The sequence below is a fragment of the Blautia wexlerae DSM 19850 genome (genome assembly GCF_025148125.1).
In the GTDB taxonomy this organism is placed as follows: domain Bacteria; phylum Bacillota; class Clostridia; order Lachnospirales; family Lachnospiraceae; genus Blautia_A; species Blautia_A wexlerae.
This window is the reverse complement of sequence record NZ_CP102267.1, coordinates 187,501-245,171: the sequence shown is the minus strand read 5'-3', so window position 1 is coordinate 245,171 and position 57,671 is coordinate 187,501. Positions and strand designations below refer to the sequence as shown.

Sequence of the window (57,671 nt, the reverse complement as noted above, 5' to 3'; positions counted from 1 at the left end):
AAATGAAATATCCTGAAAACTCATTACAATACCACTGATGAGCGGATATAACCAGAATACCAGAAGGCTGATAACAAACGGAATTACGAATACGTAGGGTGCCACCTTCTGAGAATAGAGCATCTTTTTCACTTTATTCACAATGAATTCCTCCTCTTCTAAAAATAGCAGTAACTTTTCAGCATCATATGGAATCATGGTTTACTGAACAGTTACAGATAATTTCTTTTTTCTTATTACCATTATCCTGAAAAGAAATCAGACTCCACATCCTGTGAAAATCTCATTTCTCACCAGGATAACAGTAAAGGAGGTCAGGGAATGCGTTTCCCTGGCCTCCCATATCATTTCGGTCACTGCAGTAACCGTTCATTATTCACTTGATCAGTGAACTATTATCATCTTATTATTCACATTCGAAATCAAGATAATCCTGTGCATCCTGAAGCGCTTCATCTACATCCATGCCATCCTCTAATACATTGTTCAGAGTTGTTGTACACATGTAATCGTTCAGTGTCGGAGAGTTCTTTGTTGTGTAAATAGTTCCGATTGCATCGTTTTCAGCAAGTTCATTCAGAACTTCGTATGGTTTTACACGGAAGAATGTGTTATAAGTATTGGATTCATCATATGCGAAATCTTCGTCAGACCATAATGCTGTGTTGCAGACGTCAAATCCAAGTTCGTTCCAGATCAGGTTTTCACCTTCTTCAGAGCATTTAGCCCATGCAAGCCATTCAGCTGCAAGTTCAGGATTCTCACACTGATTTGTTACAACAGTACCTGTACCACCGATACCAACGGAGCATTTCTGTCCTTCTTCAAATACAGGGCATGTTGTGATGTCATATTTGCCTTCCATCTCCGGCATGTAATCTTTGAAACGGCTCATGTACCACATAGCTTTTGGGAAGGAAGCAATTTTACCTTCCATGATGTTGGAGAAACCAGCTTCAAGGTCAACATGTCCGTCTGTGGATACCATTGCGATTCCATCGTTTAACCAGTTCTGCTGCATTGTGAGCATTTCTTTTACAGAATCAAGCTGTACGTTTACAGTTCCGTCCGGACCGCCTGTCCAGTCTTCACCATTCTCAGCCATTGCAAGCCACATCCAGTCAACACCGCCTGTATCAACAGAAGTTAAGTACACTTCACCGTTGGAAGCTTCTTTTAATTCTTCACCAAGTTTTGTATAATCATCCCATGTCTTTACAGATTTGTAATCTAATCCATAAGATTCAAGAAGATCTGCGTTCCAGTACATAACAGTTGCACCTACATGGAAAGGAACACCAAGTCTTGTTCCGTCAGCTTTGGAATAAACATCAAGTCTTGACTGCACCATTGTATCTTCATAAGGAGCAAGTGCATCATTCATGGAATACAGAGGGCTGTCATCACCGGAATAGTTCGGGAACTGTCCGATCTCGATATCGCAGAGGTCAGGAGCACCGGATCCTGCCTGTAAGGACATCATTAATTTGTTATGCATATCAGAGTATGGATATGTACTGAATGTAATCTGGATCTGTTTGTCCGGATTCTCTTCATTCCACTTATCTACCATCTGACCATAAAACTCATTATGCAGGTCTACGAATGACCACATCTCGAATTTTGTTCCATCATCAGGACCTACGGTTGTTACTGCTGTAGGCTCTCCTTCAGCCGGTTCTTCGCTCTCAGCAGCTTCCTCTGTTGTGTCTTCTTCTGCAAAGACATTCACTGCCATGCTCATACTGGACACTGCCATAGCTGCAGTCATAAGTAACGCGAACAATTTTCTTCTCTTCATAAAAAGATCCTCCTTTTTTTGCATTTCTTTGCGCTCTTCCGGTTTCAATGATGCTATTGTACAATCTCCATAATTATTTCGTATTTTTTTAAAATATATAGTCTTTCTTTTTGTTATGGTTATTTTGCACAACTTTTTTATTTTCAACTCCGGTTTATGTTGATATTATATAATTTATTCCTGTAAATGTCAATATATTTTTGATTTATTTTTATTATTTTAGTATTATCTAAAATAAATGTCTGATATTTATTCGTCAATCTATCCATTTTTTTGCTATTTTCCTATATTTTTTTAAGTAATTTTATGGTAAAATAACTAATCAAAACGTATTTTACTAAAAGTTCTTATTTAGTGTTATATGCCTGTAAATACAGTCAAAAGGAGGTTTTTACATGAAATCCTGTTCTGTTTCCGATGGTCTCGCCATCTTCAAAGCTCTCGGTTCCCCTGTCCGTGTACAGATCTTGCGTCTGATTCAGGAAAAAGAAGGTCTGAACATTAAGCAAATTGCACAAAGCCTGAAAATCCCTGTTACAACCCTGTCCCCTCACCTTAATCTTCTGGCTGAAGCCGGGCTGATAGAATTCAGGGATGAATCTCTCACACACGGAACACAGAAACGCTGCTATTTTATAAAAGACTGGGATCAGCTTCTGGTAAATATGGCGCTTTCCGGTCCTGATCTGCAGATTTACAGTGCAGAAATCGGCGTGGGACATTTTTCTGATTTCTCGGTAACCCCCACCTGTGGTATGGCAACTTCTACTTCTTTTGTAGGACAGTTGGATCAGCCACGGTATTTCATACACCCAGGCAGCCGCCAGGCAAGGATCGTCTGGTTCACCACCGGATATCTGGAGTATATACTGCCCAATTTCATCCCTGATCACAGCGTGATTGAAGAACTTACAGTTTCCTTTGAGATCAGTTCCGAAGCCCCCCGGTTCTGCGATGTATGGCCTTCGGATATTACCTTTTCCCTGAACGGTGTGATCCTCGGCACCTGGACCAGCCCTGGAGATTACGGGGACCGCAGAGGAAAATACAATCCTTCCTGGTGGTTTTCTTTTCTGAATCAGTATGGTTTGCTGAAAAAACTGACGATCACCCCTGAAGGCACTTTTCTGGACGCAGAAAAGCTGTCTGATGTTTCCACCAGACAGCTTGCACTCACTGATCAGTCTGTTATGAAATTTCGTTTTTCTGTTTTGCCGGGCGCCAAACATCCCGGCGGGTGTACTCTTTTTGGTGCAGGTTTCGGAGATTATAACCAGCATATACGGATTACCATCGGTTATCATCCCGAAAACATCTGATTTCTCCGCCTGACTTCAGATTTATATACTGCTCCTGATACTCCCACAGCCATTTATGGCAACAGATATTTCACGCCCCATATAGTTTCATTATTGTCACCCTTAGCGCTGAAGCACATCGTATCATTGCCTGCCTCATCGGTCATTTTCAGGACAACTCCTGTATAAGTATTTTCACCGAGAGTCACATCAATATATGGTGTGCATTCTTCTGCTTCCCATTTGCCTTTCAGTTCTTCTCCGGCAACTGTTCCGTCTGCATTAAGCTGAATCTTCTGCGGTTTATGTACCTTGTCCGAAATATCCGTACCATGATTTACCAGATAAAAAGTACCCTGGATTTCATCTCCGGAATATCCATCCTCTTTCAATGTCTTGCCGTCTGTGGCAAATGGCGCAGCAACCAGCCATCCGTCTTTTGTGCGGAACAGCTGATGTACACGAGGCTCATGAAGTTCTCCGGTTTTAGCAAAACGCTGATGATAGACCAGGTATAATTTACCATCTTCATCTTCAAATGCAGTCTGTCCGCCTGGTGCCATATAGGTCTGAGTAAGACTTGGAAATGTATAATTTCCCATCATTTTCAGTCCATGATCTTTATGCTCCACAAATAAATACATATCCTTCCCTGCTGCATCTGTATAAGTTCCGTCTACAGTGTCACAGCGGAAGAGACGCATCTGATAACCTCCTTTTGCCTGCAGATTTCCATAGGACAAAAACAGATAATAATATCCACTGGTCTCATCATACATAATATGCGGACCTTCGATGGAGTTGTGATAACCACCGAGAAGTTTCTTTCCATAATAGCTGTCCACATGATTTTCTTCGTCTGCTTCCGGATAAATCGGATAGCCGGTCTCTTCATCAATTTCAATCAGAAAAATACCGCCGGACCAGGAGCCATAGACCATCCACATACGCCCGTCTTCATCATAAAAAACATCCGGGTCAATACAGTTTGGCCAGTTATTATTGTCATAAGACGCTGCTGTATATGGCCTTGGGTCTGTTCCCATCAGTTCTTCGATATTACTTTCCTTAACATCATGATAGCTATAACCAGAGTACAGGAATGTATCCTCATAGTGATACGGACCTTTAATATCGTCTGCTGTTGCAAAGCAGATATTGGATTTCACATAAGAAGATGTGGTGCAGAAATACATCACATATTTTCCCATTTTTTTGTTATAGATGACATCCGGCGCCCATACGGAATAACCACCTTCCTCGTTCTTTCCTACATAAGTAAACGCTGCCGGATCGCCGTCTTCTTCTCCGTCAAAAAGATTGTCAAACAGCTTATTCTCTGCATTGACCCCGGAGGAAAAACCGGTCCAGTTTCTCAGATCTGTGGACTTCGCAGATTCCATATGGGAGCCAAAGATATAGTAAGTGTCATTGTCTTTGATGACAGATGGATCATGCACGGAAGCTCCGGCAGTAAAGCCACCTTTCTTAATCTTGCTCTCAATATCATCTGCGCCTGCTGTTTCTTTTTCGTTTGCCGCATCTGTTGTCTCTGCTGTGCCATCAGCAGCTTCCGCAGCATATATACTCTGTGCTCCGAGAAGCATCATTCCTGTCAGCCCCAGGATCATTCCCCATTTTTTTCTCATACCAGTTCTCCTGTTTTCCAAATATTATCCCATCTCAGGTTACATTAATCTTCGTAAGAAAATATCGGTGCACCCGTTTTTTCATCCCAGCGGATTTTCATCAGCATGGCATGACGGTTTGGATTGTACAGCGGATTCCCTTCAATCTCTGCTTCTGTTCTCGCATGATAAACCATGACCGGATTTCCTTCTTCGTCTTCAGTGAAGGAATTATGCCCCGGTCCATAGATTCCTCTGGACTCATCTGTACGAAGAACCGGATAACGTTCTTTTGTCCAGGATTTCGGGTCAAGAAGATCAGAATCTTCATCTGCTGTAAGCATTCCCATGCAGTATGCAGCACCTGTCTCAGATGCAGAATAGGTAAGATAAATCCTGCCGTCATGATGAATAACTGCCGGTCCTTCATTCACCCAGAAACCAACTCTTTCCCAGTCATAATCCGGTGAAGTGAGAAGTACCTGAACGGTTTTCAGTTTATACGGAGTTTCCATTTCGCCAATATAAAGGTTGGAAATCTGCTTGCCGACCCCTACCTTCTCAGCCCATACATAGTAATGTTTTCCTTTGTTTTCAAATACTGTTGCATCCAGAGAGAAAGCTTCAAAAGAAAATTCATCTGCATCCGCACGTCCCATTTTGCCTTTCTCTGTCCAGGCTCCTGTAAGCGGATCTGTATCTGCACATTCCAGCACATAAGGGCGGATTGCCCAGATATCATCTTTATCTCCGCCCGCAAAATAGATGTACCATTTTCCGTCCAGATAATGAAGCTCCGGCGCCCAGATATGTTCGCTCATGATTCCTTCTTTGTGTTTCTCCCAGACTGTCACTTCTTCCGCATCTTTCAGTCCTGCCAGAGTTTCGCTTCTTCTCAGTACAATCCGGTCATAGGCCGGTATGGATGCTGTAAAATAATAGTTTCCGTCTGTGTGGCGATAAACATATGGATCTGCTCTCTGCAGAATCCATGGCTCATTATACTTAAGTTCTTCACTCATTGTGTGTCCCCCTGTCTGTTTTTATTTTAGATTTATATAAATTATTTTTTATGTATTTAAAATTGTACTGCATTTTTCAGAAAATATCAACTATATTTTTTTCTTTTCGTTGCACATTTTTTGCAGATTCGTTATAATCTACCGTAAACGCTGTAAAATCATTTTTAACAGAAAGGGAAATCCGTTATGTTATATATTAAAAGTCTGGAGCAGGCGGTCCCTGTCTTCAAAGCTCTTGGTTCTGACATCCGCATACGGCTGATCCAGACTCTCCTTGAGCATCAGGAAATGAATATGAATGAACTGGCTTCCAGTCTGGGGATTACCAACGGTGCCCTGACCAGCCATGTAAAAAAACTCGAAGAAGCCGGAATTCTCGCAATTCTTCCAGAGCATTCCGGCCACGGAAACCAGAAGGTCTGCCGCATTAATGTTGACAAGATCCTGGTTGATATTGCCTCTAACAATGACAGCCCGGCCGAAGACAGTTACTCTATTGACATTCCGATTGGCAACTACTTTAATTATTCTGTTTATCCGACCTGTGGGCTGTCTACTACCGATAATCTCATCGGTGAGGTAGATGATCCTCGTTATTTTGCTCATCCGAGCCATGTAGATGCAAAGATTTTATGGTTTGGACGGGGATTTATTGATTACCGCATTCCAAATATGCTGCCTCCGGGACAGAAGATTGACCGGCTGACACTCTCATTTGAAATCAGTTCAGAAGCTCCCGGAGTCAACAGTGACTGGCCTTCTGATATTTCCTTTTTCCTGAATAATACAAAGGTCGGAAGCTGGACAAGCCCCGGAGATTTCGGTGATGTCCACGGTATGTTCACCCCCGACTGGTGGTTCCCGAACTGGAATCAGTATGGTCTGCTGAAGATGCTTGTCATTGACCGTCACGGTACTTTTATCGATGGATTAAAGATCTCTGATGTGAATACACAGCAGCTCACTTTTACCTCTCAGGATGATATGGTATTCCGTTTCCAGGTGGATGAACCATCTCCGAATATCGGCGGTCTGACACTCTTCGGAAAAGATTTCGGAAACTATAATCAGGATATTAATGTGAAAGTGCATTATACTCCAAATGTATAATTTTACAGAATATCTGAAAACAGTAAAAGCAAGGAACCGATGTGTTTTGCCACATAGTTCCTTGCTTTTATTTTATATTCCCTCTGATCTTCCGGTTATTCCCCACGCATCCAGACTCTCATCTGGTTTTCTCCGCGGTTGCCCCATGTGTAATACGGCACTGCTGTCAGTGTTGTCAGCGTTCTCACCGGTGCAACTTCACTGTACAGAGAATCTCCCACTGTCTCCAGCTTACGTGCTTTGATCTTAAGCAGGACGCAGCCTTCCAGCAGGCCCTCTTTGCAGACTTCCTCTTCCATCTTTGCATCTTCAAAGATGTGGTAAGACTGAAGCAGACCCGGATTATCCACACCCTCAAAACAGTAAACAAACGGCCCGCGCATAAACGCTACACAGCCGGCATCTTCTCTTACTTTAAGGTTTGCATAAATCTTGCGGATCTTCATCGGGAAAACAAGTTCTACTTCATCATTTTCCCACACTCTCTTAAGGATCAGATATCCCTTTTCCACATCTGCAGTGATATCTTTCACTTTTCCATTTATACGCACCTGAACAGAACCCGGGCGTACCCAGGATGGGATATGGATTCCCAGAATGGTTTCTTTCTCTGTTTTTCCAGTTACATGATAGATCACTCTGCCATCCCACGGATAGTTGCTCTCTACAGTTACATCCATCTTATCAAAGTGTGCTTCTGTACCTGCCGGGATATGAGAATAAACTCCATCTTCTGTCTCACTCCACAGATATTTACCAAGAGACATCAGCAGACGGACTACATTGGGAGGACAGCATGCACATGTATACCAGCCCGGACGCTCCGGCAGAACATGCTTATATCCGTATAATTTCCCGCTGACTCCAGGTTCTGTTTCCAGTGGATTTACATAGAAAAACCGCTTTCCGTCAAGCTGCATTCCGCTGATGATCCCATTATAAAGTGCACGTTCCATCACATCTGCATAGCGTCCATCCATCACATTATCAAGCATCTTTCTTGCAAAAAATACCAGCCCGATAGATGCGCAGGTTTCCGCATAAACGGTGTCATTCGGCAGATCATAATCAATGGTAAATGCCTCTCCGTCTACGGTACTGCCAATTCCTCCGGTGATATACATTCTCTTCTGAATCATGTTCTCCCAGAGATCACAGCATGCCTGATAGAGTTTTTCATCTTTGTAAATGGAAGCCAGTTCTGCCATGGCAGTGTACATATAAACTGCACGGACACTATGTCCTACTGCTTCTTTCTGCTCATAGACAGTAGCATGTGCCTGATTGTATTCTCTGTTATTCACATCCATATCGAAGTGAACCCAGCCTCTTTTTTCTTTTTCTTTGACAAAGTAATCCGGATCTTTTCCACGCTGTTCGATGAAATATCTGGCAAGATCTTTGTAGTTTTCTTTTCCGGTTACTTCATAGAGACGCAGAAGCCCTAGCTCAATTTCCTGATGTCCTGGGATGCCCGGTTCTTTGCCTTCTTCTGTTCCGAAACGTTTCTCGATATGTTCTGCCATACGCTCCATCACATGAAGCAGACGGTCTTTTCCAGTCACCTCATAATAAGCCGCCGCTGCTTCCATCATATGTCCGGCACAGTATAATTCATGGCATTCCTGTAAGTTCTGCCAGCGGTGTTCCGGCTCTTTGATCGTGAAAAAAGTATTCAGATAACCGTCATCCTGCTGCGCTTTTTCAATAATTTCAATAACCTTATCTGCACGTTCTTCCAGTTCAGTATCCGGGCGGACTTCCAGTGCATACGCCACGCCTTCCAGCCATTTGGCAACATCGCTGTCCTGGAAAACCATTCCGTAAAACTCACCCTCTTCCAGTCCTGCTGCAATACGGAAGTTTGCCAGTGCATGGCTCTTTTCCACTCCCGGAATCTCATCATTTAATATTTTCTCCTGATAAGGAATCACTGTATCCATTACCAGTTCCTGATATCCTCGCCAGAATTTATCCGTTACTTTTACCTTATTTAATAACCCTTCTTTTAAACCGTCTTTCATTTCTGCGCCTCCCATTTTGCCGGCAGATCCGGACATTTTCGCACCTTCTGTACAGCCCGCAGTTCCACAAAGCATCCGCAGAGCCTGCACATCCCACTCATCAATCGTTCACAGGAGCTGCATATGCCAAGCCTTTTCTCATATGTCTGCTGATCTACTTTCAGTTCTTCATCCATACGCTGAATATAGCGTGACAGATCCTCATAAAAAGCCTCTTCATTCTTCTGTCCGGGCAGACATTTTCTGCACACACGCAGCTTCCCGTTCATACCTTAGTCTCCTTTTTGTTTCCATTATAAATGTTCACAGAAAATACCTGCCTGTTTTGTCAGAAGCGGCATTTTCTGTGAATCTGTAAAGTTTATTAATCTTTCATTTATACGAAACTCTTTATCTTTAAAAATACTGTAATTATCTTACTTCCAGATGAAGAACACTGCATTTAGGAATTGTAAATTTGATTCCTTCTGCTGTTTTTTCTACTTCGTTAAATTCTTTTACACGTACCTGGTCCGGTGTTTCGAAGGTGTTCATTTCGTGCATTTCGCCGTGTACAATCTCACCTTTGACTTCATTTACCTGATAGTCTGTAAGGATAGTTCTGATCTCATAATCTTTATCCAGAGACAGGTTTGTCAATGTGATATGTACAGCTCCGTCTTCTGCTACAGATACAGATTCTGTCAGGTTCGGTACCTGCCACTCTTCTTCCACACCGATGGTTTCTGTTTCGATAGAACTGTCTACAAGCATTGCATCCTGATGATATTTGTACATATCAAATACATGATAGGTTGGTGTCAGGATCATATCAGCACCATCTGTAAGGATAACGGACTGAAGCACATTTACGATCTGCGCAAGGTTTGCCATCTTTACTCTGTCGCTGTGTTTGTTAAAGATATTCAAAGTGATACCTGCGATCAGGGCATCTCTCATTGTGTTCTGCTGATACAGGAATCCCGGGTTTGTTCCCGGTTCTACTGTGTACCATGCACCCCATTCATCAACGATCATGCCGATTTTTTTCTCTGGATCATATTCGTCCATGATATGTCCGTGACGCTCGATCAGAGTTTCCATAAAGAGCGCTTTATTCAGACTCTTATACCATACCTTATCATCAAAATCTGTAGCACTTCCCTTGATCTCCCATCCTTCCGGATGTACATAATAATGAAGAGAAAGACCATCCATATTTCCGTGAAGTTCTTTCAGGCAATGATTATGTGTAGTCTTTAATACTTCAGATGTCCATTCATAATCATCTACATTGGCACCACAGCAGACTTTGTGGATTGGGTGATCCGGATGATAATTGCGGACATAAGTCTGATAACGGCGGTATTCATTTGCATAGAAGTCAGGATTCATATTTCCGCCACATCCCCAGTTCTCATTTCCAACTCCAAAGAAATCCAGTTTCCATGGTTTCTCATGTCCGTTTTTCTTACGGAGGTCAGCCATCGGAGAAACACCCTCGAATGTGATATATTCTACCCATTCAGACATTTCCTGAACTGTTCCGCTTCCCAGGTTACCATTAACATAAGCTTCGCAGCCAAGCTGCTCACAGAGTTCAAAAAATTCATGTGTACCAAAGCTGTTATCCTCTACTACACCGCCCCAGTGTGTGTTGATCATTTTTTTACGTGTTTCCTTTGGTCCGATACCATCTTTCCAGTGGTATTCATCTGCGAAACATCCCCCTGGCCAGCGAAGTACCGGGATTCTAATGTGCTTCAATGCTTCTACTACATCTGTACGCATTCCGTTCTTGTTCGGGATCGGAGAATCTTCCCCTACATAGATTCCTTCGTAGATACATCTTCCCAGATGCTCTGAGAAATGTCCGTAAATCTCTTTGTTGATTTTGCTCTGTTTCTTTGATGGATTGATTACAAGCTTAGTCATTTTTACCTCCACAGTTTATGATTTTGAGTTTTTATTTTACTTTTATCTAAAATAATATACCTTATTTTGTACTTTCATTATACACAACTTCCACATGACATTCAATATGTTTTTACAGAAAAAAAGAGACTCTCGCTTTAATAATTTCCTAGTGCGCCAGTCTCTTATAAATTTATTAATTTTTGTTTTTTACTTTCACTCTTATCATATTCCATGACAGCGGTTCAATTTCAAAGTTAAGATTATCCCCTGCTATCTCAGCATTATTTATCTCATACGGTTTTATTTTGTCATGATTCTCTAAGTTTGTATCTTTGCGATTTCCAGAAGTCATATATAACTGTTCTGCTATTTCCTCTAATACAAACCCCTGAAGTTCTTCTGAAACAGATACAGTTTCTTCTGCTCTATTGACTGCAAAAATTGCAATCTCACCTAATTCTTCATTATATACCGTTACTGTATCCACATATGGAACATTTTTTGCAATGCTGCAGTCATAGGAAGGACCTTCATATACTTCTTCCATCACTGTTCCTCTTGCATATTTTGACATATAAGAAAAAGGATAAAATACAGGCTGTACCCATACTTCTCCACCTTTTTCAGTCATAATCGTTGCACTGATATTAGTTAAAAGAGATTGGCAGGCAACTTTTACTCTGTCGCTATGACGGACAAAACTCATCAGCATACTTGCGAATAGTAGTGAGTCTTCCATTGTGTATACCTGTTCACTCAAATGAGGAGCTATCTGCCATGGTTTTTCTTCTATTTCCGGATGAGCTACTTTTCCTTCTGGCGCCCACACTCCCCACTCATCGACACTAATATACATCGTTTTTTCTGAACGTTTCTTTGCTTTTATGTAGTCACAAACGCCACTAACTGTGTCAATATAACAATCCAGATCTACAGATTGAGCAAGAAAATCGGCTGTTCCCATTTCCTGTCCACCATAATATTGATGTAATGCCAGATAATCAACATTTTCATATACATGTTCCAGTACTGTAGCTTCCCATTCAGGATATGTCGGCATATCTGATTTTGCACTTCCGCAGACAACCAATTCTATATTTTCGTCAATTAATTTCATTGCTTTTGCAGTTTCTTCTGCAAGTCTCCCATACTCATCTGCTGTCTTATGTCCAATCTGCCAGTCTCCATCCATTTCATTTCCAAGACACCACAATTTTACTTTATATGGTTCCGAAACACCATGTTTTACCCGCATATCGCTGTACATCGTTCCTGCAGGCATGTTACAATATTCTAAAAAGGAAGCTGCATTTTCAATTCCTTTTGTTCCCAGATTTACAGCACATATCGGCTCTACTCCTGCTTTTTTTGCCCATCTCATAAATTCATTGATTCCAACTTCATTGGTTTCAACAGCACGCCATGCCAGTTCCAGGCGCTTAGGTCTTTCTTCCTTGGGACCTACTCCATCTTTCCAGTCATAATTAGAAACAAAATTTCCACCAGGATAGCGCACCATTGTAATTCCTAACTCTTTTACTTTTTCCAATACATCCTGACGAAATCCATCCTTATCTGCTGTTGGATGATTTGGTTCATATATGCCTGTATAAACCACTCTTCCCATATGTTCTACAAACGAACTATAAATTCTGCTGTCTATCTCGCTTTTTTTAAATTTACTATTTACTGTAATAATTATATGTTTCATAATTCTCCTTATAGACAGACTTCAGGAGCCTCTACAATATATTCACTTAATTATATCGTTTCTCCCTGTACTGTCACTGTTTCCAAAATTCTCTCTGTTTCTGCAACATTTTTGTTCTCCATGAGCTGAAGTAGTAAGTTAAATGCTTCTTCCGCGACCTTTTCCACGTGATTATCTATCGTTGTCAGACGAGGAGTTACATATTCCAAAAAATCAATATTATCATATCCCATGATTCCATAATCCTGACCAGCACGTTTTCCATTTTTTTCAAACATACGTATAAGATTTAAAGCAAACATGTCCCCGGTACATAAAAATGCTGTTTTTTTCTCACTTTTTTCTAACTCTTTTTTTGCTTGTTTCTGATAATCCCAGTTTCCAATAATCACATATTCCAGCCCATGAATTTTTTTTACCGCTTCTTTAAAACCCGCAGTTCTTTCTTCATGTACATATATATTCTCCAGATTCTTTTCAGCCAAAGGAGGACATACAAATATTACTTTTTCATATCCAGATTCCGCTATTTCACAAACAGCTTTTGAAATTGCACTTCTTCCATTTACTGTTACAAATGGTATCTTATCTGCGATTTTATTATCAATCGTAACCACTGGAATGTTTAGGCTCTCTATAAATTTTTTATATTCTTCTCCTTTATTAACCGAAGACAGTATAATGCCATCTACATGATAATCTGCAAGTTTACAAAGCTGTTCTTTTTCTATTTCCTTGTCATTCTGGTGAAGAGTAATATTAATAAAATATCCTCTTTCTCTGGCTTCTATCTCTAATGCACTTAACATCTGAGAAAAATAACGGTTATTAACATCCATTACAACAACACCAATATAATATGTCTTTCCCTTTGCCAGCCCTGTAGCCAAAAGATCTGGACGATATCCATTTTTCTCAGCAGTTTCCAATATCATCCTTTTTGTTTTTTCACTGATACGTCCTGTATTATTTAAAGCTCTGTGTACAGTAGTTCTGGATACTCCACATATTTTTGCTATTTCTTTTGTTGTAATCCCCATAATTTTTCCCTTTCAACCTGTGTTAATTTATTCCTTCATTCCAGATGTAGCAATTCCTTCCATAAAAAATCTCTGGCAAAACAGAAATAGTATCATTAATGGTGCAATAGATATTACAGTTGCTGCAAGCGTTGGTCCATACTTAATGGAATTACTTCCCACAAGAATTGCAAGTCCTGCTGATAGTGTTCTCTTCTCTACAGAACTGGTGAGCATCATTGGATAAATCAGATCATTCCAGTTATTCATAAAATGATAAATTCCAAGAGTTATAAATGCCGGTTTGGCAAGCGGTAATATGATTCTGCTATAAATCTGTTTTTCCTTCATACCATCAATTCTTGCCGCTTCATCCAGTGATTTAGGAATGTTCTCAAAAAATGATGTTAACATAAAAATTCCATATGCACTAGAGGCTCTTGGTAAAATCAATCCCAAATAAGTGTCAAGAATTTTAAATTTATATTCTTCAATGTAAAGAGGAATCATAATAATCTGGAAAGGAACCATCATTGTGAGAAGAATAATTCCAAAAATAAGATTCTTTCCTTTAAAATGCATCCTTGAAAATGCATAGGCTGCCATCGAGTCAAAAAACAGACTGACTACAGTTACTCCTACTGAAAAAACAACTGTATTTTTCAGCATGGATAAAATAGGAATTGCATCTACTACATATTTATATTGTGCCGTCAACCATTGTGTTGGAAAAAATATTGGCGGCCATTTAATTACATCTGCGTCTGATTTAAAAGATGAAACCAACAACCAGATCAAAGGAAATAAAATCAACACAGCAATTAAAACTGTAACTGCAGTTCCTACTATTTCATTTACTTTTATTTTCTTTATTTTCATTCTTCTGTCCCCCTGTTTAATACAAATCTTCTGAGAACAAAGGTAATAATAGCGACCATAAGGAACAGATATACAGCAATAGAAGACGCATATCCTAAATCATAAGGAGCCACCTGGAATCCCTGATTATAAATATAACTTACAAGTGTTTCCGTTTTATACAATGGACCGCCTTTAGTCATAACATATACCTGATCAAAAACCTGAAGAGCGGTAATCAGTGTTGTAACAATACAAAAATTAATAGTCTGTTTGATTCCAGGAATCGTTACATATATAAATTTCTGAAATCCTGTAGCTCCATCCATTTCAGCAGCCTCGTATAAAGAATTTGATACTCCCAGTGCCGCAGCAGATAAAAGAGTAAGTGTATATCCAAAGTTTTTCCATACTGTAATAAGAATCACTACTGGCATTGCCCATGTAGTACTTGTAAGAACATTTGGAAAGTCAACACCAATTTGTTTAAATAAATATGGTAACATACCATAATTTGTATTTAACAGCATTGACCACATGATACTAATCGCTGTCATTGAGCATACATATGGAAGATAAAATACTGTTCTTAGAAACTTATGAAAACGATTATTTTTTATCATCAACATAAGCATTAATAATGCCATAAAAACCTGAAGAGGTACTTCTGCCAGTGCAAAATAAAATGAATTAAATGTAGCATTTCCTATTCTGCTATCATGAAACATTTTTAAATAATTTCCAAATCCTGCAAAAGAAATATTGTTCATATAAATGTCAATATTCATAACACTGATCACCAGTGCACCAATCAGAGGAATAAAGACAAAAACTGTAAGTATTAACATAGACGGTGCCAGAAAAAGATATGCTTGTTTCTGACTTTGAGCATGATATTTATTTCTATTTTTCATATTCGCTCTCCTATAAAAAGAGCTATTGCATTACTGCAACAGCTCTTGAATTCTACTTTTCTGCAATAATACCATCTAAAGTATCTGACGCTGTCTGAAGCGCCTCAGATACATCGGTTCCTGATAATATCTGTTCCATCATAGGCTGCATAACATTCTGATCAATTTGACTTCCCCAGTCAAGATTCAGATGCCAGTTACGTCCAATCTTAGATGCATCGGATACATCTGTTAAGATCTCATCAGATTTAATATCTTCATCTTCCAGCAGTGAATTAGACCATACCGGAAATCCATTTCTTGTAGACCATTCTTTTAATACATCGTCAGAAAGCCAATATGCCATCCATTTATAAATCGCATCCTTCTTGGAATCATCTACGCTTTTTGGAATCATATATGCACAACCGCCTTCAGGGGCATAAGCTCCATCTGAACCCGATGGAATTGCAGTAATTCCGAAATTAACCCCCAACTGTTTTAATCCATTAATATTCCATGGTCCACTGGTATACATTGCCAACTGTCCTGACTGAAACATGGTATCTGCATCAGCAGCTTTTAACCCCTGAGGAGAAACATTTTCGTTCAAAACTAAATCTTGAATCCATTCCAAGGTCTTAATATTAGCTTCCGAATTCAGATTATTTTCTTTTCCATCTTCACTTACTACATCTCCACCATTTGACCATAAATATTCACAATAGGATGCATAGTCTGTAGGAAAACCAATACCATACTGATTTTTATCCGGATTCGTCAATTTCTTTGCATCTTCTGCTAATTCTTCCATTGTTGTCGGTGGCTGTTCTGGATCAAGCCCTGCCTCCTCAAATAAATCTTTATTATAATAGAGATACTGAAGATTATACTGCATCGGAACACCATATAAAGTTCCATCTACTTTTGATTTGTCCACAACATTTTCCAAATAGTTGCTTTCATCCAATCCGGTTTTTTCCCAGAAATCATCCAATGGTATAATCATATCATTATTTGCATATTGATAAATATATTCAATTCCCATCAAAACAAAATCCGGAGCTGTATTGGTAGATATTGCTGTAGGAAGTTTTGCCTGAAGAGTACTTCCATCCATGATATCAATATCAACTTTAATCCCATCTTCGTTACTCTCATTGTAATCTTTGACAATTTCTCTCAGGATATCTCCATCTGATCCAGTAAATACTGTCCACATTGTGATTGTCTGATCATCATCTGCCAATACTGGTATTGCAGTCCCTCCAAGAAGAGACATTGTTAGTGTTCCACAAAGTAAACCACTAAGTAACCTTTTTTTCATTATTCGTACCTCCTGTTTAATTACGCAGTTATATAAAATCTGCTTTACTAATTTTTAACTGGATAAACATTTTTCAGTTCCAGTCATATGAGTTACGAAAATATGCATAAGTTCTGTCAGGAAAATTTATTTACAAATATTTAGACTTGTGATAAAATTATTTTCCATAAAATATCCCATGTATTTCTCCATTTGTTGGTAGCAGGTGAAGTTATGTGGGGTATTTTTTGTTCAAATACATATTTTCCAGCACATAGGTTTTCGCTTTCTTCATTATATGTATGTTTTTGCTTTGCGTACCCGTGTACTCTACATGAAATATATTATATCTTTCACATATTATTGTCAATACAATTTTATTTTTTCGGTATTTTATATATTTTTATCTTTGCTTTTTTGTATATTTTTATGTTCACAGTTATTTTACCCATACTAAAATATTTCTGGCAAAAAATCTCTGAGATTATTGTAACCTCAGAGATTTTAATAAAATATGTTCTGTAATTTACAATCCTACGTTCCCGCTGTTCATCCCTTCCTTGCTATCCTTATCAAGAGGCAGCCAGTCCAGAACTCTCTTAATATAACGATTCCAGAAATCCCACTCATGTGCTCCCGGACCTTCCTCGTAAGTTACATCCACACCCAGTTTCTGCATGGTATCTCTGAACTTACGGTTCGGAGGAAGAAGCGGATCGTCCAGTCCACAGGCAAGGTACATATGCGGAAATGGGATTCCATCTTTTTTCATATTTTCGGCAATCCATTCCGGATTGATCTCACAGTCTTTGATCCGGGACAGATCTCCAAATACATTCTCCAGAAAGCTTTTTTTCTCAAAGAACATAGGAGAACTGTCATCTGCTGTCCTCATTTTTTCAAGAATCATAGCAGAAGAAAGACCTGCGATGTATCCGAATGTGTCATGGTATTTCAGACCATTTCGGATCGCACCGTATCCTCCCATGGATAACCCGGCAATAAATGTATCTTCTTTTTTGTGAGATAACGGAAACATTCTTCGTGTAATCTTTACAAGCTCTTTTCCGATAAATTCACTGTAGTTTTCATTTGCATTCGGATGATCCATATAGAACATATTTGCTCCAGATGGCATAACTACTGCCAGATTCTTTTCCTCTGCCCATCGCTTAATACATGTTCCTGTTACCCAGTCTGTGTAATTCCCCATTACTCCGTGAAGCAAATACAAAGTCTTAAACGGTTTGTTCTCTTCTTCTGTTTCTTCTCCAAAAAACACTTTATCAACCGGCAAGATTACATTCATCGTTACCGGACGCATCAGTGCTTTTGAAAAGAAGTTCACTTCCATTAATGCCATCTTCTTATCCTCCCTTATGTTTTTGCAAAGCCTTTACAGCATTTTATTATACAAAAAACACCTGAAAAAAGCTACTGCCATATCCGACAGTAGCTTCTTTTCTCAGTACTATTTTTCCCCTTGCATTTCCATAAACAATATATTATAATCTATTCAAAGAAATGGGTTTCTGACTATCTGACTATTCAGTCCAGGATGGGTATCTCGTTTCTTTTTTAATGTTTTGTATATCGTACAAATACAATTTTTTATCCGCTGCATATCTTACTATTAGCACCGCCTGATATACATTGTAATCCAAAATATCACCTTTTTCATTCATAACAGGTAGAGCAAATCGTGTACTATATCGAAACCAGCCATTTCCGGCTTTTTTCTTGTGCTTATTTTCGAAATCTTCTTTCCATCTCTTTTCAGTAGCAATTTCTATCATTTGGGGAATTCCTTGAGACATATTAGCTTTTACCTTTGGTAATGCACCTTTCAATTTTCGCGTATACACTGATCCTGTATATTCATCTGAAAATATTTTATCAATACAAATAAAATCTTCTGTCTCAGCCACTTCGAATATTTTTCCCACATATCGAATAAGATATTTTTCTACTTCTTTCCATGGAACATTTCTTTTTCCTTTAAAAAGTACATGAGGAATTACAACCAGCCTTTTCTCATTCATATCTTTAGTAATAAGAATATCCTGCTCAAAAGATTGTTTATTACTGCACAACACTATTTCCGGTCTTATCGGGCAGCCTCCCATACAAAGATTTCTTTTCTCACAACCCGGACAGGCATTTCTGAATTTTTCTCGAAATTGGTCAAATTCTGCGCTATCCCAGGCTTCCTGAATTGTATACACATTTAAATCAACAGCCCAGCGTTGTTCCTGATTATCAAAACTGCAGGGCAACATTTTCATATCCGGTGTAATATACGCTGACCACCTTGCACCTTCACATGTATCAAGACTGTCTGTATCTATCTTTCCAGGATGATTTGCAAATGCAGGTACTGTACAAGAATCAAATCCAACTTTATATTCCAGTTTTTCTTCAGAGATATATTTTATAAATTGGATATATTCTTCATTGTTTACACTAATCACTTTTTCTCTGGTACCTAATCCTACCGGCTTATGAAGCAGAAAAATTACCGCATTAATCCCCTTGGGAAATTTTCCTTCTTTCATTCTGTACATTGCTTCTTTTATAGATTCATTATGTAATACATAATGAATGTTGGTCTTCACTCCTGCCTTTATTAACAATTCTATTGCATTGACTGTATAATCACCGCCATACCAGCTGACAGCAACTGCACCGCAATACTCCTTACATAATTGTGCAAGTTCTTTTGTCATACCTAAACCAGATGTTGTAAAATTAGGTGTTATTTCATACTCTCTGCATATCTTTAAAATGTTTTTAAAGTCTTCATGCTGATCCGGATCACCACACCCCCCAAGAGCAAACTGATAGACTTTTCCGCCGCATTGTTTTGCAATTTTTTCAAAATTCGCCAGAGACATATTTTGCAGATTTGAATACATACCATTTTGGTAACATTCTACACCCGCAGCCATACACAATCCTCTTTTCCCATGTATACAATGTCCCATGATTCCCACATCTAAAAGTTCCGGAAAGGGTGCCATAAATGGATCTGTCCCTGTGTCTACTCCATTCTTTATAATCCCGGTTCTAAAATATTCACCAGTTCTTTCATTAAAACAGGATACAAAATTCTTATATTTTCTAATTTTCATTTTGTCACCTTTAGTACGACAGATCACCATCTATTTCTTCAAAATCTCCGTCACTGTTTTCCTGCATGATTTCCCATATATCTTCATACACTGACTCATAATTATAAAGACAGTCCTCAAAGCATACACAATCACTATATATCATTTTACCGTCATGTAAAGCTTTCCTTACCGCATCCCTTTCTTCCTCTCCAAAAACATTTTCGTCAAGTATTTTTTGAATTTCTTCCTCTGTACTCTCCGGTGTCAATATCCGTTTACCCAGAAAAGTTTTTTCTACATACTCAATAATCTTATCTTTTTGTTTCTCATTTAATCTCTCATTTCTGGCTAAAATAAAGCTACTGCTACTTGAATTTGTTACAAAATCCATCCTTATTTTCATTTTCAGTTCTCCTTGTATATTTATTATATATTTATTGTATATATTGTATTCTATTAGTAGCTTTATTGCAATAACTATTTATTATATAATTTTGTTAAAAATACTATACTAAAAGGAGCCCTCCTCTATGGAAACAGAAAATTATGGTTCACTTATCAAAAATCTTCGTCAAAAAATGGGACTAACTCAAAATCAGGTTGCCGATTCTCTTGGCGTTACTCCTGGATATATCAGCAATGTTGAGAATAACCGTACTGCCATGTCACTACGTATACTAACCTACTACGCCCGTTTAACCGGATGTTCTCTGGATTCACTTGTTGGTGAACTGGATCCAGAATATTCAGAAACTGCCATTGACAGAAAGCTATATCAGAATATTATAAAATTAGATGTTGAAACAAAAGAAAAATTATTAAAAACGCTTGAAATCTGGAGCAAATAATTTTTTACAAACCCAAACAATATGCTTTTCATTATATACTATGTAAAACAAAAATCAGCAGTAAAAATACCTGTAAAAGAAGCTACTGTCATATCCGACAGTAGCTTCTTTTACTCCCTTAGAGCATGTTTGAAAAAGGCTTTTCGCAAGATATACGTCAAAATTTGTGGGAATGATTTTTCAGACACGCTCTAATGCTGATGTAAATATTTTTCTCTTGTAGCGAGCCCACCTCTGATATGCCGCTCCTGCTTGTTCACATCCAGAACCTGTCTCACTTCACATGCCAGTCCCGGATTGAGCTGACTGAGACGGTCAGTGCAGTCCTTATGTTTGGTTGTCACTAATTAGAACGGTTTCATCTAAGCCTAAATCACCGAAGATTCGTAAGTAAATATCTACGTTACCATCCTTGTCTACTTCAATTTTCTGGATAATCCGTTTAAGCTGTGCATTGGTCATCTGGTGAACATCGGAAATATCTTCAATCTCTTTAAACGTGCGATTCAAGATTGTTTCCAGTTGTTCACCTTTTGTCAGGTGATAAGCAACCATTTTCAACTCATTCTCCAGACGCTCGATTTCCTGTTTTGTGCCGCCGATTTTTTCATTCAGTTCCTCACGTGTAATGAGGTCATCGGTGTACATATCCATGTATTTCTGACGCATTTTTTTAAGCTTGTGAAGCTGTGCGTTCAATTCCTTTTCGTAATTCAGGTTCTCATCCTTGGCTTTGTAAACCCTCTGGAATTCGCCTGTTACGTGACGAATTACATTTTTCTTTGCTTTCAGCAGCTCGGAAAAGTATTCGGACAGAACTTCAATCAACTCTTCCTCGTCCACTGTCTGAGCATTCGGGCAGCTATCCGCCCCACGTCCATTATGACCGGAACATACCCAGCGAATATAAGTATTCTTATAAGTACGAACAGTTCGTCGAAATGACCAGCCACATTCCTTACATTTAATCAGAGTAGAAAACAAATACTTATTGCTCTGCCGTTCCTTTGTTAATTTAAAAGTCTTGCTTCTGCACTCCAAAATCTCCTGTGCCTTTTCATACATTTCCGGCTCAATAATCCGCAGTTCCGGACGTTCTGTTACCATCCACTCCGTCTCGTCTTTTTCCGTTCTCTGTCCAGTCAGGAAGTCAGCTACTTCCTGCTTGCCGTTGATAATTTTTCCGGTATAAAGTTCATTCGTTAAAATCCGGCACGTCGCATTCTGGCTCCACTGACAATTACGCTTTGTTCGGATACCTTTCGCATTCAGCATGTTTGCAATCTTGGCGGCACCATATCCTTCTTCGATATACCATTTATAAATCTGCCTGATAACAGCTGCTTCTTCCTCGTTGATTGCCAAATTAAAGTAATCTCCAATGGTTTTATCATATCCGTACACAATATTCGGAACTCGTCCTTTTTCAGCATTCATTTTCTTGCCGAATTTCACACGCTTTGAAGTATTGGCACTTTCTTCCTGCGCCAATGCACCGAAGATTGTCAGAACAAATTCACTGTTTCCCATGCTGGTCATGTTGGCCGTCAAAAACTGTGTCTCGATTCCTAATGCTTTCAGTTTGCGGACATTCTGCAGAAGGTCTACAGTATTTCTGGCAAAGCGAGAGATGTCCTTTACTACTACCATATCAAATAGTCCATGTTCAGCATCAGCCATCATGCGTAAAAATTCTTTTCGATTTTTTATTTTCGTGCCTGAAATACCCTCATCTGCATATAATCTAACTAAGTTGTCACCAGTACGCTGGGTGTACTCAGAGAAAAATTGCTTTTGAGCTTCCAGACTGTTGAGCTGGTCGGCTTTATCAGTGGAGACACGGCAGTAAGCTGCTATATTCATATTCAGTGCCTTTCTGTTATATTTAAGTCGTTCTGTTACAACTTTATTATAGCAAAACAAGTAAAAAAAGCAAGAGATAACTTTCACATTTTCCCTTGCCTTTAACCTTATACTTATAATGGACTCCAATTATAATCAATGTTTCCTATTTGAACAACCTTTACATTCGTACATTCAAATTTCTTTTCATTAAAAATAGCATAATTTGTTCCACCATCAACCAACGTACTTTTAAATTTTATTCCATCATATCCTAAGTGCTTGATATAATCACAAATATACTGCGTTGGCACATAATCCAATGCACGGTCAAATCGTCGCATCGGTTTTGCAACCTCATCTCCAATTTTTCGAATGATTTCAATGTTAATTGCAAACCATGTCATATCAAAATCAGGGATAGAAAAAGGACCTATTTTATCAAACAAACTCAAATCCACTATTCGCAAATCTTTTGTTTGAATAAACTCTCCGACAGATACATGATCATAATCCCTTGCTCTTACTTCATGAAAGGTGGTTTCCTCATCACCTGCCAGATACAAGCATTGAATACCTTCTGAATTTGTTCGTCCAGCCGTTGTTAATGCTACTGGTGGCACTCCCATTTTTCTCGTAGAATATCCAGAAGTATAACTATCCTCATCGCATATTCTTGAACGAAATAATTTTAAAGTACCTTTCGGAATATCAATGACCATGTTTTTTAACAAATTCTCTAATTGATCAAAATTAACTTGCTGAGAATGAAATCTATTTACATGCTTGATATTATAACAAAAATCATCCCAATTATAAGTTTTTAGGATACATTGTTGTTCCATTGTATCCGCCGAAAAGAATTCTCGTATTGTAACCTTCTTGTCAAATAACTCTGGTTCATCTTGATACCGTTCACTACAAATAGCTGTAATGATCTGCTGTATATCGTCCCCTGTAACAGAAAACACTTTCCATTTACTCAAAAAATTCTTTAAATAATCTGCCCTTACATCTGACTCGGCAACTTTAAGATGTTTAGCTACCGTAAAAGCATCCATAATTTCTTCCAGATACTCTTCTAAATAATGATCTTCTTCCGTATCATAAATAATACAATCCGTTTTATGTTGGATTTCGCAATCACCATGTCGATTTTCACTTGCAATCATTGAACTGAGCTGCTCATCCAAAAAGCATTCTAATCCAATCTGCATTATTATTTTCCTCCCAAGAAATTGCTGACCAACTCAATATGATGCATAATAGAATATTTCTTAACTGTTCCTAAACCTGGATATTTTCCAGAACTATAACAATCATAAAACCCTTGTAAACCTAATGTATTCTGTACATTATTTTCGTCACACCAGTAAACTAATTTTTCCAGTGCTTCACCAAATTTTCCACCCGGGTCTTCGATTCCCTCATTTGAATCAGAAACAAAATGATGTATCCGCAATTCCTTTTTTTTATCAAAATAAACAACATGAATCGCTACTGCAACCGGAGCAAATCCTGATTCATTAAATTCTTCTCCAACAACAGAATAATCTGCAAATCCAACATAATTTTCATTCTGATAATATAAATGACTATCTGAAAAGAATTCATCCTGATTGTCTATATAATCAATATTTCTGGATTGCTTATTAAAGTTATCTTCAAATAAAACTTTTGAATCTGGAATTACTCGTCTAAAAGCTCTATCATCCGGAATTAACGTAAATCGTGGTAATGTATCTTCGTATGCATCCAAAAAGTCATCCAAGCAATCCCTATTCAAATTTATAATAAGATATTTATTCTTAGATGCTTCACTTTTTATTTCAGATAAAATACCACGATCCATGATATAAGACTTAATCACTTTATCATTTTGGGTTAGTAAATCATACAATTCATTAGCAACCTTGGAATCTTCTTCACGCATTTCCTTCAACTTTTTTGCGAAATCCCCCACTGTTGGATTAAATACTACCGCAATTTCTCTATCATTTTTAACAAATGTTTCTAATGTTTTTAATAATGTTGAAGATGGTTTCACCGGTTCTATTATCGGAATAACTTTTTCGCTAATACGTTTTCCTTCCAGCAATTCTCGCAAAGCAATTAACTCAAATTGTCTTCCACGTAAATACGGAAAATACATTTTACACACCTCCATAGGATTCATTCAAAAATTTCGTTATCTTTTTATAATCATCAGATTTCAAATTCATAAAATATGCCAAAAATTTTAGTTCATAAGGAATCTTACTAAATTCGTCTTTTATAATTTGACTTCTCTTTTTTAAAAGCTTCAAAACTGATAAATATGCTTCTTCTAATGGTATCTCTAAAAACATTTTTTTACACTCTGAATAGTATTTAAATTCTGAAACATCCGGCAAATGTTTATATTTATTAAAAAGGATTTCTTCGTATTCTTGTTTTCTCAATATCTTAAAAAGAATTTCAGCATCTAACTCTACGCTATATGCCTGTGGCTTTTGTATTGTTGTTATAGTTCCACGTTTTTGCAAAATGTAAATACCAACAGGTTTTCCAATCATTTCTATCTTTTTCTTCAATACCTGAAGATTTTCTTTGCAAGTAACAACCGCTACATGATCAAATGCCTTATAATAATCATTTATTTGATTTTCCAATCTATCAAAATTATCCAATTCCGTTTTTATTTCATACACAACTGCTTTACCATTAATCAAAACAAAATCTGCTTTAGACTTTGCAATAGGAATTTCCGTTAATGCGGTTGTCGTATTCACACTATGTATGCCTAATAATAATTTATTCAACAATGTATTTTTATAATAATATTCGTTTCTATAACCTTCTCTTAATACATTATAAATTTGACTTATCAATTCTGAATTTTGCTTTCCTGTACCATTATCGACGTATCTTCTAACAACTTGACTGTATGTTTTATCATATCCATTATCAAAACAGTTGCGAAAAGTACTACGAGAAAAAATTTTATTCAAAATATTTAATTTGTTCTTTTCCATACTTTTCACCTCCGTATACTTTATCAGGTTAATTATATCAAATTTATTTGTCTATATCTACCCTTGTTTTTCTTTATGACACTTTTATTCCTCTCTCCACACACAGCTCAAAAGACACCCTACATTCCTATGTAGAGTGCCCTTCTGTACCATTCATCTGCTCGGGAAGCTCATTCGCTGCTTCTTGTATTGCCTGTTCCACCTTACTTTCATTTGCTTCAATCAATATCTTTAACAGATAGTCGGCGGTTACTTCCGCAGTGTTTGGATTATGGAATCGATAATTAAGTTTTCTCTTTTTCATAGCGGAATTTCCACCTCCTCCCGTATGTCTTTGTCCATAACTATGAAAATGTTTTTTGAAATAGTCCTGCCAAATGCCATTCCTGTTCAACTTAAATAGATGCCGGTCAAAGGGGCATCCCTGTTGTAAACCACCGCTGTAAACAAACTCCAAAAAATCTAATTCTTTTTGTTTTTTCAGTTTTCTTTCCTCAATACCAAATTACTCTTATATATCTGTTTACTGTTTACAAATTCTACAAGTCAAAGCAATATCCATAGAAAAAAGTGTAAACAACACGCCAACTACCGTAAACCTGACTGGCATTTTACTGGAAAGGTAACTCCACCTGCCGGGCTTCCTTCTCAGTAATCGGATGCCAGTCATTTTCATTTTTTAAGTCTTTTGCGTCTCGTTTACAGTTTTCGTTTACACATACCCACGAACGCTGTGTACCGTAATCCTTGAATCTTGTCATCGTCCCCTGTTTCCAACCCACAATGCTTGTATTCATGATTTCACAGATGCGGTCTGTCTCCGCCTTCTTCGGCTTTACATAAGGATTGTCCAGTGCCTCTTTAAAAAGCATCAATGAACAGACTTTTCTGTCTTCATGTTCATCCAGCCATGCCTGTATCATTCCGGCTTCCGTATCATCCGCCATGAACTCCTGCCGCAGTTTATCAAGCTGTGTTTCTGTTTCCTTTGAAAACGCCAGTTTAAAATTTCCATTACGGTACAACATCATTGCTTCCGCCCACACCTGATCAATATACTGTCTGGATTCCTTCTCATTTTCGAGGATATGAACCTCCATCTCTGCCCGGTTCGTCTGAACCGGAACGAATCTTCGATTTCCGGTACGGTCAAACGGCAGGAATCGCTTAATATTGGATGTTCCTCCAAATACACATTGCCTCGGACGATCAAGAGCATATACTGCATAAGAATCCCGATAAGTCTCTTTCTGCCTGCTCAGAAAGCTCTTTGTTTCCTCAATACTCTTAGAGCGTGCCGTTGCGACCATTTCAGACATTTCAATCATCCAATGACCACGAAGCTGACAATAAACTTTTTCCGAATCCAGTTTGCCGATGTCATCAGTGAACCAGTCATCCTTTACTGCCATGAAACGAAAAAATGTAGATTTTCCCACGCCCTGACCCCCGACCAGACAGAGCATATATTCAAACTTAATTCCGGGGCGGAACGCACGGGCAATAGCTCCCAGCAAAAACATTTTCATACTTTCATAGGTCAACTCATCCACAGGTGCACCAAGAAAATGATGCAGCACATAGCGGATACGTTCCTGCCCATCCCATTGCAGACTGTTCAAATAATCCCGGACAGGGTGATATTTGTTCCGATCTGCCTGATGGACAATACTTTTCTGCACAATCTTATCCATCGTCAGACCGTAAGTCTCTTCCAAATAAAGCATAATATAGTTCAAATCCATATCTGTGAATGCCGGGCTTATCCGTTCCCACCACACGGGTTTTACAATGTCTGTCTGCTCAGTCAAAATATTGTGCCGGAATACATCTTTTAACAGAGGATCATGTTCTAAAATTAGCTTACAGTTATGCCGATTGTTTTTCACAGCACCCTTCTGTGTCATTTCCAGTTGTTCTCTGATTTCCTCTACTGTCAACTCCGTTTCCATTATATCCATTACTTCGCACAATTCCTGTCGTGTCTGTGGTGATAAAGTCTGAAATTCTCTGTTCAATCGCTGTCACCTCCTTCCCATGAGCCACCACTACGGCAACTCGTTCTTCTAATGTGCCTGATAATAATGTATCCAACAGGTACTCTGTTTCTGATATTTTTTCCAATGCCTCCATAAACAGCGGATGCCAGACATCTTCCACCTGTTTCGGAGCACACTCTTCTTTCCACTGTTTCAACAAATGCAGGTAATCTGCCAGTGCACGGAAATATCTATTTTCTGCCTGCAGATACCTCTGTTCCTGTGTTAGCTGTCGTTTGATTTGTTTTCTCTGTGGCGGGCTGTGCCCCATGTTCTCATAATGTATAGAAAAATCTCTTGCCAATTTCTCTGCCGCCTCTTTTGGTTTTAAATTGTACAAGTGTGCCGTAAAATCAATCACATCCCCATCTGCCTGACATCCGAAACAATGAAAACGCCTGTCCACTTTCATGCTTGGATTCTTGTCACGGTGAAATGGACAGACCGCCATTCCATTCTTGTTTACCCGTATTCCATAGCTTTCTGCAGCCTGCCGGGTAGTCACAGACTGTTTAACTGCTTCAAATATATTCATCCTTTTCCTCTTTTCTTTACATCACAACTCCATATCGTTCCTTCCCAATTTAGTTCTTCCTTCGTGTTCCCATCGCTCTCGGTTCTCCTGTTCCGCAGTAATTTTTGCTTTTGCCAGCCTATCCAGAATGGAACTTCTGGCTTTTTTCTTAATCTGTTCGGTATTCACCTTTTTGACTTCCGGTTTTATCAGCGTGGTCTGGATTGTTTTAACTGCTGTCTGCATAGCTTTTGTAATTTTGGTAATTACTCCGTCCAATCGACTTACAGCATAAGTTCTTTCTTTTTGGGAAGCCTTGCGCTCAGGGGAAAGCACCCACGCCTTTGACTGTTCTACCAGACGAATGTCTTCTTTATGGGTTTCCACTCTGACCTCATCCGTCACAACCTCCACAGCTTTGTCGTAAGCAATATCTGAAACTTCATCGATCAAAGCTTCTACTTCTTCAATTTTCAAAGTAAGTGTATCCAGTATTTCTGTCTGGTTTTTCATCTGTTCCTTTTGCTTAAACAGGATATAATCCTGCTTTTCAAGATAATCTCGCCCTCCATAAGACGGTTCTTCTTCCAGATGCAACCCGTATTTTCGAGTTATATCAAAAAGCATTGTCCGGCAAATAGCATCAAAAGTCTGCTTTCGATTATTATTGCGGCCTTTAGGTTTATCCGGTTTTGGAAGTGCAATCCCTAATTCTTCCAGTGCTTTTTCCTGCTGGGGACAGATTTCCCCGTACTTATTCTCACAATCAAAAACATGACGTTCATGAATGTGCGGCGTTCCTTCGTCCAAATGCAGTGCCCAGTCCAGAATATGGACATGAGAACCGAACCGATTTGTGAACTGCTTTGTAAAGTCCTGTACGACCGCAAGTAATATTTCATAGGAAACAGATTCTTCTACTGTTCCTATTTGAAAAATAGTTTCCTCTGGACAGGTTTTATTGTTCTTTAGTAAATCTTCCACAGATCGGTTACGCTCTGTATGACGGGTTCTTGCATTTCTTTCATTCTGCGCTTCTATATATTTTCCATAATGTTCCTGATAAAAAGTACATTCAATTTTCTCAAAACTGATATCCTGAGAATCTTCTTCCCTGTTCTGCATTGTGGTATAGCCACGGTAACAGTCCCAGTAAATATTTTCTCTGACTCTTCCAGCATCAATATGTTCACTGTTTTCCAAGTCGAAACGGCGATCATTATGCCTGGGATTATAAGTGCCATTTTTCCCGGAGCGTCCATTGTGTCTTGTTGCTTTCAATAATTTTCTTGCCCTCCTTTTTCACGTTTTTCCAAATTAAATAAGGCAGCGAAGCTGCAAACCTGCGTGAATTTGCGTCAGGTAATACCCAGTACGAGTAGACGCACGCATCAACTCACTGGGCAATGGCTGCCGCCCTTAACCTGCACAAAAGACTTCGCTCTCCGCTCTGCTCCAGATTTAGTTACTATTCTCCGGCACCCTTCCATTCCCCTTTGCCATCCATTCGAAAAAAGCAATTTTACTAACCTTAATTAATCTGCCGCTTCGAAATGCCGGAAAACCGGGTGTATGAACCAGTTCATAAGCCGTTACTCTGGAAATCCCCATAATCCGCTGAATATCAGCCACATCCAGTACAAGAGGCAGTTCATCATAATTGTTTAATCTCTTATTTTCACTCATGTTGTTCCTCCATTTTTGATCTCATTTTTTTAGCTTCTCATTGCCGTTTTCTCTTTCCTGTTTCCTGAGTCATACTGCTGTCAAGGCATACAACACGTCATCCATTCGGATGCGCTCACTTCTTTTATCGAAGGTCATGGCGGTTTATCTCAGGTTAGACGGTCATAAAGTTGTCAAAGTACACTGCATAGTACGAAATTACCATTCAATCGTATCTTATCAATCTCATCTTGACTTTTCAATACTTTCGCGATACCATAAATGTAACTAATATTATATTTTTTAAAATTACCATACAAAACAGGAGCAAATAGAAATGGCTTATCAATTTATAAGGCAAGAACCTTGCTACGACCACATCCTCTTCGTTCTGGCATTGGATAGAGACAAAATGAAGGAGCGAATTTTAATCGGAACGGAACAGCAAATCCGTTTTCGACTGGACGGAAATAAAGATAACGATGTCATATATGATATAACACGTCCTCTAGGACGTTTTCTGATAGATTTTGAATATGATAAAGAAAAGAACTGGAATATATATGGACTTGCTCCCCTACGTGATGCATTGCACACTAACCGTTGGAAACAGCCTGCACTGGAACAGACTGCTGGTGATTTTCTGGCAAAAAAATATCTCACCGGTGATCCGGTGAGAATGTATGCTACATTCCGTATTTGGAATGAATATCTTGTTACAAGGGAATATCGTGACCGTAATACTGCCTGTGATCGTTTTATAGAAAAAATCCAAATTTTGACTCAGGCATTCCAAACAGAAAATGTCATGAATTTTAATTCTGATACCGGAAAACCAGAACGTTTTCATACTGGCAGTCTTTATTTCCGCAACACTCCTGCTGAAATCACTCGACTTGAACTTTGGTTTCCGGATAATAGGCGCAGAACAGAATGCGTAGCTGCCTATAGCTCTTTTTATCCGCTTATCACTTATTACTTGAATCGACTGAATGACTGGGGCCTTTGTTTCCGTCAGTGCAAAGTCTGTGGAAAATATTTTCTGGCAAAAAGCCAGCGTTATGAACTGTGCAGTGATAAGTGCCGTAAAGCACAGGCACTTCAAAACAAAAGGGAGTTTGATGAACGAGCCAGAGAAAATAACTATGATCTGCTTTATAAAAATGAATGCCAGAATTGGCGTAATAAAATCAATAAGTCCCAAAAAACTGCTAATTTTCCGATTGAACGCCTGGAAGAAATGAAAAATGCGTTTGACCTTTTTAAGAAAGAAGCTCTGCAGCGTAAGAAAGCTGTAAAGGCAGGAGCAACCAGTCCGACAGAATTCACAGACTGGTTGTATCAGCAGAGCAATATTATCTTAAAACTCAGCAAAATCTGAATCCATCCCTGTAAAGGAAAGGCAGCGAATTTACTCGCTGCCTGCCTTCTCATTGAACTTGTATCCTACACCCCAGACGGTTTGAATATATACCGGGTTACCCGGATCATCTTCTATTTTCTCACGAATATGACTGATATGGCTCATTACTATATTGTAATCGCCAAAATAGGATTCTTTCCAGACTATATCATAAATCTGTTCTTTACTAAATACTCTTCCTGGATTTTGTGCTAATAACTGCAGGATTTCAAACTCGGTGTAAGTTAATTCTATTTTTCTATTATCACGAACGACTTCTCTCCGTTTCAAATCAATCGCTATACCCTTATGCCATATTTTCGATTGAAATTGTATTTCCTGAAAAAGAAATTTCTCTCTGCCGGAATCTAACACAGAAATAACAGAATTTACCAAATCTTCCTCAGCTCCCTCGAATGATACCAGCAATATTTTTCCCACCTAATCGTCCTCGTTTCATTTAATACTAACTTAATGTTTCGCCTCTGAAGTATATCCATCAAATGTTTCCGCTTCCGGATTAAATTCAGTAAATAATTCCTGCATTCTATTTTTGCTTACTTTTTGAAAGCTGCTGATCTTTCCACTTTTGTCTCTCGTTACTTCAATGTACATAGTTCCGTTGCTGTTAGAAAAGATTCCCCTTCCCTCATCATATAAATCTGCTATAATCTTACCATTATAAACCCAGTTTCCTTGAGCATCACAAGATACTCCATAATCAGCATACTCCTGTGGAACAGCAATATTAAGACCTTTTCCCTCTTCACTGCTATATTCGCCCATGTCATCAGCCGCTATGTTCTCACTTCCTCCTTCTTCAAAAACAGATCCTTTCATTTCATCTGCAGTTACAGCTTCTCCGCCGGAACTTTCAACCAATACTGCCGGTTCTGACCAAAAATCATCTGATAACGGTTCTGCCTTTACGTCTGTGATGGTGCCATAGTTTTCCCTTTGCACTTCAACTCGAAGCGTACCTCCACGTTTGGAACTTATTGTATAAGTACCCGGCTTAAACTCATCCCGGAAATATCCAATGGTCTTTCCATCATACATCAGAAATCCTGTTTCTTTCTGGTAAGTTATTCCCGCTTTTGCATATTCAGAAAGCTGTTCTTCGCTGAATACATTTTCATTACTGTCTTTATTTTCGGTGACCGTTTCTGCTTCCTGCTTCGCATATTCTATATTTTCCGGAGAATATGCCATTGTAATTCCCACTGCATCATCAGATGATTTCGACAACTTCATCCCATCTTTTATTTTTTGAAGATTATCCTCATAAAGTGCAATCGTCTCATCTACCTTTTCCTGTGTCCATACAAACCATCCGTCGCCGCCTGTATAAGCTTTTTCACCAATCATAGACTGCAGAACTTCTTTTTCCTCGTCCAGCCATTTCGCATACTCTTCTGCTGTCCACCATTCCACATCCGAACTTGAAAGTGATTCATCTTCCCGGATATTCACTTCGTTTAAAGCAACTGTTGTTTCACCGTTTTCTTGCGCTGTCTCTGTCTTTTTCTCCAAGGATGATGCGGAAGTTGCAAATCCACCTGTCACGCAAATTACCAATACTGCACTTATAATTACTGCAAACTTAGATGTCTTCTTTATCTTCATAATTGCTCTTATCCTCTCTTCAATCGCATTTTTACTGAAACTGTTACATAATGGTGTCAGTCCGCTCTTTTTTTCTTCCATAGATATTAAAGCAGTTGCATATACCGACTTTATATCCATTCCAAATCTACGGACTACGGTTTCGTCACAGGATAATTCCAAATCTCTGTTAAAAAGAATATACATTACCCACACAAGAGGATTAAACCAATGAATGCATACTGCAGCAATCATTATCAGCTTTGTAAGCATATCAAGCCGTCTGATATGCACATATTCATGTTCCAACACATAACGAAGCTGATAAATATTTTTCCATTCTGTATTTTTCGGCATTAAAATAACTGGGCGAATCACACCATAAGAAAGTGGTGCAGCTATGGTTTCTGTCTGCCGGATGGATAGACTCCTTTTTAGTGGATGTTTTTCCTTCCATGCTTCCAAAATATCATTTTCAACAGGCAGCGAAAATCGAAATTCCCGATAACATTTTATATAGGAAACCGCAAAAAATCCAAAACAAAGTAACAGACCTGCCAGCCATATTACACTCAAAATCGAAATGGATTCTGTTCTCTGTACCATAGCCTCTGATAATCCATTTGCTATCTCAGGCATATTCCCATGAATGGGTAAAAATGTTGTCGTTTGCGCCGTTCTCACTGGGTTTATATCAGAATAAATACTCTGCAACAGAGAATAAATACTTGTGACTGATTTTATGGAAAATGGAACTAATAACCGTATTAATGCAATCCACCATAAAATCAAAAATGTTTTCTTCGGTAATCTGTTGATAAGCACAGCCCTTAATACCACAATAAGTAAAATAATAACCGTTCCCAGAAAACTCATTTGCAGCAGGCTCATATACATCACCTCATTCCAATTCACTGACGATCTGCTTCAGGTTCTTAATCTGCTCCATAGAAAGTTTTTTTCTGCCAAGAAGTGCCGCAAACAACTTGTCAACAGATCCATCATATATCTTATCAATAAGTTCATCTGTTTCCAGATCCTGTACCTGTTCTTTTGCTATAAGCGCATGGCACATAAATCCCGGTTCCGTTCGTTCAATCGCGCCTTTATTGATACACCGCTTAATCAATGTATACGTTGTGTTTTTATTCCAGCCGACTTCTCTGTTTAAAGTATCTGCAACATATTTCGCTGGCACGTCACCATCCTTCCACAGAACATCCATTACCTTTAATTCCGAATCAAAAAGTTTGATATTTTCCTCTGTCACTTGTTTCGCCTCCTATAAGACTACAGTAGTCTGTTCTTGTTTTCAGACTACCACAGTCTTGTAACATTGTCAATCATTTTCTGTCGCTAGGAAAAGAAAAACAGCCAGCCTTTCGGCTGACTGCTCCATACTAAATATAAACCATTTCGTTCAGTACAATTTCTTCTGCTCTGTTTCTAATATTATTACACCGTTGTACCCAAAGCATAGCATCTTTCCGCTTCAATTCCTCCGTCACTCCCTCAGCCGCTTTCATCTGATCAACAATACACGTAAACCGTTCCTCCGCTTGTTCGTCCAAATCCTCCAGATAGCTCCAAAGTTTTCCGGTCAGCAGTAAACTGGAATATCTACCGTAGCACTGCTTTTTCAGATACTCCCTGTGCATTCGTCCCCACTTACCGATAGATCGCTTTTCCTCCGGCAGCTTCAAGTCTGGGATATAATAATCCCCGACAAGTACATAATCAATGCCATTCTCCGTAATTCTTGTTTTCAAATCCTTCATGGTTCGTTCCTCCTTGGTTTTTCTTATTCTATTACCCAAACGAACCGTTCTATATTGTTACTTCCATATGTACAGTGCTCTTACTAATCCCGAATTTCTTCGCCGCCTGACGCACCGTTGCCTTTGTATCAATAATATAATTTGCAATTTCCACTGCCCGCTCCTCGATATAATCTTTCACGGATAAGCCTCCGAAGACGCTGTTTTTACAGTGTATGCACAGAAATTCCCGAATATGTAGCAATCATTTTTATAGTTGTGCCTTATATGAAAGAATCCTGCTTGCAGGATTCTCCGCCTGCGGCGGGTCGCTTCAGCGACATAATTCCTCTCCGTCGCAGTGCGATCCTGCCCGAAGGGCCTTTTTATGTTATAGGAACATTACCTATAACATAAAAGAACGGCCGTCCATACCGGACGACCGTTTCGCTCATTGCAATCTTATTTAAATTTAATCTCTTTCCCTTCAAGTCTCCACTGTCTGAATTCTGCGGAAGCAGATAACAGAAGATCTGAAGAAGAGTTCAGAGCTGTTTCTACAGAATCCTGAACTACGCCAATGATAAATCCTACTGCAACAACCTGCATGGAAATGTCATCTGAAATTCCGAACAGAGAGCATGCCATCGGGATCAGAAGAAGTGATCCGCCGGCTACACCGGAAGCGCCACATGCTGACAGAGCTGCAAGAAGACTCAGGATAATTGCTGTCGGAATATCTACATGAATACCAAGAGTAAATGCAGTTGCCATTGTCATAACCGTAATAGTGATAGCCGCACCATCCATATTAATAGTTGCACCAAGCGGAATGGTTACAGAATAAGTATCTCTGTCCAGTCCCATCTCTTCACAGACTTTCATGTTTACCGGAATATTAGCTGCGGAACTTCTTGTAAAGAAAGCTGTCAGCGCACTTCTCTTCAGGCAGTGGAAAATCAGCGGATATGGATTCTGGCGGATGCACCAGTAAACCAGAAGCGGATTGGTCACAAAATAGATAAACAGCATACATCCTACAAGAAGAAGCAACAGTTTTCCATAAGTCGTAAAGATATCCAGACCGTTTGTAGATACTGTGTTAAATACCAGACCAAAAATTCCAAAAGGTGCAAGATTAATGATCCAGGTTACTACCATGGAAATACCATCTGCAACATCAGCCAGAACCTTCTTTGTCATCTTATCAGCTGCACGAAAAGCAAGCCCAAGAAGAACAGCCCACATCAGGATCCCTACATAGTTTGCATTTACCAGTGAAGATACCGGGTTGGCAACTACGTTCAGAAGCAGGTTATTTAATACCTCAACGATACCCTGTGGTGCACTTGTATCTGTTGCTGCATTTGCAAGTGTCATCTTTACAGGAAATGCCATACTCGCAAATACTGCAATCACTGCTGCCAGAACTGTACTGAACATATAGAGAATGATAACTGTCTTAATAACTCCTCCATGAGATTTTCCTGCATTACACAGGGAACTGACAACCAGGAAGAATACCAGCAAAGGTGCGATTGCCTTTAATGCACTTACAAAGACATCACCCAGAATTGCGATTCCTGTTGCCTGCGGTACAGCAATTCCCAGAATCGCACCCAGAATCAGGCCAACCAGGATTCTCTTTACAAGAGCAATCCTGGTCCATTTGTCCCAAACTTTTTTCATTTCTTTAATCCTCTTTCCCTTTAATTTGATAAAACAATGATACGTTACATTATAAAGGAAGCACATAGAATATGCAAGAACATCTTTATAAGTGTATTGTATTTCTGTTTTTAAATTATTCAAAAAAGCAGATGTCGTTCAATCATTTATATCTGATTGAACAACACCTGCTTTCTCTCCGGCTCAGTGCGATTCTGTCCGGAGGACCTTTTTATGTTATAGGTATATTACGGAATAATTTCCTATAACATGAAAAGTCTCAGCAACTCTGCCTCCGGAAGTGGTCTTGAGAAGTAATATCCCTGGACCATGTCCACGCCCCATTCTCTCAGCAGACTCACCTCTTCTTCTGTTTCTGCTCCTTCTGCTACAATTGTATAACCCATATTCTGCATAACCGTCACAATACTGTGGTAAAAAACAGCAGCCTGTTCATCACAGGTAATCCCTGTTAACAACGATCTGTCCATTTTCACCACATCAAACGGAAGTCTCAATACTGCATTCAGATTTGCATACCCTGAACCAAAATCATCCAGACATAATCCGATTCCCGCATTCGTAAAATCCTCCACAGCTTTGCAGAAACTTTCACTATATTCAGTTGCCACTGTCTCAGTAATCTCAAACTGAAAATATTTCGGTAAAAGCTCATGCTCCTTCACTATATTAATCAGAAGCTGACTGTGTCCCGGTTTTAGCAGTTCGGAAGGTGACAGATTGAACTTTACATTCTTAATCTGTTTCATCATATATTCATTCTCTTTAATAAAACGGCACACCCTTCTGAACTGAAGCAGTCCGATCTGTGCAATGAGCCCCTGCCTTTCTGCAATACCGATAAACACATCCGGCGGGATCATTCCCATACAGGGATGCTTCAGCCTGCTCAAAGCTTCGAGAGTAATATAACGATCTTCCTTTGTCCAGAATACCGGCTGATAGTACACTTCAAACAGGTCTTTATCCACTGCTGTTTTCAGGAAATGCTCCACCTCTTTTTCATAACGGAAGCCCTCCAGAATCCTGTCATCTGACTGAATCACTACCGTTTCATCTGCACGTTTTACCAAAGATATCAGATACTCGATATATGCCAGCAGTACATCTTCCTTCTCCATCTTTTCACCGTTGATAATCCCGCAGATGATTGCCGGAAAAGTGATTTTTTCCCCGTCAGTTTCAAAAGGTTCTTTGAAATAGTTCTCAATCTCCTGTCTGTTTTTCTCATATTCTGTCAATGAATCTGTAATGATCAGAAAACAGTTTCCTGTGGTTCGGAACACCTGTACAGAACCTGTAATGTTTTGCAGTTCTCTTGCAATCTGTACCAGAAGCAGATCACCTGTACTGCTTCCGTAAACCTTATTAATCTGTTTCAGCATAAACAGCTCTACAGCAATCACATGAAACTCGATTCCTTTGGTAAATTTCTCCTGTATCCAGTTATCAAAATACCTTTTATCAAATGCTCCTGTTGTACTGTCTATATAATCACCTGGATTGTTCATCATAAGATAGAGAAATATGAGACCAAGTGCCAGTCCAAAATCTGACAGAAATATGTACCCTGTGTACAGTTCCACTCCTATACATACGCCTTCGATCACAAGAATTTTGCCTGCAATACTCATCTTTTCCGGCGTATAGTCCTCCCTGCTTCTGATCATACGCAGCATTATCAGAACGATATAAACCAGGGCATAAAGATAAAGAAACACATACCCTGTTCCTTTTTGAAAAACGTCATTACTGTCAAAACAGAAAAATCCCCCGCTTCCAAGGTTTCCAAGTACAGCTATCATCATAGCCACCGTAATCCCGGCACAGATCACAGATAATGCACCGCTCTTTTTCTCATTTTCATGCGAATCAGGAATACATGAATACAAAATATAAGGAATCAGAATATCAAGCAAATAGATTCCTGTCAGAATACCCATGACAGTTCCTTCATCTTCCGCTGTGTAATTCATAATTGTCAGCGTACCCAACAGGTCAGACAAAATATATAAACCGCTCAGGACAAGTATATATGTAAATGTTTTCACATTTGCATTATGCAGTTTCTTCTGCGTCAGAAAATGATATAAGAGTAACGCTGTAATAATAACTGCCGCTACCTGAAAGTTTATATTATAATTCATATGTCTTTCTCTCTTTCATTTTATTCTGATACATATTCGTATCTGCCTCATACTTCCATTCACCGGTTGTCTTCAGCTTTCCCCTGTCATCCCGAATTGAACTGAAACCTCTTGAAATAGACATGCGATATCTGCTGTTTCTGTTATAACGCCTTATTTCTTTATCCAGTTTCTCAGACAATACATTCCTGTCTTCCTCCGGATCAAACACAACTACCGCAAACTCATCTCCTCCTGTGCGATAACATTTTCCGATTGCTCCAAAAACATTCTCAATGCATCTGGCAGCCGCCACAATAACCTCATCTCCTGCCGCTCTGCCAAAATCATTATTGATCCTGCGCAGATAATCAATATCCATAAAGACCAGCAGGATATCCTTATGCTCATTCATGGTTTTCGGAATTTCCGCCAGCAGATTTTCAAAAGGTTCCCTGCTCTGCATTCCGGTCATCCAGTCCTCTTTCATCAGTCGTTCATATGCCTGCATTTCTGTCCGGTAACGGACCTTTCCAACAAGACTGATCACAGTATCTGCAATGATCATAACCAGAAATACCAGTATTCCAAACTCAAATATTGCTCCATAATAGGATATTTCAAACAGCCAGTACAATGACAGTGACAAAAGTCCACTGAACAATAATATCATATAAGCGATCAATATGATCTGCACACTTCGATCCGGCTTCTTTCTATATTCTTTCCAGAGCAGTACCGCTACGATCAGTACCCACGTTATCAGCAGAACATGTGTTACAAACAGCATATCTGCAAACGTGAATACCCCGAAATAGGCCAGAAGTCCCTGAATAAATGCATTCAGATAAAACACAGCAATTCCTGCATCCAGAATGCGTTCCTTTTTCAGTCCACCTATTTTCTGGGCAAAATGCAGCATCGGTACCGAATGTAACATAAACATATAAAAAGAAATCGTACAAAGCATATCCGGATGACTGCTATAGGTCTGGATCGCAGAAGAATCTGTAATCAGCCAGACTGCACATATCATAAGGAACAATGCTACATCGCGAAATCTGTCATCCGGCATCTGACGGTATTTCAGATAAACTGTAATCAACAGAGAAATAACGCTCAAAACAAGAAAACACAAAGCAATACCTATAACTATTCCTGAATTCTGTAAATGTAAAGCAATGACTGCACTTCCGGTTCCAATATAAACAGAAGTCAAAACATACTTTCCGTGATGTGGATTTGAATAAACCAGCTTCAGCGGCTCATTCTGCATGTCTGTAGGGATTTCCCCTACACATTCCAGTTTTGATTTCATCTGCGTATTCCTTACAAAGGTTGTATCCTGATATTCATAGATGGGACGGTCACCCAGCCAGATTTTCAGATCATACTGTGCACCTCTGGTTGTAACTACCTTACCGGCATCCAGATCAGTAATCCCGTCATTATATAATATCAGTTCTTCCCCTTTCTCTGCCTGTATTGTATCCGGAAGAGTAACTTCTGTTCTTTTTCCGTTGTCATAATAGTACCAGCCAGAAGATATCTTCCTGATCTGGTTCACCGGCTGCATCTTTTCTCCCAGTGACATAACTCCCAGAACAGCAGCAAAAACAGCCATCACCATGATAAACAGAAATATCTCTATGTTTTCTTTTTTCTTCTTCTGATTATATTTCACACGCTTCTCCTTCTCTTATTTCCAGAATCATAACTGTTTATAGCAGTCCTCGTAAGTAATGCATTTAAGACAGTTCAGCAGAATTTCACACTCTGATGAGCTGGATTAAGATACATTATTTTAGAGTATTGCCATAGTATCTCAGCAGGATAATAAACTGCTGAATAGTTACCTTTATATATTTTCTGAAGGTGCTATCAAAAAATAATATAAAGGTACTATAAAGCAATGTTAACATTCCACTATAAAAAATACAAGACACAAAAACAGCCACCTTTTACAGTGGCTGTTTTACTGTTACTGTTCTTTTTTCCTGTTGATGATCCGTCTCATTATACTGCTCAAAACGGCTCTCAATCTCTACCAGCATATTCGCATATTCTCTTAATTCCTCTTTTAGCTGTTCCTTATCTGTGCGTTCCTTTTTGTAGGAAATCCGATGCTCCATACTGGCCCAGAAATCCATGGACATAGTACGAAACTGTATCTCCACCGGGAAGTATTCCATTCCATCCAGACAATATACCGGCACTCCTACGATCACATGATAGCTCCGATATCCATTTGGCTTCGGGTTTCCAATGTAATCCCGTTCTTTGATTACTATCAGATCACTCTGACTCTTCAGAAGTTCTGTCAGATTATAGATATCATCTACAAAATAGCAGATTACCCTGACACCTGCAATATCCTGAAGATAATCCTTCGCATTCATCACAGTAGGTTCTTTTTCCTTTCGCTGCAGTTTTTCTTCAATACTCTGTTTCTTCTTAATCCTGCATTGGATGTTGTGGATCGGTCTTGCAGATGCCTCACCGTACAGGTTGTGATTCAACACATCAAGACGTGTGAGAAGCATCTGTTTAGCATCTTCATATGGTTGTATAAATTCATAGTATTCTTCATCTGTCATATTATTTCTCCTGTAAAAACCTCTGCAGTTATTCTTCTGTCTTTCATATTTCTTATTCTGTACTTCTTTGCAGAGCTTGGCATTTTTCCACATTTGTACTGCAAAATAACCATTTTTTCCCCATTACGTTTCCATCATACAAAAGAAATGTGTTTAATCAGTGTCCCAATTCTAATCATTTTATAAACAAAATTCTCGTCTGCTTACACTTACATACGGCACTGCTTCTCATGCACAATCCCGCCACACTCAGAGCATCAGCAGACTTATAGGAAATAAAAAAGCCCTGACTGTAACAGTACTCCATTACAGCCGGTGCTTTTTTTATTTCATCTTATAACCATTATTAATTACATAATCTTACGGAACAGGTCTTTCAGATCTTCTACGCTTGCATCTTTCGGGTTTCCCGGTGCGCATGCGTCTGCATGTGCGGATTCTGCCAGGAACTGGAGATCTTCTTCTTTGATTGCTTCCAGTTTAGTCGGGATTCCTACATCAACAGAGAGTTTCTTAACAGCTTCGATTGCTGCTTTTCTGTATTCATCCTGAGACATTTCATCTACGCCTTTGACACCCATTGCTCTGGCGATCTCACGATATTTCTCACCTGTGCATTCCTGATTGTATTCCATAACAATTGGAAGCATCATTGCGCAGGCAACACCGTGTGGTGTGTCATAAACAGCACCAAGTGTATGAGCCATGGAATGAGCGATTCCAAGACCTACGTTAGAGAATCCCATACCAGCGATATACTGTCCAAGAGCCATTCCTTCACGACCTTCTTTTGTGTTTTCAACAGCACCGCGGAGAGATTTGGAGATCAGCTCGATTGCTTTTAAATGGAACATATCTGTCATTTCCCACGCAGCTTTTGTTGTATATCCTTCGATTGCATGAGTGAGGGCATCCATACCTGTGGAAGCTGTCAGTCCCTTTGGCATGGAGGACATCATTTCAGGATCAATAACTGCGATGATCGGCATGTCATGTGGGTCAACGCATACAAATTTACGTTTTCTTTCTACATCTGTGATAACGTAATTGATAGTTACCTCTGCTGCTGTACCTGCTGTTGTCGGAACTGCAATGATCGGTACACAAGGTTTCCTGGTCGGAGCTGTACCTTCCAGACTCCTTACATCTTCGAATTCAGGGTTTGCAATAATAATACCGATTGCTTTGGAAGTGTCCATGGAAGAACCACCGCCGATTGCGATCAGATAATCCGCTTCAGAATTCTTAAATGCCTGAACACCGTGCTGTACGTTCTCGATTGTCGGGTTCGGTTTGATGTCTGAATACAGTTCATATGCAAGTCCGTTTTTCTCAAGAATATCTGTAACTTTACTTGTTACATGGAATTTTACAAGATCAGGGTCAGAACATACGAAAGCTTTCTTAAAGCCATGTGCTTTTGCTTCGTTTGCGATTTCCTCGATTGCTCCTGCTCCGTGATAAGATGTCTGATTTAAGTTAATTCTGTTTGCCATAATGATTTCCATTCCTTTCAGTATTAGGTAAGCTTCCGCAGCGCTTATCTTTGTTATTATATTAACAATGCGAAACAAAAAAAGAAAGTTACACTTTCGTTCAAATGTAACTTTCTCACAATGTTTGTGCAATAGTGCCGAAAAACTGTGTGCAAAATTATGCACTAATATTGTTATATTTATGACAATATTTCCAACTTTTCAAACAATTCCGAGAGTTTTCCCGGCATCCCGTCAACTAAAATTTTCGCCAGTCCCTCCGGTGCACATTCCAACTCTCCCAGTACCCATTTTACAGTCATATAAATAGAACTCTGGCAGTACATTTCCAGAATACAATGTATAGTCTCATCCGGGATTCTTCCTGTTTTCTCACGGATCAGATTCTCATAGAAATCCAGGATCAGTTCAAAATCATGCTGGCGCAGACTGTTCTGACTGTCATATTTAAATGCTGCTGCAAAGAAAATATGCTCTTCCTGAATATAGGTAAACTTCTTTACCAGAGCATCATAAACAGTTTTCCCCATTCCCATATGCTCAAAGGATTTCGCCAGAAGCTTATCGAAATACCAGTTGATCAGGTCAAATTTGTCCATAAAATTCCGATAGAAAGTCTGCCTCGTAACACCACAATTCTCTGTGATCTGTTTTACTGTAATGTTATCTACAGACATCGTTTTCATACATTCCTTCATTGACCGCGCAAGACGGTATTTCGTTTTCTCACCCTTACCTGCTTCATTTATCATATCCATACAAATTCCTCTCACAGATAAAACTTCGTGTGTTCATTATATCAATTTCTTCCCTGTATTTCCAGATAGTTTCTTCCTGAAATTCGTATTTTAAGGAGCATATTTTAGTTATTGTTCACACACCACTATTCCGCGAGGTGTTTTGGCATGAATATGCCAAAATCCCGAGACATACAAGCCAAAATTCCATTGCCGCAGGCAATCTGGAATGAATTTTGGCTACGTTACTGTGAACGAAGTGAACAGTAATATATTTTATTTTGATTTTTCTGTTTTTATTTACTTCAAAATGTTATAATCATAAAAGATAAAAAATAAATAATCCGCTTTAAGAAGGGAGACATTCTTATGGATTTAATAAAAGAAGCACTTTCCATGGGTTTCGCAGATGCAGCGATCATGGATACAAAAGACCTGGTATTTGTACCGGAATACAGGCAGTTCTGCGAGGACAATCTCTGTGGAAATTATAACCTGGTTCCTGCATGTCCGCCTGCCTGCGGTACTGTAGAAGAAATGCAGGCAAAGGCATTGAAATATGAAAAGGCACTGGTTCTCCAGACTGTTCTGAAAGATCCGATCATGGATCCGGTTCTTTTCAAGCAGGCGAAACATGCACAGAATATTCTTACAGAACAGCTTGCCAGACAGATGCAGGAAGCGGGAAAAGAAGATATCCTGATCATGAGCGCAGGACCGTATAAGAATTGTTCCTGTATGTCCGCCTACAGTGTAGATGCACAGAAAATGGCTGATGCAGTAGGTATGGTCTGCTGGGCAGATGACTCAGATGTAAGATTCTTTACACAGATTCTGTTTCACGAAGATTATAGCAAGCCTCATAAATAATGCATATTGATTAAGAGGCTTGCTATAGTATAAAATACGGCTGACTATATCCGCATTTAACCCGGATATAGTCAGCCGTATTTTTATACTCTGTTTTTATATTTATGTCGAACCGATAAGCTCATTTGCTTTGCTATTCACTTGCGTTGGTCGAACCCATTTCTGTCTTACTTAAGTATTTATTTATCCTCATGATGCTTATGATGTTCATGCCGTTTATGATGTTTTTCCTCTGATTTATGATGATGGTGTCCATGCTTATGTTTCTCATTTCCGCACACTTCACATCCTACTTCAATCTTACCCTGTGTATCCTCATCCCAGGTACCATAAGAAACCATCGGCGTATCCTTCATAATGCACAGACTGATGGTCTGATAAAGAATAATACCACCCATTTTGGCTCTGTATACAAACAGTTCACGTCCAAAATAATCGCAGATTCTTCCCAGTACTTCGCCTTCTTTAAATGTCTCACCGGGCTGTTTCGCCGGATACCAGCAGCCTGATACCGGGGCATCTTCATAAATCACAGGACTTACTTCTATCGGTGGTTTGCCATGAATATGAGACTTCCCACGAAGGATTCCCAGATGTCTGATGATATTCTTCACATCATGAACATCCTCCGCTACCAGATCTTCGCACCAGCGGGAACTATGTCCACGTTCCAGCAGGATACTCGGGATTCCCATGCTTCCGGCGTAGTTGTAGGCTCCACCTGTTCCACACATGGAAGTTACCAGATAGTCCACATGTGCGATTTCCGCCATCTCCCGGCTCTTTGCGGCTACTTCCGAAGCTGCTGCACCTGTACAGTATACATAAGATACCAGACCTTCAAATCCGTCACCGCAATGCAGATCCACATAGTAATCTGCCTTCTGGAAAAATTCTGTCACAACCGTATAAGCAATCCTGTCACTGAGCGTCCCGTTTGGATTTCCAGGGAAAACTCTGTTCAGGTTTTTTCCATCCTCATAGGTAAGACTCATGGTACGGTGCTCAAATCCCGTCCTGTTCATCAGACGGATCACAATGATATTTCCTGCGATCTTCTTCGGATCCAGTTCATCTGCAAGCTGCATGGCAGCCTGAATCCCTACATATTCTGCATTATGCACGCCGCCGGAAATAAGAACCGTTCCGCCTTCTTTTTCTCCGCAGATCAGTGTTACCGGAATTCCGAATTCTGCACCAATAACATGCACATACCCAGATACTTTCTCACCCGGCTTCGCCTCCAGATCTGCTACCCGTAATGTCCTCATTTGCTTATTCCCCGTCAAAGATACGCGCCTTGGCATCTTCTACAGAATAACTCTCTGTCAGTTCTTTGAACTTCTCAGGTGCAGCACTGTCATCAAATACCTTGATCACGCCCTGAAGATCATCACAGCTATACGCATTTTCATAGATACCTGTTGCATATCCATAAAGCTCTTCATAATCTTTCTCATTTGTTGCAGTCCAGAAGCCCTGGTACAGACGTGCTGCCTGTCCGTTCTCTTTTACTGCATCCTGATTTCCTGTGATGGCATTGTAGATCATGGCAAATGCAGGACCTGCCAGAGATGCATATTTTCCCTGTACATAATCAACAGGTGGATTTCCGAACATATCTTTCTTCTGGAAGATTTCATAATTTCCATCAGTGAAACTGTCGATAGAGCCTACCAGAATATTGCTGTTCTGTTCTTTCTCCTTATCTGCGATTTTATCCAAATAAGTGGAAACATGGAACGCACTCATCAGCGCATCACAGTTTCCATCTGCAAATGCAGTGCTCAGATTTTCAAGTCCCGGTCCGTCCTGCTCTGTGTATCCCGGACAGATCGTAACCTGTACAGAACCATCTTCACTGGAAAGCTTTGTAACTTCTTCTGTTGTAGAAAGTGTTTCTGCCTCTTCTGTCAGAACCAGCCCTGCTTTCTCTTCCAATGTATTGAGCATTCCCCAGGTTCTCACCTGATGCAGGCGGTTTCCTGAAGAAGCACCACCGGACATGATCACAAAATTCTTCGCACCCTTATCCAGAAAATACTCTGTCATATCGCATCCGCTCTGGTACACATCTTCCAGCTTTGGTCCCACGCTTCCCATATAATAGGGATTATCTTTTACTGCTTCATAATTCTCATCGCTGATAGTGTTGGAACCAAGTGCATAATACATCTCTTCCTTTTCACATTCCTCAATGATATCCTGAATTCCTGAAGCAAATCCGCCGAAAGAAATGATTCCTTCTGCGCCCTGCTCTTTCATTTTATCAATATACTGAATCTCATTCTCTGCGCTGGTTGTCTTGCCGGAGAAAATGAATTTCACAGGAAAACCTGCCTGAATATAGTCGCGGTAGTAGTCAGAGAACATTTCCATCTCTGAGGCATCCGGATCATATACGACGACACCAATTGTATGCACCTCTCCATCTGCATAGGTTTCAGTGGCAGCCCAGGCAGGGGTTGTAACTCCAAGCGCAAGAACCGCACTCAGTGTCAGACTGATAAACTTTCTTCTCATTACACCTTCCCCCTTTCCTTCAATTTTTCAGATGCTCCTCCACATAGAAACAAGCTGCTTCATGTCCGGGAGCAATCTCTTTCAGCTTCGGCATCTCTGCCTTACATCTGTCTGTGCAATGCTCACAGCGGTTCTGGAAAGGACAACCCTTGGGTACATCCAGAGGACTTGGTGCTTCACTCTCGATACTTTGGATCTTCTGGCTGGGATCCATATGAATGGAGAACTGTGCACCCAGAAGTGCCTGTGTATATGGATGCACTGCATACTCTGTAACATCTTCACCTGGAATAACCTCTACGATATTTCCCAGATACATAACAGCGATCTGATGGGCAAAAGAGCGGATCAGCGCCAGGTCATGGCAGATGAAAAGCATGCTGATATTTTTTTCTTTCTGAAGGCGTACCAGAAGCTCGATCACAGATTCCTGTACAGAAACATCCAGTGCAGAAGTCGCCTCATCACAAACCAGAATCTCCGGTTCCAGTGAAAGCGCTCTTGCAATACTGATTCTCTGTCTCTGTCCGCCACTCATGTTGTGAGGATAACGATCTACGAAATCTCCAGGCAGCTCTACCATTTCCAGCAGTTCTCTTGCTTTGGCTTCTTTCTCGCTTTTCTTTAATTTTCCGAAGTTGATCAGTGGCTCTGTAAGGATATCCACGATCTTCATCTTCGGATCAAAGGATGCCAGCGGATCCTGGAAAACCATCTGCATATTCTGGCGGTTTAACCATGTTTCCTTTTTGGAAAGATCAGCAAGGTTTTTGCCATGATACAGAATCTCACCGCTGGTAGGCTTGTCAAGGGAAATAACCATCCTTACGAATGTGGATTTACCACATCCGCTCTCTCCTACAATTCCTAATGTCTTGCCCTTATAGACATTCAGGTTAATGTCATTGCAGGCTGTCAGTGTCCGTCCATGGGAGGCCGGAAACTGTTTTACGATGTGCTTTGCATTGAGCACGATATCTGATTCCTTAAACAAAACGGCGTCCCTCCATTTCCGGTACTGCTGCCAGAAGTTTCTTTGTATAATCACTGGTCGGATGATTCATAACCTCATCCCTTGTTCCCTGATCCACCACTTTGCCATGCTGCATAACAATCAGCTGGTCTGCCATATAAGCAGCTACACCAATGTTATGGGTTACGATGATAATGCCTGTGTGGAAATCGTCACGCAGCTCCATCATCTGACGAACAATCTGTGCCTGTGTAGTCACATCCAATGCACTGGTGGGTTCGTCTGCCAGAAGCAGTTCAGGATTAAAGGTCATTGCCATGGCAATACCCACACGCTGACGCATACCACCGGAAAGCTGATGAGGATAACTGTTCATAATATTCTCTGCTTCCGGGAGACGCATTTTCTCCAGCATGCTTACTCCTTTTTTCCACGCTTCATCTTTTGACACTTTTGAATGAGTACAGATGTATTCCACGAACTGGCTTCCAATCTTACGGATCGGATTCAGGGTTCCGCCGCAGTCCTGGAAGATCATGGATATACGTGTTCCTCTTAACTGTCTCCATTCATCCTTGGTATTGGTCAGCAGGGATTTTCCGTTAAAGAGGATATCTCCCTGTGTTACCTTACCGCCCCCGGCAAGTGCGCCGAGGACAGCTCTGATAACAGTGGTTTTTCCACTTCCACTCTCACCTACAACACTGATGATCTCGCCCTTCTTCATGTTCAGGTTGAAATGCTCGATAGTAGGTGCCTGCTTTCCATACCGGACTGAGAGATCCTTTATTTCAAGCATAAATAACGCTCCTTCTTACTTGTTGCTGTGTTTTTTGGATTATATCTGTGTCCATCTTTTCTGATATCCCGATGAACAGACATAATCCGTGCAGTCTCATTCAGAAATTAATATCTCTGAATATAATTACTCAGCAAGTGTGATGTCTTTTGTCAGCCAGTAGTAATCCATCGGATACATCTTCACGCCTGTGACTCTCTTGTTGGAGAACAGATAAGTTGTCTCATATCCGAAGAATACAGTTGCTGCATCATCCATGATATCCTGCTGGATCTTGATGATCAGGTCTTTTCTTTCTTCTTCGTCAAATGTTCCTGCAAGCTCATCAAGAAGTTCATCTACTTCCGGATTGTTGTATCCTGTTGTGTTGTTTGCAGATTTGCTGTACCAGTTCTCTCTTAAATAGTTCTCCGGATCTCCTGTATTAGCTACAAGTACGTTCCAGATAAGAAGGTCATACTGACCGGAATCTCTCATGTCGAGAAGTGTTTCATAGCTTACTGTATTCAGGTTTACATTGATACCAATCTCTTTCAGGCTGGCCTGTGCTGCCTGTGCGTAAACACCAAGCTCTGCACGGCTTGTATAGATAACGAAATCAAGTGTCAGAGGATCTCCGTCCGGTGTTTCCACGAATCCGTCACCGTCTGTATCTTTGTATCCTGCTTCCTCAAGGATTGCTTTCGCACCTTCCGGATCATAGCTGTTCTCATCGTTCAGATCATCAAATCCGAAGTCAAGTGTAGGAGGTACCGGTGCTTTACCTGCTGTAGCTCCACCCTCAAGAAGAACGTCACAGTATGTCTGTTTGTCAAGTCCGCGCAGAAGTGCCTGACGAAGCGCTTTATCGCTGAGTGCACGGCCTTCACTCTGGTTCATGAATGCATATGTGGAACGCAGGGACTGAAGCTCCTGGATCTCATAATTGTCATTTCCTTCAAACTCAATAAGGTTCTCTGTCTTTAAGTTATAAGCAATATCGATCTCGCCTGTCTGAAGAGCCATGGAACGTGTTGTCTGATCATCTACACATTTCAGTGTTACTCTGTCAAGCGGAACTTCGCCATCCCAGTAGTTCTCATTCTTAACTACAACACAGGAGTCTGTAGGGCTGAAAGATTCTACTGCGTAAGGTCCTGTACAGATCGGTCCTTCCATTGCAAATGTAGAATCATCTACGTTTGTATCTACGATCAGGAATAATGGGTCTGCAAGGCTTCCTGCCATGTTTGCGTTTGCTCTGTTTAAGTGGAAGATCAGGTTCTGTCCGTCTACTTCCATGCTGTCCAGATCAAAGAACTCCGGTACTCGGTCACTCTTGTCAACTGTACGCTGAATAGATGCCATTACCATCTCCGGTGTCATATCATCACCGTTGGAGAATTTAACGCCTTCACGAATCTTGAATGTCCATGTTTTTCCGTCTTCGCTGTTCTCCCAGCTTTCTGCCAGACAAGGAACGATCTCACCTTCTTCATCGAATTTGGTAAGGCACTCACCGATAGCATAACGGGAAACAACCCAGCTGAAGTACTGCTCTGTAGGCTCCAGAGTATCAGCAAAGCTTGTTACACCGATTGTGATCTCTTTTGCATCTGCTGCGTGAGTTACGGTTGCCATGGAAAATGTCATTGTGCATGCAAGTGCTACTGCTAAAACTTTTTTAAATAATGTATTCTTCATATATTCCTCCTGAAATATTTAGGTAAGTGGTGAAGTCCGCGGTTCAGTACGGAAGCCGCAGAACTCTTTGTTTTTATTTTCTTATTTTATATTTTCTTACTCCTGTCTTGGGTCAAGAACGTCACGGATGCTGTCACCAAGCATGTTGAAGATAACTACGCAGATTACAATCGCGATACCTGGGTAGATCATCAGCCATGGTGCTTTTGCCATGTAAGTTCTTCCCTCGTTCAGCATCAGTCCCCATTCCGGTGTCGGCGCTGTAGCACCAAAACCAAGGAAGGATAAGGATGCCAGTTCCAGCATCATGGTTCCGATATCTGCTGCTGCAGTTACTACCATCTGAGTAACCATGTTCGGAAGAACATGTACCAGCAGGATCTTCCATGTCCTGGTTCCGTTTACGACTGCTGCTTCAATATAAAGGTTCTTCTTTACTCTCAGTACCATGCTTCGTGCAAGACGGGCATATTTGGTCCAACTTACCGCTGCAATGGAGATAACGGCATTCACAAGGTTTGGTCCCAGCATACCGGCGATTGCGATTGCAAGCACCAGACCGGGGAAAGAGATCATCATATCTGCGATACGCATGATCACACCGTCCACGATTCCTCCGAAGTATCCGGCGATCACTCCAAGAAATGTACCGATCACAAAGATAACTGCCACCAGACATAAGGTCATGATCAGAGAAGTTCTGGTTCCAAAAATAACTCGTGATAACAGATCACGTCCCAGCTTATCTGTCCCAAAGGGATGTGCAGAACTTGGAGCCTGAAGTGATTCCAGCATCACTGCATCCAGCGGGTCGTAGGGTGCGATCTGTGGGGCAAACACAGCCACACCGACTACGACCAACGCCAGTATCGAAAAAAGAGTAAACTGCTTATTTTCTTTAAATACTTTCGCTAACTTCAATTATCTATCCTCCTTAAGTCTTGGATCCAGATAAGTATAGGACAGATCCACAAGCAGATTGATACACATATACAGGATAGCGATCCACAGTACATATCCCTGAACCAGCGGATAATCGCGACAGGAGATTGCTTTGACTGCCATATTTCCCATACCCGGCCAGTTATAGATGATTTCAACGACTGCAGTACCGCCAAGAAGACTTCCCAGGGAAAGTCCAAGCAGAGTTACCAGCGGAAGCATTACATTTGGAAGAACATGTCTCCATAAAATCACACTCTCCTTGATACCTCTCATACGTGCACCTGTTACATAATCCTGATGAAGCTCCTCCAGAACCGCACTTCTCACCTGTCTGGTATATTTGGCAGACATGGCAAGCGCCAACGTAAGTGACGGCAGGATCATAGCCTTCAGATCAGTACTTCCTCCTGCTACATTTACCCAGCGAAGCTGTACACCGAAGATACTCAGTAAGATCAGGCCAAGCCAGAAGCTTGGTACGGATACCCCGATAAAAGTAATTCCTCTTACAAAGTAATCCGGGAATTTGTTCTGATACACTGCTGCCAGGATTCCCAGCGGAATGGAAATCACGATCATCATAAGCAGTGCCAGCAGAGACATCTTCAGGGTTGGCCAGAAACAGGATACAAGTTTCTGTACTACCGGCATCTTAAAGGAATAGGACTGTCCCATATCTCCGGTAAGTACACCCTTCAGCCAGGTTCCATACTGCACAAGAAAGGGCTGGTCAAGTCCCAGCTCATGCCTTGTCTGTTCCAGAAGCTCTGGTGTGGGAAGATTACCGCACTCTGTCAGCATGATCTCAGCCGGATCACCAGGAGACAGATAAGTCAGTCCAAAGGTTAGAAAGCTGATACCAAACAGGACGATCAGAATCTGCAGAAATCTTTTCCCGATTTGTTTTTTCGTCAAAATAATCTCCTTCCTACATCTTTCGTGAATTAAACCAATACCGGAAATGTTTCTGATTACTTTTACTCAGTAACATGGGGAATCCCCCCATAGGGGTTAATTTTCAGGCAAAAAAATAGCCCGCAATATGAAAACACCATACATACGGACACAAAATGACATGAAAAAATTATGCTTCCTATCTACCGTAAGAATCATTCCTATCCCAATTGTAAGCAGTTCTCCTGACTTAAGTTCACCACTTCGAAATCGCCTTCCCGGACCAACTTTAAAATCACATGATCCAGTGACATTTTTCATTCCGAAGCTCCCTCTTACAGTGACGGGATCGTACCGGACTTACACCGGTTTCTCTATTAATCCTTGTGGAACTTACAACGACTGGTTCAAAACCAATAAATGTTATTTAATTTTTACTATAATATTATAGAATATATTTTTTTACTTTGTCCAGTAATTAGCAAAAAAAGTCAAATTGTACATAAAAACATACAATCAGATTTTTTAATAAATAAACAAGGTTATTTTAACTTCCCAATATGATAGAACTTCCACAAAATAGCTTTTTTCTCAACAACTGTTGTCTTGTTCCTGCTGCTGTTCTATGCTAAAATATTTCCAGTATAAAATCATAAACCACAGACAGATCAGTACCCTGACATTTCCGGCACTGATCATATCTGATCATATTATACAAACTGTCAGGAAAGAGGCGATTACATTGAACATTGAAGATTCCTGTATTTCCTGCATTGACACAGACTGGTCCTACCAGCTTGCCAGACGCATGGAAAAAGAGAAAACAAACCCTGTTCTGGGCTATCGTACTGCAGGTTCCGCTGCTGAAACAGCTACAGGAGATATGTTATACAGGGAAATGAAAGCTATCGGACTTACCGATGTAACCAGAGATACATTCTCACTGGACGGATGGGAATTCGAGAAGGCAGTCCTGAAATTTACAGATGATGACGGGCAGGAACACACCTTTCAGATGGGCGGATATCAGACAAATTTCGAGACAGACGGATTTGAAGATTACGAACTCGTTTATCTGGGAAAAGGAACTGCCGCAGATTATGAAGGCATAAACGTAAAAGGAAAGCTAGTTATGGTTGAGATCAACCAGCGAGACGAATGGTGGATCAGCTTCCCTGTTTATCAGGCTTATCTGCGTGGCGCTGCTGCCCTGATCGCAGTTCAGGCAAACGGCTACGGAGAAATCGCAGAGTCTGCGCTGAATGCACAGGATATCGCAGGTCCTGATTTCGCACCTGCATTCTCTCTGTCTCAGGCAGATGCACGTATCCTGAAGCGTTCTCTCCGAAATAAAATTTCCGCCTGCGAAGACAACACCACTGATTCAGAAGATACCCATAACACTCCGGAACAGGATGCTGCTTTATTACGCAGATCCTCATTAAAAGTATCACTGGATGCCCGTTCCAGAGTGATTCCGGACACAACAGCAGGCAATATCACAGGTAAAATACAGGGGACTGAGACAGACTCTATGATCCTGCTGTCCGCACACTATGATTCCTATTTCGATGGATTCCAGGACGATAATGCGGCAGTCGCCATGATGCTCGGCATTGCCCGTTCACTTGTAAAGGGCGGCTATAAGCCTGCCCACACTCTCGTTTTCTGCGCAATGGCTGCCGAGGAATGGGGAATCATTGATTCCAAATACGACTGGTCTACAGGAGCCTACAATCAGGTATTCCGCGTACATCCTGACTGGCAGGGTAAAGTGATCGCAGACCTGAACTTTGAACTTCCTGCACACGCACACAATAGACAGGATGCCATCCGCTGTACCTATGAATATGCAGATTTCATCAGACAGTTTACAGACAGCCTGACTGTCCCGAAGGAAGCATATCCTGACGGGATCACGGCTCTCTCTCCCATCGAGACATGGTCTGATGATTTCTCCATGGCAATCGCAGGTATCCCATCCACAGTCAATGATTTCAGCGCCGGGCCCTTCATGCAGAATTATTATCATTCCCAATATGATAATCAGGATGTTTACCAGGAAGCTGTCTATCAGTTTCATCATGAATGCTATCTGAAACTGATCATGGCCATTGACAGACTTGTCCTGCCACCGATGAATTTCAGCAACACCATGAACGCGGTCGCAGAAAGTATCCACGAAAATGCACTCTCATTTGCTGATCCTGAGCAGAATGTTCTGCTCAGAAACCTGCAGACAATTACCGCTTCTGCCGAAAATATTTATGACAAAATCTGCCAGATTAATGCGGAATATGCCACACTTTCAGACTCCGACGCCCGCATTGCTTTCCGCCACAAATGGGAATATGCCGGACTGGAGCTGCTGAAAACTTTCCGCAAGGCACAAGACTATCTGGTACGTCTCAACTGGCAAGATGAAGTAATTTTCCCACAGGAAGCTGCCTCCAAAAATATCCGACAGCTGGAAAAAGCCAGCCGGGCTTTATCCGAGGGAAATATTACAGATGCATTGAAGGCCCTCTATCGAGTAGACAATAATATGTACGCATTTCTCTTCGATGAAGAAGTTTACTATCACTTCACCGAATACATTCTTCACCAGCCAAAAGACCGCCTGATGTGGGGTGCCGGACGTATCATGCATCACGAAAATCTCTACGGAATCGTGCAGAAACTGAAGCAGCGCATGGAAGAAGAAACACCGGAACTCGATAGTGAGATCCGTCGTCTGGAAGCTGCCCTGCGCAGACAGAAGGCTTATTATAAGGACGATATCCGCTACTTAAACACCTCCGTTAATAAGCTGTCTGCGATGTTGGATAACATCTATAATAATCTACTGTCTTTTTAAAAAACATTACCACTCCCGGGAACAGCAATGTTCCCGGCAATAAATAAGGAGATTACTACATACCATGGAAAGTGATAATTTGTACAGAGTACAGGAAGAAGATTTACCACGATTACAGAAACTGTTAACGGTCTGTTTCGCACAGGATCCGCTGTATCATACCCTGATTCCTGATGATGACACCAGAGAAAGACTTCTGCCGGAGCTCTTTTCCTGCGATCTGACGGAGTTCTTTCAGACATGCGAAATTTATTCTGACAGCAGCGAACTGAACAGTATCCTGGTTGTTTCTGACGAAAGCGAACCTTACAATTTTCTGCACTACTGTCTCACAGAGGCCAGAGCTGCACTTACCACTGACGGATGGCTGATCAAAGAAGATCCAAGCCTGAAAACCTTCTGGAATTTCATTCAGGGCAAAGACTACCTGAACTCAAGCTGGACTGATCAGCTTCACCAGACAGAACGTCTCCATGTGATCTACCTTGCGGTAGACCCGGGACACCAGCATCATGGGCTGGCAGAACTTCTGATGGATGAAGTGATAAATTACGCCCAGAAACACAAGATGCTGATTTCTCTGGAAACCCATAATCCCAATAACGTTCCTATTTATGAACACTTCGGATTTAAAACATACGGGATAGTGGAAAAACCTCATTTTGATCTGAAACAATATTGCATGATCCGAGAGGCTACTGTATAATCTGTCCCTGCACTGCTCTCGCAATTATTAACATAAAGACTCCGTAATTGATAAATTAACCTATTTTTCACTTACATTTTTGTCTATTTCTACGTCTAGTAATATTTATACTTTTATATTAAAATAGCATACAGATGTCGGATAAAACTTTTCCACATCTGTTTGTTTATAGTACCATGTGTACTTTTCCGCTACTATTCTTAATTACTGTTAACTGTTCGGAGACTTTCCATTCAACGGACTGCTGAACATCCACGATTACCAGAAATAAAAGTATTTACCTGGCAATAAAAATTTTAATAACCCCCAGAGTACACATCACTACACTGATAAGGAGGACTTATAATAATGGTACGAAATGCAATGAGCGCAACAGAATTTTATATTTTACAATATTTATGGACCAGAGAAACACCTGCAACTTTTTCTGAGATTATGGTTCACTTTAATGAGGAAGAAAAGAAAGCATGGAAGAAACAGACAGTAAACACATTTCTTTCCCGTCTGGCACAGAAGGGCTTTTTGAATATTGACAAGAGCGGAAAAAGAGCTATCTATATTCCATCTGTCACCTCAAAGAAATTCTATGAAAATTATGCCCAGGAGATTGTAAAGGATTCTTACAACGGAGCCATCAAAGATTTCATCGCTGCATTTACAGCAGGAAATAAATTAAGCGCAGCTGAGAAAGCTGAATTATTATCTTATATCCAGACACTTTAATCAGAAATGCTCAATAAAAAGGCTGTCATTAACAACAGCCTTTTTTATTTACAGAATTACTATAAATACCGGATCAGAGAAATTACTCTGACTCTTCTATATTTTCCAACGTAAGCTTATGATATGGCGTGCGCACATATTTTCCGTCGATCAACGGAATATCACTCTTATCTCCATCCGTTGCGATTACAAATGCAAGATTCAGCATTTCACGCGCCTGCCCCTCTTTATCATTATAAACCGTTCCAAGCATTTCCTCATTCTTTACAGCCTCAATCCCCTCATCTGTACGGTCGACCAGATTGACACACACCACATCACATCCTTTATCGATCAGGTTTTTCACCTGTTCATTCTGCGTCAGCTGACTCTGTGATGCATCCAGGATTTCCAGATTGATTGCCACACCGCTGGATTCCTCTTGCCAATGATTTTTTCAGGTTATATTTTTTCTATTGTGATTTTTTCATATTACTTCCTATTACATAATGTTCGGATCAAAAGGTATTTTTCACCTAACTTGATACCCACGAATTACTCCGCACTTTGCAGCTCCCGCAATTTTATTATATGTTTATATATACAGCATAAAAGCCACTCTACAGATTATTCATCCAAAGAGTGGCTATCCTTATTTTTATCAGATACTTATGGTAAGTATACCCGTATATTCATTTTTACACAAAAAAACCAGCTAACTGTTAGCTGGTTTCTCATTGTACCTTCAAAACTACATACATGTTGACATTTCCTTGAGATTCATTCTTCCTGCGATTCTTGGTCAAGCCCTCACCCGATTAGTAACAGTCAACTCCATGCATTGCTGCACTTCCACCTCTGCCCTATCTACCTCGTCGTCTTCAAGGGGGTTTACTTCTTTCGAATGGGATATCTCATCTTAAGGGGGGCTTCACGCTTAGATGCCTTCAGCGTTTATCCCTTCCGGGCTTGGCTACTCGGCCGTAGACTTGGCAGTCTAACCGATGCACCAGCGGCCCGTCCATCCCGGTCCTCTCGTACTAAGGACAGCTCCTCTCAGATATCCTACGCCCACGCCGGATAGGGACCGAACTGTCTCACGACGTTCTGAACCCAGCTCGCGTACCGCTTTAATGGGCGAACAGCCCAACCCTTGGGACCTACTACAGCCCCAGGATGCGATGAGCCGACATCGAGGTGCCAAACCACTCCGTCGATGTGAACTCTTGGGAGTGATAAGCCTGTTATCCCCAGGGTAGCTTTTATCCGTTGAGCGATGGCATTCCCACTTAATACCACCGGATCACTAAGCCCTACTTTCGTACCTGCTCCACCCGTCGGTGTCGCAGTCAAGCTCCCTTCTGCCTTTGCACTCTTCGAATGGTTTCCGTCCATTCTGAGGGAACCTTTGGGCGCCTCCGATACCCTTTCGGAGGCGACCGCCCCAGTCAAACTCCCCGTCTGGCATTGTCCCACCGCCGGGTCACGGCGGCTGGTTAGAAACCCAATACTGCAAGGGTGGTATCCCAACAGCGGCTCCATGGCAACTGGCGTTACCATCTCCTAGCCTCCCACCTATCCTGTACATGCAATACCGAGTCCCAGTACCAGACTGGAGTAAAGCTCCATGGGGTCTTTCCGTCCTGGCGCAGGTAACCAGCATCTTCACTGGTACTTCAATTTCACCGGATGCATTGTCGAGACAGCGC

General features: G+C 40.4%; 50 protein-coding genes, 1 rRNA gene, 3 pseudogenes and 1 riboswitch (2 of these 55 only partly in view). Of the genes and pseudogenes, 8 read left to right on the top strand and 46 right to left on the bottom strand.

Annotation, left to right across the window (positions count from 1 at the left end; all coding sequences use genetic code 11):
- Together NQ550_RS01045 and NQ550_RS01040 are read right to left on the bottom strand one after the other, a co-directional pair.
- Positions 1 to 141: the start of a carbohydrate ABC transporter permease gene (locus NQ550_RS01045; protein WP_330366414.1), read on the bottom strand. The gene continues 759 nt to the left of window position 1, outside the view; only the first 141 of its 900 coding nucleotides appear in the window; its start codon is at positions 139 to 141; its stop codon lies beyond the left edge, outside the window.
- 265 nt (positions 142 to 406) lie between these two features.
- The gene (locus NQ550_RS01040; RefSeq protein ID WP_025577875.1) at positions 407 to 1,801 is read right to left on the bottom strand and encodes an ABC transporter substrate-binding protein; all 1,395 of its coding nucleotides are present in this window, start codon (positions 1,799 to 1,801) and stop codon (positions 407 to 409) included.
- 395 nt (positions 1,802 to 2,196) lie between these two features.
- On the opposite strand from NQ550_RS01040, the gene NQ550_RS01035 reads away from it, so the two are divergent.
- The gene (locus NQ550_RS01035) at positions 2,197 to 3,120 is read left to right on the top strand and encodes an ArsR/SmtB family transcription factor (protein ID WP_025577877.1); all 924 of its coding nucleotides are present in this window, start codon (positions 2,197 to 2,199) and stop codon (positions 3,118 to 3,120) included.
- A 53-nt stretch (positions 3,121 to 3,173) separates the two neighbouring features.
- On the opposite strand, the gene NQ550_RS01030 is transcribed toward NQ550_RS01035, so the two are convergent.
- The gene (locus NQ550_RS01030) at positions 3,174 to 4,748 is read right to left on the bottom strand and encodes a glycoside hydrolase family 43 protein (RefSeq protein WP_025577879.1); all 1,575 of its coding nucleotides are present in this window, start codon (positions 4,746 to 4,748) and stop codon (positions 3,174 to 3,176) included.
- A 44-nt stretch (positions 4,749 to 4,792) separates the two neighbouring features.
- Complete coding sequence (locus NQ550_RS01025) at positions 4,793 to 5,749, bottom strand: glycoside hydrolase family 43 protein (RefSeq protein WP_025577880.1); 957 nt, start codon at positions 5,747 to 5,749, stop codon at positions 4,793 to 4,795.
- Between the two features lie 186 nt (positions 5,750 to 5,935).
- On the opposite strand from NQ550_RS01025, the gene NQ550_RS01020 reads away from it, so the two are divergent.
- Positions 5,936 to 6,859 carry an ArsR/SmtB family transcription factor gene (locus tag NQ550_RS01020; protein ID WP_025577882.1) on the top strand — a complete coding sequence of 308 codons (924 nt, stop codon included), beginning with the start codon at positions 5,936 to 5,938 and terminating at the stop codon, positions 6,857 to 6,859.
- 95 nt (positions 6,860 to 6,954) lie between these two features.
- On the opposite strand, the gene NQ550_RS01015 is transcribed toward NQ550_RS01020, so the two are convergent.
- From NQ550_RS01015 to NQ550_RS00960, 12 genes and pseudogenes are all read right to left on the bottom strand, one after another.
- Entirely contained in the window at positions 6,955 to 8,883 is a 1,929-nt protein-coding gene (locus NQ550_RS01015) for a glycoside hydrolase family 127 protein (RefSeq protein WP_025577883.1), read from the bottom strand.
- The gene (locus NQ550_RS01010) at positions 8,880 to 9,152 is read right to left on the bottom strand and encodes a DUF6171 family protein (protein WP_008707104.1); all 273 of its coding nucleotides are present in this window, start codon (positions 9,150 to 9,152) and stop codon (positions 8,880 to 8,882) included. Before NQ550_RS01010 ends, NQ550_RS01015 begins: the two co-directional genes overlap by 4 nt.
- A 142-nt stretch (positions 9,153 to 9,294) precedes the next feature.
- Positions 9,295 to 10,797: an alpha-N-arabinofuranosidase gene (locus tag NQ550_RS01005; protein ID WP_025577885.1), complete on the bottom strand. Its 1,503-nt coding sequence runs from the start codon at positions 10,795 to 10,797 to the stop codon at positions 9,295 to 9,297.
- Positions 10,798 to 10,972: 175 nt separating this feature from the next.
- A complete protein-coding gene (gene arfA / locus NQ550_RS01000; protein ID WP_025577886.1) occupies positions 10,973 to 12,490 on the bottom strand; it encodes an arabinosylfuranosidase ArfA in 1,518 nt (505 codons plus the stop codon).
- Positions 12,491 to 12,540: 50 nt separating this feature from the next.
- Positions 12,541 to 13,299, bottom strand: coding sequence for a substrate-binding domain-containing protein (locus NQ550_RS00995; protein WP_243880601.1), 759 nt, complete (start codon positions 13,297 to 13,299; stop codon positions 12,541 to 12,543).
- A gap of 144 nt (positions 13,300 to 13,443) precedes the next feature.
- A pseudogene (locus tag NQ550_RS22340) lies at positions 13,444 to 13,530 on the bottom strand (helix-turn-helix domain-containing protein); the annotation flags it as partial.
- A 27-nt stretch (positions 13,531 to 13,557) separates the two neighbouring features.
- Complete coding sequence (locus NQ550_RS00985; RefSeq protein ID WP_025577888.1) at positions 13,558 to 14,388, bottom strand: carbohydrate ABC transporter permease; 831 nt, start codon at positions 14,386 to 14,388, stop codon at positions 13,558 to 13,560.
- Complete coding sequence (locus NQ550_RS00980) at positions 14,385 to 15,281, bottom strand: carbohydrate ABC transporter permease (RefSeq protein ID WP_025577890.1); 897 nt, start codon at positions 15,279 to 15,281, stop codon at positions 14,385 to 14,387. Before NQ550_RS00980 ends, NQ550_RS00985 begins: the two co-directional genes overlap by 4 nt.
- Before the next feature lie 52 nt (positions 15,282 to 15,333).
- The gene (locus NQ550_RS00975) at positions 15,334 to 16,587 is read right to left on the bottom strand and encodes an ABC transporter substrate-binding protein (protein ID WP_025577891.1); all 1,254 of its coding nucleotides are present in this window, start codon (positions 16,585 to 16,587) and stop codon (positions 15,334 to 15,336) included.
- A 505-nt stretch (positions 16,588 to 17,092) separates the two neighbouring features.
- Entirely contained in the window at positions 17,093 to 17,929 is an 837-nt protein-coding gene (locus tag NQ550_RS00970; protein ID WP_025577894.1) for an alpha/beta hydrolase, read from the bottom strand.
- A 181-nt stretch (positions 17,930 to 18,110) separates the two neighbouring features.
- Positions 18,111 to 19,121, bottom strand: a complete 1,011-nt coding sequence (locus NQ550_RS00965; protein WP_242833543.1) for an SPASM domain-containing protein — start codon at positions 19,119 to 19,121, stop codon at positions 18,111 to 18,113.
- A 586-nt stretch (positions 19,122 to 19,707) separates the two neighbouring features.
- Positions 19,708 to 20,082, bottom strand: coding sequence for a hypothetical protein (locus NQ550_RS00960; RefSeq protein WP_008707117.1), 375 nt, complete (start codon positions 20,080 to 20,082; stop codon positions 19,708 to 19,710).
- Positions 20,083 to 20,209: 127 nt separating this feature from the next.
- Here NQ550_RS00960 and NQ550_RS00955 point away from each other — a divergent pair, with 127 nt between their 5' ends.
- Positions 20,210 to 20,527, top strand: coding sequence for a helix-turn-helix domain-containing protein (locus NQ550_RS00955; protein ID WP_008707119.1), 318 nt, complete (start codon positions 20,210 to 20,212; stop codon positions 20,525 to 20,527).
- A 191-nt stretch (positions 20,528 to 20,718) separates the two neighbouring features.
- Here the strand turns inward: NQ550_RS00955 and NQ550_RS22335 are convergent.
- The 10 genes and pseudogenes from NQ550_RS22335 to NQ550_RS00905 form a co-directional block, all read right to left on the bottom strand.
- Positions 20,719 to 20,868: pseudogene (locus NQ550_RS22335) on the bottom strand (sporulation transcriptional regulator SpoIIID); the annotation flags it as partial.
- Entirely contained in the window at positions 20,855 to 22,390 is a 1,536-nt protein-coding gene (locus NQ550_RS00945) for a recombinase family protein (RefSeq protein WP_025577897.1), read from the bottom strand. The gene NQ550_RS00945 and the pseudogene NQ550_RS22335, both read right to left, overlap by 14 nt.
- 113 nt (positions 22,391 to 22,503) lie before the next feature.
- The gene (locus tag NQ550_RS00940) at positions 22,504 to 23,586 is read right to left on the bottom strand and encodes an RES family NAD+ phosphorylase (RefSeq protein ID WP_008707124.1); all 1,083 of its coding nucleotides are present in this window, start codon (positions 23,584 to 23,586) and stop codon (positions 22,504 to 22,506) included.
- 2 nt (positions 23,587 to 23,588) lie between these two features.
- A complete protein-coding gene (locus NQ550_RS00935; protein WP_008707126.1) occupies positions 23,589 to 24,521 on the bottom strand; it encodes a sce7725 family protein in 933 nt (310 codons plus the stop codon).
- Between the two features lies 1 nt (position 24,522).
- Positions 24,523 to 25,383, bottom strand: a complete 861-nt coding sequence (locus tag NQ550_RS00930; protein WP_008707128.1) for a sce7726 family protein — start codon at positions 25,381 to 25,383, stop codon at positions 24,523 to 24,525.
- Positions 25,384 to 25,510: 127 nt separating this feature from the next.
- Positions 25,511 to 25,687 (bottom strand): hypothetical protein, encoded by a 177-nt coding sequence (locus NQ550_RS00925; protein ID WP_197724766.1) that lies wholly within the window; start codon positions 25,685 to 25,687, stop codon positions 25,511 to 25,513.
- Between the two features lie 307 nt (positions 25,688 to 25,994).
- Positions 25,995 to 27,344 (bottom strand): virulence-associated E family protein, encoded by a 1,350-nt coding sequence (locus NQ550_RS00920; protein WP_008707132.1) that lies wholly within the window; start codon positions 27,342 to 27,344, stop codon positions 25,995 to 25,997.
- A complete protein-coding gene (locus NQ550_RS00915) occupies positions 27,253 to 27,957 on the bottom strand; it encodes a CHC2 zinc finger domain-containing protein (RefSeq protein ID WP_008707134.1) in 705 nt (234 codons plus the stop codon). The genes NQ550_RS00920 and NQ550_RS00915 overlap by 92 nt, the downstream gene beginning before the upstream one ends.
- Positions 27,958 to 27,978: 21 nt before the next feature.
- A complete protein-coding gene (locus NQ550_RS00910) occupies positions 27,979 to 29,217 on the bottom strand; it encodes a plasmid recombination protein (protein ID WP_008707136.1) in 1,239 nt (412 codons plus the stop codon).
- A gap of 180 nt (positions 29,218 to 29,397) precedes the next feature.
- Positions 29,398 to 29,622, bottom strand: coding sequence for a helix-turn-helix domain-containing protein (locus NQ550_RS00905; protein ID WP_008707138.1), 225 nt, complete (start codon positions 29,620 to 29,622; stop codon positions 29,398 to 29,400).
- 316 nt (positions 29,623 to 29,938) lie between these two features.
- Between NQ550_RS00905 and NQ550_RS00900 the strand changes: the two genes are divergently transcribed.
- Positions 29,939 to 30,982, top strand: a complete 1,044-nt coding sequence (locus NQ550_RS00900) for a DUF6076 domain-containing protein (protein ID WP_025577902.1) — start codon at positions 29,939 to 29,941, stop codon at positions 30,980 to 30,982.
- A gap of 30 nt (positions 30,983 to 31,012) precedes the next feature.
- Here NQ550_RS00900 and NQ550_RS00895 read toward each other — a convergent pair whose 3' ends face one another.
- The 11 genes and pseudogenes from NQ550_RS00895 to NQ550_RS00845 all read right to left on the bottom strand — a co-directional run bounded on the left by NQ550_RS00895 (position 31,013) and on the right by NQ550_RS00845 (position 43,025).
- On the bottom strand, positions 31,013 to 31,444 hold the full coding sequence (locus tag NQ550_RS00895) for a winged helix-turn-helix domain-containing protein (protein WP_020993285.1): 432 nt from the start codon (positions 31,442 to 31,444) through the stop codon (positions 31,013 to 31,015).
- A 30-nt stretch (positions 31,445 to 31,474) separates the two neighbouring features.
- The gene (locus NQ550_RS00890) at positions 31,475 to 33,484 is read right to left on the bottom strand and encodes a M56 family metallopeptidase (protein WP_081018946.1); all 2,010 of its coding nucleotides are present in this window, start codon (positions 33,482 to 33,484) and stop codon (positions 31,475 to 31,477) included.
- A 25-nt stretch (positions 33,485 to 33,509) separates the two neighbouring features.
- On the bottom strand, positions 33,510 to 33,833 hold the full coding sequence (locus NQ550_RS00885) for a BlaI/MecI/CopY family transcriptional regulator (RefSeq protein ID WP_044951768.1): 324 nt from the start codon (positions 33,831 to 33,833) through the stop codon (positions 33,510 to 33,512).
- A 175-nt stretch (positions 33,834 to 34,008) separates the two neighbouring features.
- The gene (locus NQ550_RS00880; RefSeq protein WP_008707145.1) at positions 34,009 to 34,386 is read right to left on the bottom strand and encodes a TnpV protein; all 378 of its coding nucleotides are present in this window, start codon (positions 34,384 to 34,386) and stop codon (positions 34,009 to 34,011) included.
- A gap of 55 nt (positions 34,387 to 34,441) precedes the next feature.
- Positions 34,442 to 34,567 (bottom strand): annotated as a pseudogene (locus NQ550_RS00875) (sporulation transcriptional regulator SpoIIID); the annotation flags it as partial.
- 260 nt (positions 34,568 to 34,827) lie between these two features.
- Positions 34,828 to 36,054: a serine/threonine transporter SstT gene (gene sstT, locus NQ550_RS00870; protein WP_025577906.1), complete on the bottom strand. Its 1,227-nt coding sequence runs from the start codon at positions 36,052 to 36,054 to the stop codon at positions 34,828 to 34,830.
- 242 nt (positions 36,055 to 36,296) lie between these two features.
- Positions 36,297 to 38,201 carry an EAL domain-containing protein gene (locus NQ550_RS00865; protein WP_025577907.1) on the bottom strand — a complete coding sequence of 635 codons (1,905 nt, stop codon included), beginning with the start codon at positions 38,199 to 38,201 and terminating at the stop codon, positions 36,297 to 36,299.
- On the bottom strand, positions 38,191 to 39,864 hold the full coding sequence (locus NQ550_RS00860) for a GGDEF domain-containing protein (RefSeq protein WP_025577909.1): 1,674 nt from the start codon (positions 39,862 to 39,864) through the stop codon (positions 38,191 to 38,193). Before NQ550_RS00860 ends, NQ550_RS00865 begins: the two co-directional genes overlap by 11 nt.
- Before the next feature lie 277 nt (positions 39,865 to 40,141).
- Positions 40,142 to 40,777 carry a GTP pyrophosphokinase gene (locus NQ550_RS00855; RefSeq protein ID WP_025577910.1) on the bottom strand — a complete coding sequence of 212 codons (636 nt, stop codon included), beginning with the start codon at positions 40,775 to 40,777 and terminating at the stop codon, positions 40,142 to 40,144.
- Between the two features lie 350 nt (positions 40,778 to 41,127).
- Positions 41,128 to 42,273, bottom strand: coding sequence for a lactaldehyde reductase (fucO, locus tag NQ550_RS00850; protein ID WP_025577911.1), 1,146 nt, complete (start codon positions 42,271 to 42,273; stop codon positions 41,128 to 41,130).
- Between the two features lie 179 nt (positions 42,274 to 42,452).
- Positions 42,453 to 43,025, bottom strand: a complete 573-nt coding sequence (locus NQ550_RS00845; protein WP_197724767.1) for a TetR/AcrR family transcriptional regulator — start codon at positions 43,023 to 43,025, stop codon at positions 42,453 to 42,455.
- A gap of 354 nt (positions 43,026 to 43,379) precedes the next feature.
- Between NQ550_RS00845 and NQ550_RS00840 the strand changes: the two genes are divergently transcribed.
- Positions 43,380 to 43,880: a DUF2284 domain-containing protein gene (locus tag NQ550_RS00840; RefSeq protein ID WP_008707157.1), complete on the top strand. Its 501-nt coding sequence runs from the start codon at positions 43,380 to 43,382 to the stop codon at positions 43,878 to 43,880.
- Between the two features lie 179 nt (positions 43,881 to 44,059).
- On the opposite strand, the gene NQ550_RS00835 is transcribed toward NQ550_RS00840, so the two are convergent.
- The 7 genes from NQ550_RS00835 to nikB all read right to left on the bottom strand — a co-directional run bounded on the left by NQ550_RS00835 (position 44,060) and on the right by nikB (position 51,718).
- Positions 44,060 to 45,151 carry a succinylglutamate desuccinylase/aspartoacylase family protein gene (locus NQ550_RS00835; protein WP_025580823.1) on the bottom strand — a complete coding sequence of 364 codons (1,092 nt, stop codon included), beginning with the start codon at positions 45,149 to 45,151 and terminating at the stop codon, positions 44,060 to 44,062.
- Positions 45,152 to 45,155: 4 nt separating this feature from the next.
- Positions 45,156 to 46,403, bottom strand: coding sequence for a type 1 periplasmic-binding domain-containing protein (locus NQ550_RS00830; protein ID WP_025580824.1), 1,248 nt, complete (start codon positions 46,401 to 46,403; stop codon positions 45,156 to 45,158).
- A 19-nt stretch (positions 46,404 to 46,422) separates the two neighbouring features.
- Positions 46,423 to 47,397 carry an ABC transporter ATP-binding protein gene (locus NQ550_RS00825; protein WP_025580825.1) on the bottom strand — a complete coding sequence of 325 codons (975 nt, stop codon included), beginning with the start codon at positions 47,395 to 47,397 and terminating at the stop codon, positions 46,423 to 46,425.
- A complete protein-coding gene (locus NQ550_RS00820) occupies positions 47,390 to 48,175 on the bottom strand; it encodes an ABC transporter ATP-binding protein (RefSeq protein WP_025580826.1) in 786 nt (261 codons plus the stop codon). Before NQ550_RS00820 ends, NQ550_RS00825 begins: the two co-directional genes overlap by 8 nt.
- Before the next feature lie 126 nt (positions 48,176 to 48,301).
- Positions 48,302 to 49,858: an ABC transporter substrate-binding protein gene (locus tag NQ550_RS00815; protein ID WP_029677255.1), complete on the bottom strand. Its 1,557-nt coding sequence runs from the start codon at positions 49,856 to 49,858 to the stop codon at positions 48,302 to 48,304.
- Positions 49,859 to 49,954: 96 nt separating this feature from the next.
- On the bottom strand, positions 49,955 to 50,779 hold the full coding sequence (gene nikC, locus NQ550_RS00810) for a nickel transporter permease (protein ID WP_025580828.1): 825 nt from the start codon (positions 50,777 to 50,779) through the stop codon (positions 49,955 to 49,957).
- Complete coding sequence (nikB, locus tag NQ550_RS00805; protein ID WP_025580829.1) at positions 50,780 to 51,718, bottom strand: nickel ABC transporter permease; 939 nt, start codon at positions 51,716 to 51,718, stop codon at positions 50,780 to 50,782.
- 197 nt (positions 51,719 to 51,915) lie between these two features.
- Positions 51,916 to 52,109: riboswitch (cobalamin riboswitch) on the bottom strand.
- 396 nt (positions 52,110 to 52,505) lie between these two features.
- Between nikB and NQ550_RS00800 the strand changes: the two genes are divergently transcribed.
- From NQ550_RS00800 to NQ550_RS00790, 3 genes are all read left to right on the top strand, one after another.
- The gene (locus NQ550_RS00800) at positions 52,506 to 54,554 is read left to right on the top strand and encodes a M28 family peptidase (RefSeq protein ID WP_081703323.1); all 2,049 of its coding nucleotides are present in this window, start codon (positions 52,506 to 52,508) and stop codon (positions 54,552 to 54,554) included.
- A 64-nt stretch (positions 54,555 to 54,618) separates the two neighbouring features.
- Complete coding sequence (locus tag NQ550_RS00795; protein WP_025580832.1) at positions 54,619 to 55,260, top strand: GNAT family N-acetyltransferase; 642 nt, start codon at positions 54,619 to 54,621, stop codon at positions 55,258 to 55,260.
- A 348-nt stretch (positions 55,261 to 55,608) separates the two neighbouring features.
- Positions 55,609 to 55,983 carry a BlaI/MecI/CopY family transcriptional regulator gene (locus NQ550_RS00790; protein WP_008707184.1) on the top strand — a complete coding sequence of 125 codons (375 nt, stop codon included), beginning with the start codon at positions 55,609 to 55,611 and terminating at the stop codon, positions 55,981 to 55,983.
- Between the two features lie 82 nt (positions 55,984 to 56,065).
- On the opposite strand, the gene NQ550_RS00785 is transcribed toward NQ550_RS00790, so the two are convergent.
- Together NQ550_RS00785 and NQ550_RS00780 are read right to left on the bottom strand one after the other, a co-directional pair.
- Positions 56,066 to 56,389 carry a type 1 periplasmic-binding domain-containing protein gene (locus tag NQ550_RS00785; RefSeq protein ID WP_025580833.1) on the bottom strand — a complete coding sequence of 108 codons (324 nt, stop codon included), beginning with the start codon at positions 56,387 to 56,389 and terminating at the stop codon, positions 56,066 to 56,068.
- 371 nt (positions 56,390 to 56,760) lie between these two features.
- Positions 56,761 to 57,671, bottom strand: a 23S ribosomal RNA gene (locus NQ550_RS00780); it runs 1,973 nt beyond the window's last position.

What these genes read in the sequence shown, in the direction of transcription:
- NQ550_RS01040 (WP_025577875.1), bottom strand. Translation starts at nt 1,801, where the DNA reads ATGAAGAGAAGAAAATTGTTCGCGTTACTTATGACTGCAGCTATGGCA.
- NQ550_RS01035 (WP_025577877.1), top strand. Translation starts at nt 2,197, where the DNA reads ATGAAATCCTGTTCTGTTTCCGATGGTCTCGCCATCTTCAAAGCTCTC.
- NQ550_RS01030 (WP_025577879.1), bottom strand. Translation starts at nt 4,748, where the DNA reads ATGAGAAAAAAATGGGGAATGATCCTGGGGCTGACAGGAATGATGCTT.
- NQ550_RS01025 (WP_025577880.1), bottom strand. Translation starts at nt 5,749, where the DNA reads ATGAGTGAAGAACTTAAGTATAATGAGCCATGGATTCTGCAGAGAGCA.
- NQ550_RS01020 (WP_025577882.1), top strand. Translation starts at nt 5,936, where the DNA reads ATGTTATATATTAAAAGTCTGGAGCAGGCGGTCCCTGTCTTCAAAGCT.
- NQ550_RS01015 (WP_025577883.1), bottom strand. Translation starts at nt 8,883, where the DNA reads ATGAAAGACGGTTTAAAAGAAGGGTTATTAAATAAGGTAAAAGTAACG.
- NQ550_RS01010 (WP_008707104.1), bottom strand. Translation starts at nt 9,152, where the DNA reads ATGAACGGGAAGCTGCGTGTGTGCAGAAAATGTCTGCCCGGACAGAAG.
- NQ550_RS01005 (WP_025577885.1), bottom strand. Translation starts at nt 10,797, where the DNA reads ATGACTAAGCTTGTAATCAATCCATCAAAGAAACAGAGCAAAATCAAC.
- arfA (WP_025577886.1), bottom strand. Translation starts at nt 12,490, where the DNA reads ATGAAACATATAATTATTACAGTAAATAGTAAATTTAAAAAAAGCGAG.
- NQ550_RS00995 (WP_243880601.1), bottom strand. Translation starts at nt 13,299, where the DNA reads ATGTTAAGTGCATTAGAGATAGAAGCCAGAGAAAGAGGATATTTTATT.
- NQ550_RS00985 (WP_025577888.1), bottom strand. Translation starts at nt 14,388, where the DNA reads ATGAAAATAAAGAAAATAAAAGTAAATGAAATAGTAGGAACTGCAGTT.
- NQ550_RS00980 (WP_025577890.1), bottom strand. Translation starts at nt 15,281, where the DNA reads ATGAAAAATAGAAATAAATATCATGCTCAAAGTCAGAAACAAGCATAT.
- NQ550_RS00975 (WP_025577891.1), bottom strand. Translation starts at nt 16,587, where the DNA reads ATGAAAAAAAGGTTACTTAGTGGTTTACTTTGTGGAACACTAACAATG.
- NQ550_RS00970 (WP_025577894.1), bottom strand. Translation starts at nt 17,929, where the DNA reads ATGGCATTAATGGAAGTGAACTTCTTTTCAAAAGCACTGATGCGTCCG.
- NQ550_RS00965 (WP_242833543.1), bottom strand. Translation starts at nt 19,121, where the DNA reads ATGAAAGAAGGAAAATTTCCCAAGGGGATTAATGCGGTAATTTTTCTG.
- NQ550_RS00960 (WP_008707117.1), bottom strand. Translation starts at nt 20,082, where the DNA reads ATGAAAATAAGGATGGATTTTGTAACAAATTCAAGTAGCAGTAGCTTT.
- NQ550_RS00955 (WP_008707119.1), top strand. Translation starts at nt 20,210, where the DNA reads ATGGAAACAGAAAATTATGGTTCACTTATCAAAAATCTTCGTCAAAAA.
- NQ550_RS00945 (WP_025577897.1), bottom strand. Translation starts at nt 22,390, where the DNA reads ATGAATATAGCAGCTTACTGCCGTGTCTCCACTGATAAAGCCGACCAG.
- NQ550_RS00940 (WP_008707124.1), bottom strand. Translation starts at nt 23,586, where the DNA reads ATGCAGATTGGATTAGAATGCTTTTTGGATGAGCAGCTCAGTTCAATG.
- NQ550_RS00935 (WP_008707126.1), bottom strand. Translation starts at nt 24,521, where the DNA reads ATGTATTTTCCGTATTTACGTGGAAGACAATTTGAGTTAATTGCTTTG.
- NQ550_RS00930 (WP_008707128.1), bottom strand. Translation starts at nt 25,383, where the DNA reads ATGGAAAAGAACAAATTAAATATTTTGAATAAAATTTTTTCTCGTAGT.
- NQ550_RS00925 (WP_197724766.1), bottom strand. Translation starts at nt 25,687, where the DNA reads ATGAAAAAGAGAAAACTTAATTATCGATTCCATAATCCAAACACTGCG.
- NQ550_RS00920 (WP_008707132.1), bottom strand. Translation starts at nt 27,344, where the DNA reads ATGGATATAATGGAAACGGAGTTGACAGTAGAGGAAATCAGAGAACAA.
- NQ550_RS00915 (WP_008707134.1), bottom strand. Translation starts at nt 27,957, where the DNA reads ATGAATATATTTGAAGCAGTTAAACAGTCTGTGACTACCCGGCAGGCT.
- NQ550_RS00905 (WP_008707138.1), bottom strand. Translation starts at nt 29,622, where the DNA reads ATGAGTGAAAATAAGAGATTAAACAATTATGATGAACTGCCTCTTGTA.
- NQ550_RS00900 (WP_025577902.1), top strand. Translation starts at nt 29,939, where the DNA reads ATGGCTTATCAATTTATAAGGCAAGAACCTTGCTACGACCACATCCTC.
- NQ550_RS00890 (WP_081018946.1), bottom strand. Translation starts at nt 33,484, where the DNA reads ATGAGTTTTCTGGGAACGGTTATTATTTTACTTATTGTGGTATTAAGG.
- NQ550_RS00885 (WP_044951768.1), bottom strand. Translation starts at nt 33,833, where the DNA reads ATGGATGTTCTGTGGAAGGATGGTGACGTGCCAGCGAAATATGTTGCA.
- NQ550_RS00880 (WP_008707145.1), bottom strand. Translation starts at nt 34,386, where the DNA reads ATGAAGGATTTGAAAACAAGAATTACGGAGAATGGCATTGATTATGTA.
- sstT (WP_025577906.1), bottom strand. Translation starts at nt 36,054, where the DNA reads ATGAAAAAAGTTTGGGACAAATGGACCAGGATTGCTCTTGTAAAGAGA.
- NQ550_RS00865 (WP_025577907.1), bottom strand. Translation starts at nt 38,201, where the DNA reads ATGAATTATAATATAAACTTTCAGGTAGCGGCAGTTATTATTACAGCG.
- NQ550_RS00855 (WP_025577910.1), bottom strand. Translation starts at nt 40,777, where the DNA reads ATGACAGATGAAGAATACTATGAATTTATACAACCATATGAAGATGCT.
- fucO (WP_025577911.1), bottom strand. Translation starts at nt 42,273, where the DNA reads ATGGCAAACAGAATTAACTTAAATCAGACATCTTATCACGGAGCAGGA.
- NQ550_RS00845 (WP_197724767.1), bottom strand. Translation starts at nt 43,025, where the DNA reads ATGATAAATGAAGCAGGTAAGGGTGAGAAAACGAAATACCGTCTTGCG.
- NQ550_RS00840 (WP_008707157.1), top strand. Translation starts at nt 43,380, where the DNA reads ATGGATTTAATAAAAGAAGCACTTTCCATGGGTTTCGCAGATGCAGCG.
- NQ550_RS00835 (WP_025580823.1), bottom strand. Translation starts at nt 45,151, where the DNA reads ATGAGGACATTACGGGTAGCAGATCTGGAGGCGAAGCCGGGTGAGAAA.
- NQ550_RS00830 (WP_025580824.1), bottom strand. Translation starts at nt 46,403, where the DNA reads ATGAGAAGAAAGTTTATCAGTCTGACACTGAGTGCGGTTCTTGCGCTT.
- NQ550_RS00820 (WP_025580826.1), bottom strand. Translation starts at nt 48,175, where the DNA reads ATGCTTGAAATAAAGGATCTCTCAGTCCGGTATGGAAAGCAGGCACCT.
- NQ550_RS00815 (WP_029677255.1), bottom strand. Translation starts at nt 49,858, where the DNA reads ATGAAGAATACATTATTTAAAAAAGTTTTAGCAGTAGCACTTGCATGC.
- NQ550_RS00800 (WP_081703323.1), top strand. Translation starts at nt 52,506, where the DNA reads ATGGAAAAAGAGAAAACAAACCCTGTTCTGGGCTATCGTACTGCAGGT.
- NQ550_RS00795 (WP_025580832.1), top strand. Translation starts at nt 54,619, where the DNA reads ATGGAAAGTGATAATTTGTACAGAGTACAGGAAGAAGATTTACCACGA.
- NQ550_RS00790 (WP_008707184.1), top strand. Translation starts at nt 55,609, where the DNA reads ATGGTACGAAATGCAATGAGCGCAACAGAATTTTATATTTTACAATAT.